This is a genomic window from Demequina litorisediminis, from assembly GCF_030161615.1.
Taxonomy (GTDB): Bacteria; Actinomycetota; Actinomycetes; order Actinomycetales; family Demequinaceae; genus Demequina; species Demequina litorisediminis.
Window position 1 is genome coordinate 830,343 of record NZ_BSUN01000001.1, and the last position, 56,579, is coordinate 886,921.

Here is a 56,579-nt window from a genome sequence, read left to right on the forward strand (position 1 = left end):
CTCTCCCGCCGCCGACGCCTCCGCGAGCGCCTCCGCCTCCGCCGACACCACCGGTGATGCGGCAGCGTTCCCCGTCACGCTCGACACCGCCATGGGCGAGGTCACCATCGACGCCGAGCCCCAGCGCGTCGTGACCCTCGGCTCGCACGAGCACGAGTACCTCTACGCGCTCGGCGTTGCCCCCGTGGCCGTGCCCGTGTCGTGGCAGGGCTACGAGAACGGCACCGGCCCGTGGGCCGACGCCGACCGCGAGGCCGCGGGCGCCACCCCCGAGCTCTTCGAGCCCGGCACCACCACGTACGACGCCGAGGCCATCGCGGCATTCGAGCCCGATCTGATCGTGGCGACCTACCCCAACCACGAGATGACGCAGGAGGAGTACACCCTCCTCTCGGGCATCGCGCCCGTCGTCACGCGTCCCGCCACCGACTCCGAGGGCAACGCCACCGTCGAGTGGGGCGTCACCCTTGAGGACGAGCCTGAACCTGCTCGCCGAGGCCACCGGCACCACCGCCAAGGCCGAGGAGATCGTCGCCGACATCGACGCTCAGTACGCCGCCGTGCGCGAGGCGCACCCCGAGTGGGAGGGCATGACCTCGCAGGTCGGCGGCTTCTACGAGGGCCAGGCGTTCGTGTACGCCGCCTCGGACACCCGCAACCAGTTCCTCGCGAACCTGGGCCTCGACGTGACCGCCGTTGAGGGCACCGACGCCGCCTGGCTGCAGATCTCGGCCGAGCAGGCTCGACACCACCATCGGCGACCTCGACTCGGTCGTGTGGCAGGTGGCGACGACCCCCGACGCCAAGGGCGAGCTCGAGGCACTGCCCCTGTTCGCCTCGCTGACCGCGACCGAGACCGGCGGCAACGTCTGGCTGACCGACACGGTCCTTGAGGGCGCGTTCTTCGCGAACTCCCCCTCGTCGATCGCCTACTCGATCGAGGGCTTCGTGCCGCTCCTCGAGGCCGCTCTCGACGGCGACCCCGCCACCGAGCCCGCAGCAGCCGAGTAATCCCACCGTATGGGGCGCCGGGTCACCCCGGCGCCCCACGCATCGGCTGTCCATACGGCCTCTGTCCCCACCCCCACATTTCTGGAGTCACCATGACCGACTCGTTCGTCGTCACCGTCGCTGGTGCTGAGCAGGCTCAGCCCCAACCTCCGCCGCGTGACCCTCACCGGACCCTCGCTCGAGGGCTGGGAGTCGACCGGCAAGGCCGACGAGTTCGTCCACGTCCACATCCCCGACGCCGAGCCGGCGGAGGGCTGGGAGGACGACCACGACATCGCTCGTCACTACACGATCCGCCGCTGGGACCCCACCCACCAGCGCCTCGACATCGACATCGTCACCCACGGTCACGGCCGCGGCGCCTCATGGGCGCGCGACTGCCAGGTGGGCGACGTGGTGGCGGTGTCCGATGCTCACGGCTACTACGAGCCGCCCGCCGGCTCCACGCGCCGCCTCCTCATCGCCGACGCGACCGGCCTTCCCGCCGTGGCGCGCATTCTCGAGGAGGCCTCGCCGGAGGAAACCTTCGACGTCCTTATCGAGCCTCATCTCGATGGACGACGCGATTGCCCTGCCTTCCCCCGCCACCGTCAACCTCGAGTGGCGCGTGTCCGGCAACGGCCGCGGCCCCTCGGCACTCGTGAGCCTGCCTTGAACGCCTCGAGACCCCCGAGGATGACACCTACGTGTGGGTGGCCTGCGAGTCGGCGCAGTCGCGCAAGGCTCGCAAGTTCATTCGCGAGAACTGGACCCGTCACCACACGCTGTACCGCATCGTCGGCTACTGGCACGTGGATGCCGAGGAGCAGATGCGCAAGTGGGAGGCCCTCACGGACGCCCAGCGTGACCGCTACATGGAGATCTGGGACGAGTCCCGTCCCGACGAGGTCAACTGGGAAGAGCCTGGAGCCGTACCTTCAGGAGCCTCGGTCTCTAACCCCCTCCTGGCGCAAATGGCCGCATTTGCGGCACTTCGTCACTGTTGATGCAGCATTCCGGGCCACCAGGGACACGGCAGAGGGCCGATGCGATGGTCACCATCGCATCGGCCCTTCGTCGTTCTCGTGATGCCGAATGGGGGTTCGCGTGGCATCTCGCGCTGTCGATGCCACGCAATCCCACATCTCGCGGGCGCAGGAGCGCGAGGCTAGAGGTCGAGCCGCTCCAGCATGTCGGTCACCAGGGCGGCCACCGCGGAGCGCTCCGAACGCTCCAGGGTGACGTGCGCGAACAGCGGGTGACCCTTCAGCGCCTCGATCACCGCGGCGATGCCGTCGTGACGTCCCACGCGAAGGTTGTCGCGCTGCGCCACGTCGTGGGTGAGCACCACGCGCGAGTCCTGGCCGATCCGCGAGAGCATCGTCAGGAGCACGTTGCGCTCAAGCGACTGGGCCTCGTCCACAATCACGAAGGCGTCGTGCAGGCTACGGCCGCGGATGTGCGTCAGCGGCAACACCTCGAGCATGCCTCGCGCCATGACCTCCTCCACCACCTCGGAGGAGACCATCGCGCCGAGGGTGTCGAAGACCGCCTGCGCCCAGGGGTTCATCTTCTCCGCCTCGGATCCGGGCAGGTACCCGAGGTCCTGGCCGCCCACCGCGTACAGCGGACGGAACACCATGATGCGCTTGTGCTGACGGCGCTCCATGACGGCCTCGAGACCGGCGCACAGCGCGAGGGCGCTCTTGCCCGTGCCGGCGCGGCCGCCCATGGACACGATGCCCACGGACTCGTCGAGCAGCAGGTCGATCGCGACGCGCTGCTCGGCGGAGCGGCCATGGACGCCGAAGACCTCCTGGTCGCCGCGCACCAACCGAATACCGCCGTCGTCATCCACGCGGCCAAGCGCGGAGCCTCGCGGCGAGTGAATCACGAGCCCGGTGTGCACCGGCAGCGAACCCAGGTCCTCACCGCATTCGGCGGCGGGCGGCACGGAGGTCAGCGCCTCGGCCTCGTACAAGGCGCCCATCTGCTCATCGGTGAGCCTGGATCTCGCGCATGCCGGTCCACCCGGAATCCACGGCGAGCCTCGGCGCGGTACTCCTCGGCCTCGATGCCCAACGCGGAGGCCTTCACGCGCATCGGCAGGTCCTTGGACACCACCGTCACGGCGTGCCCCTCGGCCTTAAGGTTCGCCGCGACCGCGAGGATGCGGGTGTCGTTGTCGCCGAGCCGGAACCCGCTGGGCAGGATCTCCTGGTCTGTGTGGTTGAGTTCGACGCGCACGGTGCCGCCCTGCTCGTTGGCCGCGACCGGCTGGTCGAGCCTTGCCGTGCTGGATGCGCAGGTCGTCGAGCATGCGCAGCGCGGAACGAGCGAAGTAGCCGAGCCTCGGGGTGATGCCGTTTGGCCTCGAGTTCCGTGATGACCACGACCGGGAGCACCACCGCGTGTTCCGCGAAACGCTTGAGCGCCCGTGGATCTGACAGCAGCACCGAGGTGTCGAGCACGTAGGTGCGCAGGTCGGTCGCGTTCGCCGTGGGGGTGGAGGGTGTGGTGTCGAACTCAGTGATGCTCACGTGGGGCTCCCCGCTCATCAGGCCGCAGGGCGCCGATCGCCCCACGGCGTTCGGTGTCAGTCCCGCATCCGGTGGATGCGGCGGATTTCTTCTACCACGAGCCCGACGCTACGCCGCGGCTCACCTGTCAAGCAGCGACACGCCGCGTGTCACACGTTCGTCACATGCGCCGCGCACCCGATCGGGGCGGCGGTGGTGTTGCGGCAATACGCCGTCGCGCCGAGCAAAAAGCCAGGCGACTCCCAAGGTACGACGTGACGTACGCGACGGGTGTGACGCATCGGATCGCCGTGCGAGCCCCACGAGTCACATGCATCACGGGACACCTTGGGAATCGAGGTGCGGGGCCGATGCGGGGCTCAGATCCGGAGGTAGGGCTCAGGTCCGGCGCGCGGACTGAGGTCAGCAGCGCGGACTTAGCGGCCGTGGCGGCGCTCGCGCTGGGAGTAGGCCCTCAGCGCGCGCAGGAAGTCGACGTGGCGGAAGTCCGGCCAGTAGGCGTCGCAGAAGTAGAACTCGGAGTGCGCCGACTGCCACATGAGGAAGCCCGAGAGCCTCTGCTCGCCCGAGGTGCGGATCACCAGGTCGGGATCCGGCTGGCCCTTCGTGTAGAGGTGCTCGGCGATGTGCTCGACCGAGAACGAGTCCGCCGCCTGCTCCATGGAGTGCCCGGCGTCGATGGCGTCGCGCAGGTATGAGCGGACGGCATCGGCGATCTCGTGGCGGCCGCCGTAGCCGACCGCGACGTTGACATGCAGGCCGGTGGCCGATGCGGTGCGGTCGACCGCGGCGGACAGCCTCGCCGCGGCATCGGCCGGGAGCAGGCTTGCCGACCCGACGTGCTGGAGGCGCCAGCGACCGTCGTCGGCGAGTGCCTCGACGGCGTCGCAGATGATCCCCAGCAGCGCGTCGAGCCTCGGCGGCGTCACGGCCAAGGTTGTCGGTGGAGAGCATCCACAGGGTGACGACCTCGACGCCGAGGCTCTTCGGACCAGCCGAGGACCTCGGAGATCTTGTCCGCGCCGCGGCGGTGTCCGTCGGCCGCGGAGGCGCCGGATTGCTTGGCCCAGCGCCGGTTGCCGTCGAGGATGACGCCAATGTGCCGGGGGGTCTGTCCCGACGTGCGGAGCGTGCGCTCAAGGTCACGCTCGTAGGGCTTGTACAGCAGGCTGCGCAGTCCCATCGCCGTTCTCTCCTCGTGTCCGCGGATACAGGTGCCTACGGTACTCCCGGCGACTAACCTACGGTAACGTAGGTTCATGGCCGAGAACCTGCCTGACCCCGCGAAGCCGCTCCTGCGCGGCTGGCTGCACCTCGGTGCCGCCCCCTTCGCCCTCATCGCCGGAATGGTCCTCGTGGTGTTCGCTCCCACACTTGCCGGACGGGTGTCCACGGCCATCTTCACCTTGACGGCCGTCATGCTGTTTGGGACCTCCGCGGTCTATCACCGCGGCAACTGGGGGCCGACCACCAAGGCCGTCCTGCGCCGCATGGACCACGCCAACATCTTCCTCATCATCGCGGGCACCTACACGCCGCTCACGGTGATGCTGCTGGACGGCACCACGCGCACTGCGGTCCTCATCACGGTGTGGACGGGCGCGCTGGTAGGCCTGCTGCTGCGCATCTTCTGGCTGAACGCGCCGCGCTGGCTGTATGTACCGCTGTACGTCGCACTGGGCTGGGTCGCCGTGGGCTTCATGAAGCCGTTCTACGAGGCTGGCGGCGCCGCCGTTGTCTCACTGATTGTCATCGGCGGCCTGTGCTACACCGTGGGCGCCGTCATCTACGGCACCAAGTGGCCGCGCGGGTCCGTGAAGTACTTCGGCTTCCACGAGATCTTCCATGCCCTCACCATTGCGGGCTTCCTGTGCCATTACGTCGCGATCGCGCTCGTGGTGTTCACCGTCTCCTGACGGTCAGGCTTACGCCTGGGGCTTGCCGGGCTCCTCGGCAGCACCGTCGGTGCTGGTCGCAGGCGCCGCCTCTGCGGCCGATGCCGTGGCCACCGCATCGGCACCCTCGGGTGGGTGCGTGCGCACCTTTCGCAGGTGCCGCGACAGGGACAGCATGAGCACCACGGCCGCCGCCACCATCAGGAACGTCGCGACGAACGCGAGGAAGCCTGGGCCTCCGGAGAAATCTGCCACCGTCAATCACCTTCTTTCTGTGAACTATCCTGCCTCATGATGACCGAGCCGCAGCACACCCCGTCAGCCGATGAGACCGAAGACATCGCCTCGTCGCGCCCGCGCCTGTCCCGCAAGGGCTGGGCCCTCGCGATCCTCGGTGTGTGTGCCATGACCGCCATCGCCGCGTGGTTCGGGCTGTCGCAGGCCGACCAGCCCGTGCGGTGGCAGGACGTCGGCTTCTCCATCGACTCCCCCACCGAGGCGGAGGTGACGTTCGACGTCCACCTCTACAGCGATCAGGCTGCCGTGTGCCACGTGCGCGCGCTGTCCGTCAGTTACGCGGAGGTCGGTGTCGCCGAGGTCACGGTCGACCCCGCCGACGGCACGAGCCAGCGGATCACGCTGCCGATCAGCACCGTCGAGGAAGCGACGAGCGCGCAGGTCAACTACTGCGACGTCGAAAGCCTAGGCCTCACCGGTCTTTCCCCTTTCGGTTCCCTGTTGGTAACCTGTCCAGTCACGCTCACCACCATGGAGGAACTCGTGTCCGAGACGACCGGAACCTGGCTGACCCAGGAGGCCTACGACCGCCTGCAGGCGGAGTACGACCATCTCACCGGCGAGGGTCGCGCCGCGATCGCCAAGGAGATCGACGAGCGCCGCCAGGAGGGCGACCTCAAGGAGAACGGCGGCTACCACGCGGCGCGCGAGGAGCAGGCCAAGCAAGAGGCTCGCATCCAGCAGCCTGCGCCACCTGCTGCAGACCGCCACCGTCGGCGAGGCCAACGCCTCCGACGAGATCGCGTCCGGCACCGTGGTGGTTGCCGAGGTCATGGGCCGCGAGATGCGTTTCCTGGTGGGTTCGCGCGAGGTCGCGGGCGGCACCGACATCGACGTGTTTTCGGCTCAGTCGCCGCTCGGCTCGGCGTTGCTGGGCAAGAAGGTGGGCGACGAGACCTCGTACTCCGCCCCCAACGGCAATCAGATTCCCGTCAAGGTGATCTCGGTGGAGCCCTTCAGCGGCTAACCGTCACCGCACCGTTCACGGCCCGTCTGCCCCTGGCAGGCGGGCCGTGTCACGTTCAACCGCGATCGAGCACGACCCCCACCTCACCGTGGCCGGTGTGGGGGAACATGTCGAACAGGCGGATCTCCCGCGCGGTGTAGGACGGCATCGCCTCGAGGTCACGCGCGAGGCTCACGGGATGACAACTGGAGTACACGACGGTCTGCGCGCCCGAGTCCTCGATCCACCCCGCAAGGTCCGGTCCTAGCCCCCTGCGAGGGGGATTCACCACGACCGCATCGGGGCCCTCACCTTGCGCGCCCGCCCACGCCACGGCATCGGCGGCGAGGAAGGCGACGGCGTCAGCGCCCGCAACCCCTGCATCGGCCATCTCCGCCGCGCTGCGGCGCGCCGCGTCGATCGCCGCGTCCGAGATTTCGATGCCCGTCACCGCGCGGCCAGCGGCAAGGCAGTGAAGTGCGAGCCCGCCGACGCCGCAGTACAGGTCCCACAGGCTCGCTGGCGCGGCGGCATCAACCCACTCGGCTACCTGGCGGTACAGGGCCGATGCGACTGCGGTGTTGGTCTGAAAGAAGGCGCGGGCCTAGGTGGAGGGTCACGTCGTTGATGGTCATGGGAAGGGTCTGCGCAGGGGTCAGCACGATCTCCCTGTCCCCCTCCGTGACCGCCTTGTGCTCGGGCAGCACGTTCAGGGTGGCAACCTCGAGCGCGGGGAGCCGCTCGATGAGCCACGGCAGATGCTTGCGCAGCCGGGACAGTGCCTCGGTCGAGCGCATCACGAAGCGCACCAAAATGCCGCCCGAGGGAGCGAGGGTCACGAGGATGTGCTTCAGTTCCCCGCGTCGCTCGGGCACCGCGTACGGCTCCAGGCTGGCGCGCGTGATGAACGCGGCGAGGATGGGAAACGTCGCGCTCAGCGCCGGCGGGTAGAGGCCACAGCGGCGTAGGTCCGTGCCGCGGCCCTCGGCGTCCAGGATGCCCACGGTGGGGGCGTCGACGGTACCTGCCACCACCATCTTGGCCTTGGTGCGGAAGCCGGATTCTGCGGACGCCACCGGAGGTAGCCACGTCGCCGAGGGCGCGAGGGGTGCCAGCAACGCCTCCACGTCCGCCTGCTTGCGTGCCAGGCGAACGGGGTAGGGAGTCTCAATGAGGGAGCAGGAGCGGCAGACGCCCGCATCCCAGTAGTCGCACTGCATGTCGATCAGGACGCGGGGTGGTCCCCGTCGCGCTCCTCGGGGCGACGCACCCGAATGGTGCCCGTCGTCGGGGAAGGCTCGCCGTCGGTGGTGTCGGCCTCGTCCTGTACCTCGGAGCGGTCTCGCACCGGGATCTCCGTGGTGGTGGCGGGCTTGCGGCCGCGCGCCCTGTTCACGATCTGGCGCGAGCGTTCGGCGAGCACGGGGACGGTGGCTGTGATGGGTGGCACTTCTTCCTCATCGGGCTTGTAGGCGTCGCGCAAGGCCCGGGAGAACGCGTAGAAGAAGGACACGATCGGGACCGCGATGACCGCGCCGACGAGGCCCAGCGTGATGGTTCCCGCGGAGATGGTCAGCAGCACCACCAACGGGTGCAGGCTGAGCGCCTTACCGAACAGCCACGGGTAGAGCACATTGCCCTCGAGCCTGCTGCACCAGGAGTACCGCGCCCAGCATCAGGAGGGCCGTCGTCGGGCCACCGTCGACCAGCGCGACGAGCGAGGCGATGGCACCGGACAGGGTGGCACCGAACATCGGGATAAAGGAGAACAAGAACACCAGGATGGCGATGGGTAGCGCGAGCGGGACGCCAAGCAGCCATGCCGCGAGGCCGATGCCGACCGCATCGACGAACGCCACAAACACCGTGGTCTGGGTGTAGCGCCGCAAGGTGTTCCAGGCGTGGATACCGGCACGGTCCACACGCTCGGAGTTGTCGCCTGGCACTAGCCGCGCCGACCACAGCCACAACTTGCGGCCGTCGCGTAGGAAGAAGAACAGCGCGAACAGGGCGATGACCGCACTGGCTGCCACGCCGCCGATGGTGGACGCTGCACCGAGCGCGCCGCTGGCGATGCCCGAGGCGTTGTCGGTGGCCCAGCCCTGCACCTGTTCCACGATCTGATCGAGCCTGGTCCTCGCTCATGTGCAGCGGGCCCTGCGCCAGCCAGTCCATGAACTGCTGGAAGCCCTCGAGTGCGGCGTCCTTCAGGTCACCAAACCCGGCGACGATCGACGTCGAAGCGGCCCCCAGGAGGAACGACACGATGCCGAGCAACACCAGGATCGACAGCGCCGCTCCCAGCCCCCTGGGCACACGCCACCGCTCCAGATGGTGCACCACACGCTCGAGCGGCGCCGCGATCAGGAGCGCGATAATGAGGGGGACGAAGAGTGTCGACAACGAGGTGAACATCCAGAAGAACGCACCCACCACGATGCCGACCACGATGATGCGCCAGGACCACGCCGCAGAGACGCGCAGACCCAGGGGGACGCGCCGGGTGACCTCGGTGCTCGCACCACTGTCAGAATGCTCGAGGTCAGCCATGCAGCGAGCCTAGCGCCAGCATCGGACATGTCTCCGTGACGCGCGGAACAGGCGCGGGCGAGACAGCGTTGTGTGAGCACGGAAGGGAATCACATGTTAGGAATCGACAAGACCCGCATGATCACCGCCGACGAGGCGATGCCGGGACGCGACACCGCCCTGGAGATCGCGGACCGCCACGTGGTGCTCGGCACGCCGCTGAAGGGCCCGTGGCCCGATGGCTTTGACGTTCTCTACGTGGGCATGGGCTGTTTCTGGGGCGCCGAGCGCATCTTCTGGCAGACCGAGGGCGTCTATGCGACGGCCGTCGGCTACATGGGTGGCTGGACGCCGAACCCCACGTACATCGAGACATGCACCGCGCAGACCGGCCACGCGGAAGCCGTGATGGTGGTCTACGACCCCTCGGCGGTGAGCCTCGACACCCTGCTGGGCCGGTTCTGGGAGAACCACGACCCGACCACGCTCCACCGCCAGGGCGGCGACATCGGCACGCAGTACCGCTCCGCAATCTTCACCACGACGCCCGCCCAGGCGGCGGCGGCGCAGGCGTCACGCGAGCGCTACCAGTCCGCGCTGACCGACAAGGGCTTCGGCACCATCACCACGCAGATCGCTCCTGCCGAGGACGCCGGCGACGGAGTCTTCTACTACGCCGAGGACTACCACCAGGGCTACCTGCAAAAGAACCCCGGCGGCTACTGCAACCACGGGTTCTGCCAGGCCTCTTACGTGGGCGCATGAGCGAGCCTGAGCTCGCCGCCGACGAGCCTGCGCCACCTGGAACGGTGCGTGGAGCTCGCCGGCGAGGCACTCGTGGCGGGACACGCGCCGTTTGGTTCGGTCCTCGTCTCGGGTGCCGGGGTCGCTCTCGCGGAGGATCACAACCGCATCGGCGACGGCGACCCTACCGCCCACCCCGAGATCGCTCTGGCGAGGTGGGCGGCCGCTCATCTGACGGCCGAGGAGCGCGCCACGGCGACGGTGTTCACCTCCGGCGAGCACTGCGCAATGTGTGCCGCCGCCCACGCTTGGGTGGGGCTGGGGCGCATCGTCTACGCCACGTCGACCGAGCAGCCTACTGCGCTGGCGTGCCGAGGACGGCGTGGCTGCGGGGCCTGTTCAGCCCCTCCCCATCGGAACGGTGGCTCCCGGTGTTCAGGTCCAGGGTCCGGTGGCGCAGTTCACGGCACCGATGCGGGCACTGCACGCCCGTCACGCCCGCCCGTAAGGCGCAGCCGCGCGCGACGGTCCACGACCGACACGAGGAGCGTGGCCGCGGCCAGGACACAGACCACGGCGGCGGCGGACAACGACTCGCGGGCGACTATCACCACGGCAGGAGCGATCACACCGGCCCCCGCGAGCCATGCCGCTCTCCTGCCGTCCTCCTCCCCGCCGCCGCGGCGCGCCAGCACCGCATGGACCGTGGCGGAGACCAGCAGATAGAGCGCGAGCGCGCCCGCCAGGACGAGGACCTCGTGCTCGTCTAGAGCACGCGCGGGATGCGCGAGCACCACGCCGAGGACGGCCGCGACGGCGACCAGCGCGAGCGAGGTCACCAGGTGCGCGACCCATTGGACACGCACAGGTATGGCACCGTTCGCGAGCAGCGCCACCCCCGCGCTGCCGTGACGCACGGCGAGGTTCCACAGCGCCACGATGAGGGCGAACGCCCCGGCCCAGGCCACCAGGAGCATGCGGTCCCATTCGGCGCCCGAGGCGGCATTGAGCATCTGAATGAGTCCCTCGCCCAACAGAATGAGCGTGAAGAGGCCGAACCGCTCGGCGAGGTGGGCGTTGTCGGTGCGCAACGCGACGATCGACGTGGGAATCTGCCGCCCCACCCGGCCGGCCTTCTCACGTCGCTCGATCCTGCGTTGCCTGCGCCGGGCCCGCGCCGACATCGCGGGCGCCTCTGCGCCGTCGCGTTGCGCGCGCTCCTCGTGGGCGGCGAGCCTGCTCGCGGCGGCGCTCGGCGACGTGGTCAAGCCTCTCCTGCGCACCCTCCAGCAACTTATCCTCGCGCGCCCGCAACAGGCGCAGCAGGTCGATGGTGAGACCCGCCGCCCACCAGAGGTACTTGGCGTCGCCTTCGAACCAGAACGACACGATCCAGGGAAGCACCCCCGTGAAGGCCTGAATCACCGGTAGGTCGACCACCACCGCGGCACCATGCCACGGGCGCGCTGCCGCGACCCGTCCCACCACATAGGCGATGGCGAACGCCTGCGCGTGGCCCTCGTGAATGCCGGGGACCGCGGCGACCATGACGGACAGCACGGCCATGCCAACCAGGAAGGTCGGCAGACGAGCATCGTCGCCACGGACGTTGCCGTACGCCGTGAAGCAGGTCCAGATCATCCAGAACGCGCCGAACGCCACGGCGAACAGGAACAGGCTCGACCACCCGTCGCCGTCCTCGATGAGGTGCGCGAGGAGCCCCGCTCCCGCCACCACCACCAGGTCGAAGAACAGGCTCCGGCCACGAGGCGTGGCGCTCCTCCTCGACGGCCGATGCGGTTTGCGGTTCGCTCACGAGGCCTCCTGCGGTGGTGCGTCAGCCCAGGATAGAACGCACGAACTCCAGGCGTTTCATGGTCTGAAAACCCTGTCCGCCCTCGTGACCGTTGTCCGGGTAGACCTCAATGGCCTTGGCGGGCGCCGAGGGAGCGAGGTCGCCGTAGCGGTTGAACGCCGTAAAGACCGTCGACGGCGGGCAGATCCCATCGCGCAACGCGGCGGAGGTGAGCAGCGGGGCATGCGCGCGGCGGGCATGGTTGGCGGCGTCAAGGTAAGACAGCGTGCCAAAGACCTTGTCGCGCGCGTCCCGATGCACGGCGAGATAGCGCACCAGGCTCGCCGTACGGGAAGTCATCCGTGATCGCGATAGCCCGCTCAAAGTGGCACAGGAACGGCACGTCCGCCATCACGCCAGCAAGGTCCGGCACCAAGCCCGAGACCGCGAGGGCCACCCCGCCGCCCTGGGAGGTGCCAGCGAAGAACACGCGCTCGGGGTCGACCCCCGGCAGCACCCGTGCGGCGTCCACGCCGCGCACGGCATCGGTGAACATGCGGCGGTAGTAGTGGTCGTGCGGGTCATCGATGCCGCGCGTCATCACGCCAGAGGACGCGGGCCCCGTGGCACCCACATCGGCGGTATGTCCGCCGTTGCCCCACTCGGACCCCTGGCCGCGCGAGTCGATCCACAACGTCGCGATGCCCTCGGCCGGCCACAGGGTGTGCTCAATCGGCAGGCCCCGCCCGCCGCCGTACCCGGCGATCTCCACCACGCAGGGCAGGGCGCCCGTGGCGGCCCTCGGCCTGGCGTACCACGCACGAATCGGCTGCCCACCAAAGCCGGGGAACGTCACGTCCTGGATGTCGACGCCGCCCAACCCGGCCCCGGCATCGGCCATCTGCACGTCCAGCGGCACCGAGCGTGCCTCGGCGAGGGTGCGTGCCCAAAACTCGTCGAAATCCGCGGGCTCACGAACGTCGGGACGGTAGGTTTCGAGCCGGAAAGGGGCAGGTCGAACTGGGGCATCATCGCTCCGGACATGACGACGCCCGCCGCGCGACCCGCGAGGGGCCGTACGCGACGGGCGGTCGGACGTTCAGGCGTTCAGGGTGTCAGTCGCGTCCTTGGAGGATAGCGATGATCCGCAGGAACTCGGTGTACATCCAGACGAGCGTGACGACCAGGCCGAAGGCCGCGGTCCACTCGTACTGCTGCGGCAGTCCGCGCTTCACGCCGTTCTCGATAAAGTCGAAGTCGGCGATGAGCGAGATGCACGCGAGACCCACGGCCACGAGGCCGATCGCGACACCGATCCAGCCGGAGCGCAGCCCCCATGCGGAGTCGGTGCCGCCGAAGATCATCACGAAGATGTTGACGACCGAGAAGGCCAGGTACGAGATACCGCCGATGATGAGGATCTTGCGCATCTTCGAGGTGTAACGAACCTTGCCGGTGCGGTACAAATACAGGCACACGCCGGACGTGATGGCGGTCGCCAGCAGCGCCTGCATGGCGGCGCCGGGGACGTCGAAGCCCTGCTCGATGTAGATCGACAGCGAGCCGAGGAAGTAGCCCTCGACGGCGGCGTAGATGAGCGCCATGGTCGGGTTCGTGGTGCGCTGGAACGCGAGCACCAGGCCCAGCACCATGCCCGCGATGGCCGAGATGAACAGGCCCGCGGTCGAGGGGAACAGGTAGCCGGGGATCGCCGCGATGAACGCGAGAACGATCATGCCCGCGGCCTTGCTCGTCACACCCTCGTAGGTCATGCGACCCATCTGCGCGGACGTGGCGCTGGGTGCGTCGAACTGCGACTGCAGGTCCTCTGCGGTGACGGCCGAGCCGTCGGGGTTGATGGTCGCTCCGGGCTTGAAGGCGCTGTTGAGCCTGCTGAACACGGGGCTGGCCATGTGGTCCTCCTCGAGGGGTACGGTCCTCGTCAGACTAACGAACGGAACCGCCGAAACGGCATCGGCCGTAAGAGGGATTCTCTGAGGGCGGACGCAACTCTCACCCCAGCGGGTGGTCGGTCACCTGCGTCTCGAGCGCTTCGCCGTTGAAATCGACGTAGAGGTGACGCTCCGTGACCGTCACCGTGAGGCGATTGCGGCGCTCCAGCCGCTGCGCCACGTCATCAACGAAGGCGCCGTCGTAGGCGTGGAGCACGATGTCCTCGCGACCGTGGATGCGTTTGCCGTCCCACCGCGCCAGCACCTTGCCCGGGTCGCGGTGGGTGTAGACGGCGGTGTACTCGGCCAGCCTGCTGCCGTGGTGAAGGCGGTCGGCCTCGGGCGCGCCCACCTCGATCCAGGCGGTGACGGCACCGGTGAGGTCGCGCGCGATCACTGCGGGCTCATCCGTGGTCGCGATCCCCGCACCGAAGGCCAGCCCCTCGCGGAACTCGAGGCAGTAGGCGAGGACGCGCGTGACGAGGAAGGCGGCGGTCTCCGACGGGTGACGCGCCACGCGCAGGCTCAAGGTCCTCGTACACCCCGCGGTCCATGTCCGCGAGCGTGACGTCGAAGGTGTGAACGGTCGCGCCGGCTGCCATGGGGCAAGGCTACGGGCGCGCCGCTAGCGTGAGGACCATGGAGTTCACAGCGGTGGTGGAGGCTCGACGCGACGGCCGATGCGGTGGAGGTCCCCGGTGACGTGGCGGCTGCACTCGACGCGGCCGGGGCGCGAGCGACGTTCGACGCCCGCACGGTGAGCCAGCGCCGCCAGCACGTGCGCGTCATCGACCGGGCCAAGCGGCCCGAGACGCGCGCCAGGCGCATCGACGCTCTGATCGAGGAACTCGGGAGCCTAGACGACCCGAATGCGTCGCGTGCCCCCGGCGGGACTCGAACCCGCACTGAGCCGATTTTAAGTCGGCCGCCTCTGCCAATTGGGCTACGGGGGCGTGCCCGACGATTCTGCCCCACGATTCCGTTTGGCCCACACTTGTGACGGAAGTGACTCGTGAGCCACGCGGGACTCTCGCATCGTGCCCACCCGTCACACGCGCCACATCCGTGGGCCAAACGGACGGCGAGCGGAACAAGTCCGGGCGGCTACGCGCGCGAGGCCGCCGAGAACGCGATGCCGTCGAGGATGTCGTGCTCGCTCGTGACGACCTCGGTCGCCTCCCCCGGCGGCCGCGACCTCGTCGCGCACGCGCGCCACGACCTCGCGCCACACCAGGGCGCCTGCGCCGATCACGTCGACGCGGCCAGGGTGCATGAATGGCAGCGCCTCACGCTCGGCGCGCGTGGCTGACAGCAGCGCGTCGCACGCGGCGATGACCGCATCGACGGGCAGGCGCGCGCCGTTGATCTTGTCGCGGTCGTACGCGGGCAGGCCGAGCGCCTGCGCGGTCACGGTCGTGATGGTTCCCGCAAGCCCCACCAGCGTGCGGGTCTGAGCCAGCGGCACCTCACGGATGGCGGCATCGAGCGCCGCGTGAACATCGGCCACTGCGGCCGCGATCTGGTCTTCGGACGCCGGGTCGGCCGTCAGGTGACGTTCCGTCATCCGCACGCAGCCCACGTCCATGGAGTGAGCCGCCGCGGGCGCAAACTCTCCCAGCACGAGGCTCGGTCGAGCCGCCGCCGAGGTCCACGACGAGGTACGGAGGAGTGAGCGCGGGGTCCACCACCGAGACGGCGCCGCGGAACGACAGCGCGGCCTCCTCGTGGCCGCTGATGACCTCCGGCTCCACGCCCAGGCGCTCACGCACTCCGGAGATGAACTCGTCGCGGTTGGACGCGTCGCGCGTCGCGGACGTTGCCACGAAGCGGATGGACTCCACCTGGTGCTCGCGGCACAGCGCCGCGTACTCGTCGGTGGCGGCAAGGGTCCGTTCGAGGGCCTCGGGGGCAAACTGACCGGTGCGGTCCACGCCCTGGCCCAGACGCACCACCTTCATGAGGCGCACCACATCGGTGAGCGACTCGCCATCGGCGGCAACATCGGCGATGAGCAGGCGGATGGAGTTGGTGCCACAGTCGATGGCGGCGACGCGGGTCATGCGTTCTCCTCTTCGTCCTCGATGGCGCAGGTACAGCGTGCGGGGCTCCACGATGCCGAGATCATCTCAAGCGCGTCGTCCCCCAGCGGGTTCACTCCCGGCCCGGAGGCAAGCGCATGGCCCACCAGCACGTGGAGGCACTTCACACGGTCGGGCATCCCGCCTGCGGAGATGCCGTGGATCTCGGGCACGTCCTCCATCGCGTAGCGCTCGGCAAGGTAACGCTCGTGCGCGGCGCGGTAAGCCTCCGCCAGCGCCTCGTCCTCACTCAGACGCTGCGTCATGTCCTTCATCACGCCGTTCGCCTCGAGTGTCGACACCGCGGCGGTGGCGCCGGGGTGCGTGAGGTAGTACTGGGTGGGGAACGGTGTGCCGTCGGGCAGGCGCGGGGCCGTGTGCACCACGGTGGGGCGCCCGCAGGCACAGCGCGCGGCGATCGCGACCACTCCGCGGGGCTCGCGTCCCAGTTGGGCGCGCAGCGCGGCGATATCGGCGGGGCTGACGGTCGTGTCGTTCATCCGTCCGATTCTAGTTGGAGGCCGCGGCCGTCTCGGGCTTCTGCGCAGCGTCGCTCGTGGCTCCCGAGGCATCGGATTCACCGGCGTCGCCTGCCGTCGCCTCGGCTCCCTCGCCCGCCTCCTTGACGGAGTCCCATAGCGTGTCGTACCAGGCGCCTGCGGGTCCAGCATCGGGCTCCTCGGCGGCGTCCTGTGCGGCGCTCTCGTCACCGGTCACGGTCTCCGGGTCGAGCACCCGGTAGGCGGTCTCACCGGGATAGACATAGCGCAGCCGTTCGCGGGCCTGCGCCTCGATGTACGCGTCGTCGCTCCAGCGCGCCACCTCGGCGTTCAGGTCGTCGAGCTCCTCCTGAGCCACGGCGGCATCCGCCCGGAGACCATCGAGCATGGTCTGCTGGTCCAGGTAGGCGCGCGCCGAGGGCCACACCACCGCCAAGGCGAGCGCCAACAGCGCGACGATGACGCCGGTGCGCCATGTGAGCATGCTGGCCCACGAACCCCCGGGGCGCCCTGCCAGGATGCGCGGCGGCGCGGGGGCCGCGGCCGGGGTCGAGGTCCGCGGGCGCGAGGAGCGCCCCGGGCCAGAGCCGGTGCGCGAGGATGCCGCGCGTGAGGTGGTGGGCTTGGAGGCCGCGCGCTGTGCCGACGAGGTCCGATGCTGCGTTGACTGCTGCGGGCGCGCCGACGAGCGGGCGCCCGAGGGCGTGCCGGGTCGTCGGGGGAGCTCACCGCTCCATTCTCACCGACGCACCCGTGCCCCGGTGACACCCGGGCGCCGCGAGTCGTGTGATTCACGCCTCAGGCGACCACCGCATCGGCCGCATGCCATGACGACGCCGCCCCGGGATGCGCGAAGGCCGCGGACCCCCACAGGGATCCGCGGCCTTGGCGGTGAGGCTGAGCCTCGTGCGGCTGTGCCTTAGGCGGCGTAGCGACGCGGGAAGGCGGACTTGCCGGCGTACTTCGCGGCGTCGTCCAGGCTCCTCCTCGATGCGCAGCAGGCTGGTTGTACTTGGCGATGCGCTCGCCGCGGGCGGGAGCACCGGTCTTGATCTGACCGGTGTTGAGCGCGACGACCAGGTCGGCGATGGTGACGTCCTCGGTCTCACCCGAACGGTGCGAGACCATCGAGGTGAAGCCGTTGGCGGTGGCGAGCGACACAGCGTCGATCGTCTCGGTCAGGGTGCCGATCTGGTTGAGCCTTCACGAGCAGCGCGTTCGCGGCCTTCTCGTCGATGCCCTTCTGGAGGCGGACCGGGTTGGTGACGAACAGGTCGTCGCCGACGATCTGCGTCTTGTGGCCGATGGTCTCGACGAGGTGCGACCAGTCGCTCCACTCGTCCTCGGACAGCGGATCCTCGATGGAGACGAGCGGGTAGTCGTTGACAAGCCTGCTCGTAGTAGGCGGACATCTCTTCGCCCGACTTGGCCGAACCCTCGAACTGGTAAGCGCCGTCCTTGAAGAACTCGGTGGCGGCAACGTCGAGCGCGAGCGCGACGTCCTCACCGGGCTTGAAGCCGGCCTTCTCGATGGCGACCAGGATCAGGTCAAGAGCGGCACGGTTCGACTCGAGGTTGGGGGCGAAGCCACCCTCGTCGCCGAGGCCGGTGGCCAGGCCACGCTCCTTGAGCACGGACTTGAGGGCGTGGTAGACCTCGGCGCCGTAGCGGTACGCCTCGCGGAACGTCGGGGCGCCGACGGGAGCAATCATGAACTCCTGGATGTCGACGTTCGAGTCGGCGTGCGAGCCACCGTTGAGGATGTTCATCATCGGCACGGGCAGCAGGTGCGCGTTCGGGCCGCCGATGTACTTGAAGAGGGCGAGGTCGGCGCTGTCAGCGGCGGCCTTCGCGACGGCAAGGGAGACGCCGAGGATCGCGTTCGCGCCCAGCTTGCCCTTGTTGTCGGTGCCATCGAGGTCGAGCATGATCTTGTCGATGATGCGCTGCTCGGTGGCGTCAAGGCCCACGATCTCGGGGGCGATCTCGTCGATGACCGCGTCCACGGCCTGCTCGACACCCTTGCCCAGGTAACGACCCTTGTCGCCGTCGCGGCGCTCGACCGCCTCGAAGGCGCCGGTGGAGGCACCCGAGGGGACCGCCGCGCGTGCGAACGTGCCGTCTTCCAGGGCCACCTCGACCTCGACGGTGGGGTTGCCGCGCGAGTCAAGAATTTCGCGCGCTCCAACGGCCTCAATGCTGGCCATGATGCTCCTTCGGTTGTGTGGATTTCCGTGGATCTCTTGCGAGTCTATCGACGCGCGCTACGTGGCGCGTCACGACGAACGTCCTAGTCCGGTGAACCTTCGGTGGCGGACGCGCGGCCCGCCTCCGCCTCACGGGCGGCCGCCTCGTAGGCACGCGTCGCGGCGCGCAGGGCGCCCTCGGCATCGACACCCTCGGCCTCGGCTCGGGCGACGAGTGCCAGCAACTGCTGGCCGATGCCCACGCCGGCTTCGTCGCGCACCTCGAGCCCGGTCTTGGCGGCGCGCGAGATGACCTTCTGCGCACGCGCCAGCGCGGGCTGCGCCACGGGGATGCCGTCCATCACGGACTCGCGTCCCTTCGTGGCTTGCTTGATCTTCTCCCACCTGCCCAGGGTCTCCGCGGCGGAGATGTCCTCACCGCCATCGGCAAACACGTGGGGGTGGCGCTCGACGAGCCTTGTCCGCCACCCCGCGGGCAATGTCATCGATGCCGAACGGGTCCTCGGCGTGGTCCTGCGCCACGCGCGCATGGAAGACCACCTGGAGGAGCACGTCGCCGAGTTCCTCGCGGAGGTCCTCACGCGAGCCGGTCTCGACCGCCTCGGCAAGTTCGTATGCCTCCTCAAGCGCATGCTTGATGAGGGTCTCGTGGGTCTGCTCCGCATCCCACGCGCACCCGCCCGGCGAACGCAGGCGGTCCATGACCTCGACCAATCTGGCGAGGTCGTCACTCACTGGCGAGCCACTCCGCGTCGCCCGCGACGAACAGGTCGGCGACGTTGAACTCCATGAACCAACCGGGCTGTCCCGCGTTGGCGAGGCTGACCGCCGTGGCGGAGGCCTCCGAGAGGGACACCAACAATTGGTCGACATCGAAGGTGCCCTCGCGCGGCGACACCGTGGTGGTCGCGGCCACGTCCTCGGCGATGGAGCGCAGCAGCGAGTCATCCTCGGGGATCATCGTGTACGCGGCGAGGAGGTAGGTGGCCTCGAGGCCGTCGATCATGGCCTCGCTGGGCTCGCCGTCGACCGACTCATACTCCTTGATGCTGACGGCTTCCTGCTCGATCGAGTAGCGCGAGTAGGTGAGCCGCTCGTCGATGTGCTCGAGCATCGGCTCGCGCAGGAGCCTCAAGGGTGACGACCTGGTCACGAGGGATGGGCTTGTGCGCCTCGAACGCCCACGCGTCGTACAACTCCGCCACGCGGGCGGACGTCAGGGTGGTCTGCTCGGAGGCCGCGGCGACGCCGGGCGACCCTTCCTGGCCGGGGACCGCGCAGCCTGCGAGCAGGAGCGCCGATCCCAGCACGGCCGCGCCGAGGGCGCGTCGACGACGGGACTCAGTCATGTGGCTCATCCTAACGGCGCGACCGCGGTCGCCTTGACGACCTCGCGCACCCAATCGAGCACGGGCAGACCCTCGACGGGTTTGCCGCCGATGCGCTGGGTCAGGGGCGCTGGCACCAGGATCTGGCGCACGGCCGGCTTGATCAGGGTGCCTGGGTAGAGGCGGTTGACCCGCAGCGCGGCCGAGTCGGGGAGTTCGACGGGGCTGAAGCGCACCAATTTGCCCTGCGCGACCACGTCCGTGATGCCCGTGCCGCGCAGTTCGCACCGCAGGCGTGCCACCGCCAGCAGGTTCTCCACCGGCTCCGGAAGGTTGCCGTAGCGGTCCTGGAGTTCCTCGGCGACGGCGTCGAGCGCCTCGCCGTCGGCGGCATCGGCCATCTTGCGATACGCCTCGAGGCGCAGGCGCTCGTGCTCGATGTACGCCTCGGGGATGTGGGCGTCGATGGGCAGATCAATGGTCATCGCGGGGCGTTCCTGGCCGCCCTCGCCGCGGAAGTCGGCGACCGCCTCGCCCACCATGCGGATGTAGAGGTCGAAGCCGACGCCCTCGATGTGTCCGGACTGCTCCGCGCCGAGCAGGTTGCCCGCGCCACGGATCTCGAGGTCCTTCATGGCCACCGCCATGCCCGCGCCGAGGTCGGTGTTGGCGGCGATGGTCTGGAGACGGTCGTGCGCCGTCTCGGTCAGGGTGCGGTCCGCGGGGTACAGGAAGTAGGCGTAGGCACGCTCGCGTCCACGCCCCACGCGGCCGCGCAGCTGGTGAAGCCTGGCTGAGGCCGAACGTGTTGGCCTTCTCGACGATGAGGGTGTTGGCGTTGGAGATGTCGAGTCCCGTCTCGACGATGGTCGTGCACACCAGGACGTCGTAGCGCTTCTCGTAGTAGTCGACGATGACCTGTTCGAGCCTGCTTCTCGCTCATCTGGCCATGCGCCACGGCGATGCGGGCCTCCGGAACCAGCTCGCTGAGCCGTCGCGCGGCCGACGTGATGGTCTTCACCGAGTTGTGGATGTAGAACACCTGACCGTCGCGCATGAGTTCGCGGCGGATGGCGGCGGCCACCTGCGGGTTTTCGTGGGGACCCACGTACGTGAGGATCGGATGACGCTCCTCCGGCGGCGTGGCCAGCGTCGACATCTCGCGAATGCCGGTCACGGCCATCTCGAGCGTGCGCGGGATAGGGGTCGCGGACATGGCAAGCACGTCCACGTCGGTGCGCATCGCCTTGAGCGTCTCCTTGTGTTCCACGCCAAAGCGCTGCTCCTCGTCAACGATGACGAGGCCCAGCCTGCTTGAAGCGCACGGAGCCGGTGATGAGCCGGTGGGTGCCGATGACCACGTCGATCGACCCGTCACTCAGGCCCTCGATGACCTCTCTGGCTTCCTTGTCGGTCTGGAAGCGGGACAGCGCCGCAACCTTGACGGGGAACTGCGCGAAGCGCTCGGTGAACGTGTCGACGTGCTGCTTGACCAGCAGGGTGGTGGGGCACAGCAGCGCCACCTGGGTGCCGTCCTGCACCGCCTTGAACGCCGCGCGCACCGCCACCTCGGTCTTGCCGAAGCCCACGTCGCCGCAGATGAGGCGGTCCATGGGCACGGAGCGCTCCATGTCGGCCTTCACGTCATCGATGGTGGTGAGCCTGGTCGGGCGTCTCGACGAACGGGAAGGACTCCTCGAGTTCGCGCTGCCACGGGGTGTCGGGAGAGAACTCACGGCCGGTGGTCGCCATGCGGGCGCTGTACAGGCGGATCAGGCTCGGCGGCAATCTCCTTGACCGCCTTCTTGGCGCGCGACTTGGTCTTGGCCCAGTCCGAGCCGCCCATCTTGTTGACGCTTGGCGCCTCGCCACCGACGTACTTGGTGACCTGATCCAGCCTGGTCGCTGGGGACGGAGAGGCGGTCGGCGGGGCCGCCGCGCTTGGACGGCGCGTACTCGATCACCAGGTATTCGCGCTCGATGCCGCGCACGGTGCGCTTGGTGAGTTCGACGAAGCGGCCGACGCCGTGCGCCTCGTGGACCACGAAGTCACCCGCGCGCAGCCTGCAGCGGGTCCACCGCGTTGCGACGCCGCGCGGGAACCTTGACCTTGGGTCCCGCGGCGACGGCCGCGCGCCCGGTGAGGTCGGATTCGTGCATCACGAGGACGCGGTCATCGGCGCTCGCGAAGCCGACGCCGGTGATCTGGGGCACCACGGACAGGATGCCCTCGACGCGCTCGTAGGTGGGCTGCACTCGGGCCGTCACCCCGGCCTCGGTGAGCCTGCTCGGCGAGCCGATGCGCGCTACCGGTTGACGCTGCGGTCACCACCACCGTCCAGCCCTCGGCCATCCGGGACCGCAGGAGGCCGATGGCCTCGCGGAGGCGTCCGCGGTGATCCTCGAGGTCGGTGATCCCGGTGACCACGGCATCGGCCGCACCGAAGGGGCCAAGGCTGACCCAGTGGACGCCGCGGCCGTCGGCGGCCTCGCGCAGTTGTTCGAGGGTGAGGAATGAGCCCTCGGTGGGTTCGAGGGGGCTGTCCGCGCCTGCTGCGGCGCTGACCCATGCGGCGGCGAGGAACTCGTCGGCGGTGCGGGTGAGGTCCTCGGCGCGGCGGGCGAGGCGCTCGGGCTCGATGAGCAGCATGCGCGTGCCGCGCGGCAGGATCGCGGGCACCGAGGTGAGGCGCGTGACGAGGAGCGGGATGAGCGACTCCATGCCCTCGACCGCGTGCCCATCGGCGATCTTGGCGAGCATCTCCGAGGCGGCGGGGACGTCGTTCACGAGCCTGGGCGGCACGCGCGCGGACGTCGTCGGTCAGCAGCAGTTCGCGGCACGGCGGCGCCCACAGGCGCTCCACGTCCGCCAGCGAGCGCTGGTCCGCGACCGAGAACGAGCGGATCGAGTCCACCTCGTCGCCAAAGAACTCGATGCGCACGGGGTGAGGGTCGGTGGGCGCGAACACGTCAACGATCCCGCCGCGCACGGCGAACTCGCCACGCTTCTCCACCATGTCGACACGGGTGTACGCCGCGGCGCCGAGGGCGTCGGCAAGGTCGGTGAGGTCGCGCTCGTCCCCCACCTTGAGGTGGACGGGTTCGAGATCCGGCAGGCCCGCCACGATGGGCTGCAGCAGCGCGCGGATGGGCGCGACCACCACCTCCACGGGCGGGATGCCCGCCTCGGTTTCCACGATGCCGGGGTGGACGATCCGGCGCAGCGTCGCGAGGCGGCGCGCCACGGTGTCGGAGCGGGGGCTCAGGCGCTCGTGCGGCAGCGTCTCCCAGGCGGGCAGGACGGCAATGCGGGCCGGGTCGCGGTAGCCACCGAGCGTGGCGGCGAACGTGTCGGCGTCTCCGCCCGTGGCAGTCACCACCAGGAGCGGGCCGTCGAGCTCGGCGTTCGCCACCAACGCGGGAGCGGCGGCCGATGCCGCGGTGAGGTGCGCGCCGTCCGCGAGCGCGCGAGGAGTCAGGGAGGCGAGCAGGGGCTCGAGCGGCTGGTTCACAAGTCTCCAGGCATGCCAATGGACCGGAATCTCCGGCATAGCCATCCTAAGGACCCCCACCGACTCCCAAGGTATGGGGAGACAGAAGTGACGGGTGAGACCGGCATCGGCCGCATGTCCGTCACCCCCGCCCCAGGCGTCACATCGCACCTTGGGAATCGTCCGGCGAGCGGAACCTAGACTTGTCCCCATGACCGATGCGCGCGGCGAGGCGGAGCGGCTGCTGCGCCGCTTCGCCCGTGACACCAATCTCCTCATCGCCGGACGCCCCTTCACCGTGACGGGCGGCGAGCCCGTTGCCGAGGCCCTGGCCACCATGCTGCGAGGCATGGGCGCGCTCGTCCTCGCGGAGGGCGCACACGCGGCCGATGCCTCCGCCCAGGTCGGCATCGACGTCACCACCGGTGAGATCACCCTGGGTGGCCGCGCCCTGACGGGCCGCGGCGACGCGGCGGGACGGCTCGACTTCGCGGCCGCCCACATGCCGGTGTCCACCGCGATCGCCGGGGAGCCTGGCGGCGGCCGAGACGCTGCGCGGCCTTCGCATCGGCGTCTCAATGACACTTGAACCGAAGACCGCGAACCTCGCGCTCCTGCTGAAAAATGCCGGCGCGACCGTCGCCGTCTACGCACACCCCGACGAGACCGATGAGGCCGTGGCCCAGGCGCTGCGAGACCGCGGCGTGCCCGTCGATGCGGACTCCACGCTCACCACGCCCGCGGCCGAGCGCAAGGCGGCGCTGGCGTTCCTCGACCGCGGCTTCGACGTCCTCGTCGACGACGGCTCGCATGTCACCCGGCTCGCACACGAGGCCCGCCCCGACCAGGTCGCCCGCTGGATGGGCGCCACCGAGGAGACCACCTCCGGCCTTGCTCCCCTGCGTCACATGCACGCCGCCGGGCTCCTGCGCACCGGCGTGGTCGCCGTCAACGACGCGATCACCAAGACCGGCTTCGACAACCGCTACGGCACGGGCCAGAGCCTGCGTGCTCGCCATCGCGGACCTGCTGGACGCCGCCGGAGTGAGCGTGCGCGACCAGCCCGCGCACGTCATCGGCTACGGCCCGGTGGGCGAGGGCGTCGCGGCACACCTACGCGCGCTCGGCGTCACGGTCTCCGTCAGCGAGATCGACCCGGTACGCGCCCTGCTCGCCACCCACGATGGCTACGACGTGGTGCGGGTCGAGGACGGAGCCGTCGGCGCCCTCGTGGTGTCTGCGACCGGATGGCCCGGCACCGTCACCCCGCACCTTTCCCGGCTCGCGAAGGCGGTTGCCGTCGCAGGCGGCACCCCTGGCGAGATCGCGTGGAACGGCGCACTCGTCCCGGTCGTGCCCCAGGTGGACCGCGACGAGGACGGCACCCTCATCCTTGACCGCGGCGGCTGCATCAACGTGACGGCCGCCGAGGGCAACCCCATCGAGATCATGGACCTGTCCTTCGCCACCCAGGCTGGCCGCGGTGGCCGAGGTTGTGACCACCCGTCCCGGCATCGGCCTCACCGCCGTGTCCTCCGCGGCCATTGCCCACGTCGCCGCCACGGCGGCACGCACCCGCGGCGCCGCCCTTGAACCCGCCTCGTCCCACGCCTCCGCAGGCGCGGCCGACTGGCGCAGCCCCCGTTACCGCGAGGAGATCGCATGACGTCCTTCCCCGTCACCCTGTATTCGGCGGCACTCGTGCTGCCGGTGACGGCGCCGCCCATCCTCGACGGCGCCATCGCCGTGCGAGGCGAGAAGATCCTGCACGTGGGCGAGCGTGCCTGGGTGGAGCGTTCGCTGGCAGAGCGGGGAGTGCCCGTCCACCACGTGCACTGGGACGGCGTCTTGACGCCCGGTCTCGTCAACGCCCACACGCACCTCCAGTACACGGGCATGGCCGAGGTGGCCCACCGCACGTACCAGGGCTTCGAGGACTGGATCACCGGCTTCAACCCCGTATACCAGCGGGGCCACGACTGGGGCGCCGATGCCGCCGCGGGCGCCGCGATGCTGGTCGCCACCGGCACCACGGCCGCCGCGGACATCGTCACCGACCCCGAGGCCGCCCACGCCCTGCACGATGCCGGACTCAGCGGCATCGCGTACTGGGAGGTCATGGACTGGACCAACGCGGACTGGTCCGCGCACGGCCGCGCCGAGGTCGAGGCGGCGCTCGACTCCTCCCCGACCGTCCCGGCACCGGCCTCAGCCCCCACGCGCCGTACTCCCTGGAGATTCAACCGCTGCTGGAGATTCCGGACATCGTCCGCGAGCGCGGCCGCCGCATCCACATCCACCTGGGCGAGTCCGGCATCGAGCGCGAGTTCGCCCACGAGGCCCGCGAGCCGTGGCAGACCCAGGGGCTCGGCGGCTTTGTCGAGCCTCCGTCAGGCCGGCTTCGGCACCTCCGCGACCGACTACGTCGACCACCTCGGCGTCCTTGGCCCCGACTGCCACGTCGCCCACGGCGTCTACATGTCCGAGCGCGACCGCGCCATCCTGCGCGCCCGCGGCACCACCGTCGCTCTGTGCCCCCGCTCCAACCACATCATCGGCCTGGACAACCCGCCGGTCGCCGCCTACCTGCGCGAGGGCTCCCCCATCGCGGTCGGCACCGACTCGCTGTCCTCCTCACCCAGCCTGGACCTCATGGGCGAGGTCAAGGAACTCATGCGGATCGCCAGGGTCCAGGGCTACTCGGGAGACGACCTTGCCGAGCGGCTGCTGACCGCCGCCACGCTCGGCGGCGCGCACGCGATGGGCATCGACGAGGGCCCGCACCGCACGGGCTACCTCGCCGTCGGTGCCCGCGCCGACCTCGCATTCTTCGACGTACCCGTCACTACCATCACCGAGACGCTGACCACGCTGGCCGAGGCGGGCGACGGCCACGCCGCCGCCACCATCATGGGCGGCCGCGCGCGCCACACGTCGGCCCGCTTCACCGAGCAGACCGGAGCCGCCGCATGACCGCCGACGCCCGCCCCGCCACCGCAGCGGCCCTCGACCTCGCCGCGCATCCCGAGGGCGGCTGGTTCCGTCGCATCTGGACCGGCACCACGCCAGTCGAGACCCCGGGAGGCGTCCGCCCGGCGGCCACCTGCATCCACTACCTCCTCACCCCCGGCGAAAGCTCGGCATGGCACGTCGTCACCAGCGATGAGGTCTGGCTGTGGCACGGCCCCGGCACGCTCACGCTGTCGCTTGGCGGCAACGGCGAACAGCCGGCCGATGCCGTCGTCACCCAGGTCTTGGGCCGCGACCTGGCCGCCGGCCAGGTGCCGCACGTCCTGGTGCCCGCAGGAACGTGGCAGGCGGCAGCGCTCGACGGCAACGACGAGTGCTTGGTGTCGTGCCTCGTCTCGCCAGGTTTCGACTTTGCGGATTGGTCCCTCGCAGGCGGCAAGTAGACTGCGGCCCGTACGGGAGCCGTCAGCGTCGACCCCGCTCCACCATTGCATTTCCCTGTTGGAGAGAACATGACTGCACGCATTCTTGGCCGGGTCGCCACCACGGCCATCGCCGTGTCCGCCCTCGCGCTGGCCGGCTGCTCCTCGACGTCCGAGGGCGAGACGTCCGCGACACCTTCGGACTCGGCGACCGCATCGGCCGCCCCCACCGCCTCTGCTGACGCCGCCGGCACGCTCGAGACCGTGACCGATGGTGTCCTCACCATCGCCACCGGCGAGCCCGCCTACGAGCCCTGGGTCATCGGCGACGACCCCACCACCGGTGAGGGCTTCGAGGCCGCGGTGGCCTACGCCGTCGCCGCCGAGGCTCGGCTACAGCCCCGAGGACGTCACCTGGGTTCGCACCACGTTTGACTCCGCGATCGCGCCCGGCGCGAAGGACTGGGACCTCAACATCCAGCAGTTCTCCGTGACCGAAGAGCGCAAGAACGCCGTCGACTTCTCCTCGCCGTACTACACGACCTCGCAGGCCGTCGTGGCCGTCGAGGGTGGCGTGGCCGCCGACGCGACCTCCGTTGCCGACCTTGCCGGTGCCGCCGTGGGCGTGACCGTGGGCACCACCTCGTACGACGTCGCCGTCGAGGCGCTCGGCGAGGACAACGTCCAGGTCTTCAACTCGGTCGCCGACGTGGTCGCCGCGCTGAACGCCGGCCAGATCGACGCCTTCGTCACCGACCTTCCTGGCGCCTTCTACTCGGCCGCCGTCGAGGTCGAGAACGGCGTGATCGTCGGCCAGTTCGCCGGTTCGGAGGGCGGCGACGAGTTCGCGTTCGTCCTGCCCAAGGACTCGGCCAACACCGAGGCCGTGACGGCAGCCGTCGACACCCTCGCCGGCGACGGCACGCTGGAGGCCCTCGAGACCGAGTGGCTCTCCGAGGCGGTCGACGTTCCCGTCCTGAACTAAGGAAGTACCAGGCATGAGAGACGGAGCGCCCCGGGCCACCGCGCCGGGTTCCATCCCGGACAGCGCCGCCGCGCACCAGGTGAGCGAGCCGGCTCGACCGCCGCCGCTACCGCGAGCGCGCCTCGTGGCGCTCCGTCCTCATCGCCGTGAGCTCGACCATCGCCTTCGTGGTGGTGCTGTCGCTCGTCGTCGTCAACACCCCCGGCTGGGACGCCGTCAAGCAGACCTTCTTCAACTGGGAGATCGGTCGCGACAACTTCGCCGGAATCCTTGAGGGACTCTGGGTCAACCTCAAGGCGCTGTTCTTTGCCGCCATCATGGTGGCCGTCTTCGGCACACTGCTGGCGGTGCTGCGGTCGCTGCGCGGGCCGGTGTTCTTCCCGCTGCGCGCGCTCGCCACCATCTACGTGGACCTCTTCCGCGGCGTGCCCGTCCTCATCGTGCTGTACCTCATCGGCTTCGGCGTCCCCGCGCTGGGCATCTTTGGGCGCCTCGATGCCGCCCTGCTCGGAACCATCGCGATCGCGCTGTGCTACTCCGCGTATGTCGCCGAGGTGCTGCGCGCGGGCATGGAGGCCGTCCATCCGTCGCAGCGCATCGCCGCACGGTCGCTGGGCCTGAGCCACGGCAAGACCCTGCGCCTGGTCGTCATCCCCCAGGGCGTGCGCAAGGTCATCCCCGCCCTCATGAACGACTTCGTGTCGATGCAGAAGGACGTGGGCCTCATCTCGGTTCTCGGCGCCGTCGACGCGATCCGTGCGGCCCAGATCGACGTCGCCCAGACATACAACATGACCCCCTATGTGGTGGCCGCGTTGCTCTTCGTCGCCATCTCGGTGCCGCTCACGCGCCTCACCGACTACGTCGCGGGACGCATGAACGTGCGCGAACAGATCGGAGGCACGGTGTGAACGTCCTCGAAGCCACCAACGTCTGGAAGGCGTTCGGAGACAACACCGTGCTGCGGGGCGTCGACCTCACGCTGACCCAGCATGAGGTCGTGGTCCTCATCGGCGCCTCTGGCTCCGGCAAGTCCACCCTGCTGCGCACCATCAACCTCATCGAGCGCATCGACGACGGCCGCCTGGTCCTCTCGGGCGACGACATCTCGGACCCCCGCGTCGACGCGGACGCGGTGCGCGCACGCATCGGCGTGGTGTTCCAACAGTTCAACCTGTTCCCGCACATGAAGGTCATCGACAACGTGACCCTCGCCGCACGCAAGGTGCACGGTCAGAATGCCGCGCAGGCACGCGCCAAGGGCGTGGCCCTCCTCGAGCGGTTCGGGCTCGGAGACAAGGTCGATGCCTATCCCGACCGGCTCTCGGGAGGACAGCAGCAGCGCGTCGCCATCGCGCGCGCCATCCTGACCGATCCAGAGCCTGTTGCTGCTCGACGAGATCACGTCGGCGCTGGACCCCATGCTGGTGGGTGAGGTGCTCGATCTGGTCCGCGACCTTAAGGCATCGGGCTCCACGATCCTCATGGCGACGCACGAGATGGCGTTCGCGCGCGACGTCGCTGACCGGGTGGTGTTCATGCACGGCGGGCGCATCGTCGAGGAGGGCCCGCCCGAGCAGATTTTCGACGCCCCCCAGGAGCCCGAGACCCAGGAGTTCCTGGCGCGCGTCACCCACCGCTAAACCCGTCACATGGATCCATTCGGCTCGCCTCAGGGCCAGGATGAGACACCATCCACCGCGCGGGACCACAGCGGGCCGATGCGGTGGTCACCCACCGCATCGGCAGCCGGTTAAAGCGAGAAGGCCGCTTCGAAGCCCGCGTTGATCGCGTCGCCCACCTTGGCGGGCTGAACGCAGTCGCCAATCGCGACCACTCTGTAGCCCGACAGCGCCGCGGCGAGGCCAGTGGCGGGGCGCACACCGAACGCGGACACCACGGTGTCGGCATCGACGCGCGACTCGCCGTCGGGGCCGTCAACGACGACGCCCTGAGCGTCCACGGTCGTGACGCGGTGGCCGGACAGCAGGGTCACTCCCGCCGCTTCGAGATCGCGCAGGAGCGTGATCCGGTTGATCATGAGCAGGTCGCCCGCCACCGCATCGGCCATCTCGACGATGGTGACGTCATGGCCGTCGAGCGCCGCCTCGAGTGCGAAGTCGGCGCCGGACAGGCCGCCACCACACACCACGATGCGCTGGCCGAGGTCCGCACCGAGGTGCGCGTCGACGACCTCGACGACGTTGTCGCCCTCGAGCCCAGGGATGGGAGGCATCACGGGGGTCGAGCCGACTGCCACGATGACTGTGTCAGCGCCTTCGAGCTCGGGAGAATGCTCGGTGATCTCGGTGCCGAGGTGCACGGTCACGGGGAGGTCTGCCGCCTGGCGCTCCCACCAGAAGATCATCGAACGCAGTTCCTTCTTGAACTCCGGTGTCGCGGCGGGCCACAGCACGCCGCCGAGGCGATCCTCGCGCTCGTAGAGGTCGACGCGGTGTCCGCGCAGAGCCGCCACGCGCGCGGCCTCGAGGCCCGCGGGTCCGCCGCCGATGATCACGACGCGCTGTTCGACGTCGCTGGGGATCAGGACGCGCTCCGCCTCGAAGCCGACAGTGGGGTTCACCGCGCAGCCGAGTGGCTGGCCCACAAACGCGTTGCCCACGCACAGCCTGGTTGCAGCGGATGCAGGGGCGAATGCTGTCGCGCTCGCCCGCTGCGAGCCTTGGCGGCCCACTGAGGATCGGCAATGAGGGCACGGCCGATGCCTGCGAAGGCCATCTCGCCGCTGGCGATCGCGGATTCCGCACGCTCGGGCGTGAGGTTGCCGCAACCAAGGACAGGGATGCTGAGCGCCTCGGTGAAGTCGCGGACCGAGTCCATCATGCAGTTGTCGCCCAAGTAGTAGGGCGGGAAGACGTAGTCCATGGCCTCGTAGGAGCCCTCGTCCACCATCAGCATGTCGAGCCCGGCCGCCTCGAGGACCTTGGCGATCTCCAGGGACTCGGCGGGTGTGCGACCGCCCTCGAATCGGTGGTCGACCGAGAGTCGGAAGCTCACGGGAAGGCCGGGGGCGCCCTCCTTTACCGCTGCGATGATCTCGGTCGCGAACCGGCAACGGTTCTCCACCGAGCCGCCGTACTCGTCGGTGCGGCGGTTCCACAGCGGGGAGAGGAACTGGTCGATGAGGTAGCCGGTGTGGCCGTGGATATCGATGGCGTCGATGCCCGCCTCTGCACACCGCGCCGCGGCCTCCTTGAAGCGCTGCACGATGACCACAATCTCGTCGCGCTCGAGTGGTCGGCAGATCACGCTCGGATCCGCGTAGTGGCCGTTGTCGGACGCGGAGATCGGCGCGTTGTCGGGGTCGACCACGTTGATGTTGCGGCCGAGCCCCGCGGTGAGCCTGCACGGACACCTTTCCGCCGCGAGCGTGAAAGGCCTCGGCGAGGCGGCGCAGACCCGGGGTTGCCGCGTCGGTGTCAATCCGACCGAGTCCGGCGTTGATGACCTCGTAGTCATCGGTGACCGCGTTGATACCGGTACAGACCAGGCCCGCGCCCTGCGCACGCTCGGCGTAGTAGGCGATCTCGCGGTCCGTCAGGTGGCCGTCGTGGTCGCCCATCTCGGTGCCCATCGGCACCATCACCACCCTGTTCGGCAGCGTCAGGTTGCCCAGGGCAATGGGCGAAAGGACATGGTCAAAGGTCGCGGTGGCCACGGCACTCAAGGAAATCGAATTCGTTGTTAGACCCAACGTAGAACCGACATTTACCGTCATACCGGGACGTTTGCCCTCCGCCTTGGCGCTTTCGGTGCTAGGCCACTGCGCCGCATCGGCCCCCTGCTAGAGCGAGCACGCGGCCTCGAAGCCCGCTCGCACGGCATCGCCCACTTTGCCGGGCTCGACGCAGTCGCCCACGGCGATGACGCGTCCGCCAGGCAGGACGTCCGCGAGCGCCGGGTCCTGTCGCAGCCCGAATGCCGCGACCACCGTGTCGGCGTCGACCCGGTCTTCGCCATCGGGCCCATCAACCACCACACCGTGGGCGTCAATCATCGTGACCCGATGCCCCGTCAGCACGGTCACACCCGCGGCGGCGAGGTCGCGCACCAGCGCATAGCGGTTGACCATCAACTGGTCGGCGGCGATGGCCGGGCCCGCCTCCACCACCGTCACGTCGTAGCCCACGCGGGCAGCCTCAAGCGCGAACTCTGCCCCCGACAACCCGCCTCCGCCGACGACCAGCCGACGACCCATGTGCGCTCCCAGGTGCGCGTCCACCACGTCGACGACGTTCTCGCCCTCGAGGCCCTCCACGTCTGGCACCGCGGCCCTTGCCCCGGTGGCGACGATGATCGCGTCCGCGTCGTCCAGCACCGCGGAGCCGCGTGCGATCTCCACGCCGAGGTGCACCCGAACGCCGAGCGCCGTGAGTTGCCTCTCCCACCACTGCACCATCACGCGCAGGTCCTTCTTGAAGGCCGCGGTGGCGCTGGACCAGGCCAGGCCACCCAGCCTGTCGTCGCGCTCGTAGAGGTCGACCCGGTGCCCGCGCAGCGCCGCCACGCGCGCGGCCTCGAGACCCGCAGGCCCACCTCCGATCACCACGACGCGCTGCGGGGTATCGCTCGGGCGCATGGGGCGCTCCGCCTCGAAGCCCGTGGCCGCGTTGACGGCGCAGCCGAGCGGCTTTCCCACCGAGACGTAACCCACGCACTTCTCGTTGCAGCGCAGGCACGGACGAATGTCTTCACGCCTGCCCTGCGCGAGCCTGGCCGCCCACTGCGGGTCGGCGATGAGAGCACGGCCGATGCCCGCGGCAGTCATCTCGCCGGCGGCGATCGCGGTCTCGGCACGCTCGGGCGTCAGGCTTCCGCAGCCCAGCACCGGGATGGAGAGCGCACGAGTGAACATCGCCACGGAGGAGATGATGCAGTTGTCGCCGCGGTAGTACGGCGGATACAGGAAGTCCATGGCCTCGTAGGAGCCCTCGTCCACCATGAGGAGGTCCACGCCCGCATCTTCGAGTTTGAGCGCGATCTCGATGGACTCCACGGGCGAGCGTCCTCCCGCGAAGCGGTGATCCACCGACAGGCGGAAACTCACCGGGAGACCGGGAGCCCCCTCCTTGACGGCGGCGACGATCTGGGCCGCGAACCGGCAGCGGTTCTCGACCGAGCCGCCGTACTCGTCGGCGCGGCGGTTCCACACGCGGGAGAGGAACTGGTCGATGAGGTTGCCGGTGTGCCCGTGAATGTCGATGGCGTCGATGCCCGCCTCGGCACACCGCGCCGCGGCTTCCCTGAAGCGGGTCACGATGACCGCGATCTCGGTGCGCTCCAGCGGCCGGCAGATCACGGTGGAGTCCCACCAGTGCGAGTTGTCGGACGCGGAGATGGGTGCGCGGGCTGTGTCGAGCGCGGCGATATTGCGGCCGAGGCCCGCGCTGAGTTGCACGCCCACTCGGCCGCCGCGCGCATGGAAGGCGTCGGCGAGTGCGCGCAGTCCCGGGATGGCGGCGTCGGTGTCCACGCGGCCGATGCCAGGGCCGATGTCCTCGAAGTCGCCGGTCACCGCGTTAATCCCTGTGAACACCAGGCCCGCGCCCTCGGCACGCTCCGCGTAGTACGCGATCTCGCGGGGAGTGAGGTGACCGGAGTCGTCGCCCATCTCCGTGCCCATAGGCACCATCACCACCCTGTTGGGCAGCGTGAGAGACCCGAGGGTCATCGGCGACAACAGGTGGTCGAACGCGGCGACGGCCATCGAGGCTCCAGTGTGAAAGGAAGAAGAACTACGTTGACACTAGAAACCGCCGATGCCCGCCGACCGGGACGTTTGCCCCGCGCGGCGTCACGACTGCGGGATGTGGAGTTGCTGCGTCTCCGTGGGGGCTCGTCGACGTCCTCGGTCACAGACGTGGGCAGCGACGGCGTGATGACCGTGCCGTCCGCCCTGACGGTGCCGTGGAACGCCTGCGCGTCGGGCGCGCCGGGGATCCGGTCGCCCTGATGCGCCAGCGGGACCTCGAGGCTCCTGGAGCCTGCGTCAACGAATGACGCTCGCCACGCACATCCACCGTGAGCCCCGGCCCTTCCTCGATTGCGAAGGCGATCGAAGAAGCACGCACCGTCACGCGCACGCGCGTGCCGCGCTGCGTGATCCGATACGTCAGCGACGGCCAGTCCTCGGGAAGGCGCGGGTCGAACGTGAGCACGTCGCCGTGGTCACGGAACCCGCCAAAGCCATAGACCAGCGCCGACCAGACGCCGCCAGTGGAGGCGGTGTGGACACCATCGGCCGCATTGTCGTGAAGGTCGGCGAGGTCCACGTAGAGGCCGTCCCAGAAGTACCTCAGCGCGAGCTCGTGGTAACCCACCTCGGCGGCAATGATGGACTGCACCACCCCCGACAGGGTGGAGTCACCGGTGGTAATCGGGTCGTAGTACTCGAAGTCCTTGCGCTTCTGCTCGGGCGTGAAGTGCTCGCCCTGAAGGAAGAGCGCCAGCACCACATCGGCCTGCTTGAGCACCTGGAAGCGGTAGATCACTAGCGGGTGGAAGTGCAGCAACAGCGGCCGCTTGTCGGCGGGCGTGTTCTCGAGGTCCCACACCTCACGCTCGTTGAAGAGCGCGTCCTGCGGGTGAATTCCCAGGCTGTTCGTCCCACAGGATCGCCATGCCGTCGGCGGCGCGCTCCCACTCGTCGACCTCGGCCGGGTCGATGGCCAGGCGCGCGACCACCTTCTCGTACTGCTCGGGCCATCGGTCGCGGAGCCTTGTGCAGGCTCGCGACGGCCACGCGCAGGTTGAAGCGCGCCATCACGTTCGTGTACAGGTTGTCGTTGACCACGGTGGTGTACTCGTCGGGCCCCGTCACACCGTGGATGCGGAAGGACTCGCCCTTGCCCTCGACCTTGCGCCAGAAGCCGAGGTCGGCCCACATGCGTGCCGTCTCGACCAGGATGTCGATGCCGTTGCGGGACAGAAACTCGTCATCCCCCGTGGCGCGCACGTACTTGTCGACGGCAAAGGAGATGTCCGCATCGATGTGATACTGCGCGGTCCCCGCCGCGTAGTAGGCCGATGCCTCCTCGCCATTGATGGTGCGCCACGGGTACAGCGCGCCGTGCTGGGCGAGCCTCGGCAGCACGCCTGCGCGCGGCAGGGAGCATCTGATACCGATAGCGCAGGGCGTTGCGGGCGATGATGGGCGACGTGTACGTGAAGAACGGCATCACGTAGACCTCGGAGTCCCAGAAGTAGTGGCCGCCGTAGCCCGAGCCCGTGAGGCCCTTGGCCGGCACGCCGAGGCCATCGCCGCGCGCCGCCGACTGCGCCAACTGGAACAGGTTCCACCGCACGGCCTGCTGGATCTCGTCACGGTCCTCGATCACCACATCGGAGCGCTCCCAGAAGCCGTCGAGCCAGGCACGCTGGTCCTCGTACTGCTTCTCGATGCCCTCGGAGGCGACGCGGTCGAGGGTGCGGTGACAGCGGTCGGCGAGCTCGCGCGCGGGCACCACCCGCGACGTGTGATACTCACCACCTTGGTCAGGGTGAACGTCTGGCCCGGCTGGGGCCGGGCGCGGAAGACGTGCTTGGCGTAGTCCTCCTCGGCTTCGCACACCGTCTCGAAGTCGCCGTCGAACTCCACGGAGTGCTCCATGGCCACGGCGAGCGTCATCCGCGAATTCTCGGCCTGGTAGCCCAGCACCGCGCGGCGGTCGTCGCCGTCGTGAAGGCGCGGCTCGAGCACGCGCTTGTCCAGCCTTGGAGGCCTTGCGGGGGTCAGCGATGCCGCTCGTGGGGGCCGGGTTCGCCTTGTACTCGTCGATGCCCGCGGCACGGTTGAGCAGTTGTGAGGAGATCGCGATGGGCGCCTCCTCGTCGAGCAACGTCACCTCAAACGACATGACCGCCAGGTGGCGCTGCGCGAAGGACACCATGCGGCGCGACCGGATCCGCACCCGGTTGCCCGACGGGGTGCGCCACAGCAGTTCGCGGGTGAGAACGCCGTCGCGCATATCGAGCACCCTGGAGTACTCGATGAGGTCGGCGATGGACAGCAGCAGGGGCTCGTCGTTGACGTACAGCCGGATGATCTTCGGATCGGGCACGTTGACGATGGTCTGCCCCGTGCGCGCGAAGCCGTAGGCCTCCTCGGCATGCAGGATGTCCCAGGTCTCGTGGAAGCCGTTCACGAAGGTGCCGTGGGCGTGGGCGTCGTGGCCGTCCTCGACGTTGCCGCGCAGGCCGAGATAGCCGTTGCCGACCGCGAAGAGCGTCTCCGTGACGCCCAGGTCGACCTTCGAGAACTCGGTCTCGACCAGGCGCCACGGATCCGCGGGGAAACGCAGCCGGTCGAGGTACGAGGGTGACGTCGTGTCCCCAGTGGGACGCTCGGCGGCCCTCACGCGACCAGGCTCCGCGAGATCGGCCACCACCACGTCGGCTCCGTGGCTGGTGAGGGCGTCGGCGCCCGCTCCCCTGTCGACTCCCACGACGAGCCCAAAGTCGCCTGCGGCGCCGGCCTGCACGCCGGAGATCGCATCCTCGACCACCACCGCATCGGCCTGTGCCACTCCCAGCAACTCGGCGGCCCGCTGATACGTGTCGGGCGCCGGCTTACCGGGAATCTTGTCGCGTGCGGCGACGGCGCCGTCGACCACCACGTCGAAGTGGTGGTCGAGGCCCGCGGCGGCAAGGACTTCGGGCGCGTTGCGGGAGCTCGAGACGACGGCCATCGGGACGCCCACGGCGTTCAGGTGGTCGATCAGCGCGACGGAGCCCGGATACGGCGCGATGCCGTCCTCGCGCAGCACACTCGCGAACATGTCGTTCTTGGCGTTGCCGAGCCCGCAGACGGTAGCGGTGCCGCCAGCATCCGTCGGGTCGCCTTCGGGCAACGTGATGCCTCGGGAGGCGAGGCACGCCCGCACGCCGTCGTAGCGCGGCTTGCCATCGACGTACGCGAAGTAGTCGTCGTCCGTGTACGCGGGAGTCACGGCGTGGGCCGTGAAGTAGTCGGTGAACATGCGCTTCCAGGCTGCCATGTGGACCTCGGCGGTCGGGGTGAGGACCCCATCAAGGTCGAACAAGGCGGCGCCGAAGCGGCGGTCGTTGACCTGGGGAATGGCCCAGGCAGTCTCGGTCGTGGTCACGCTTCCTCCCTCGTATTCACGGGACTACTGACGGGTAGCGTGCAGGCGACGCGAACGGTGAGGCTGTCCGCAACCTACGGCACTTCCGATAGTAGTGACGCGTATGGGGGTGGTGTCCATTCCCTCGCCGTCACGCGGCTCGGGCGGAGTGCCCTACGACATGCCCTGCGATGAACCCCGCAGCGGCCACGCGACCTAGCGCGGAGAGTGGAACTTCTGCTGGGTGGCCTCGAGCCCGTGCTCGATGACGGACTCGACGGCGTCGGCGCCATCGGAAATGAGCAGGTCGAGCTCCTTGCGCTCTGGCGTGGAGAACGGCTTGAGGACGAAGGTGGCCGCATCCATGCGGCCCGGGGGACGTCCGATGCCGACCCGCACCCGAATGTAGTCGGGGGTGCCCAGCGCCTTCGTGATGTCCTTGAGGCCGTTGTGTCCGCCGGAGCCTCCGCCTCGCTTGAGGCGGACCTCGCCGAACGGAATGTCGAGCCTCGTCATGGACCACGATCACGTCTTCGGGCGCGACGGACTGGTATTTGGCGAGCGAGGACACGGGGCCGCCGGAGACGTTCATGTAGGACATCGGTACGGCGACCACCACGGCATCGCCCGCGAGCCGCACCGTCGCCGCACGCGTCCTGGTCTTCTTGTGGACCGAGAGCGCGGCGCCGCCGCGTGCCGCGAGCGCCTCGACCACCATCTGGCCGATGTTGTGGCGGGTTCCTGCGTACTCCTCGCCGGGGTTGCCCAGGCCGATCACGAGCGCGCTCAACGATGTCTCCTCATGGTGGAAAGTGTGCCGCGACGCACGAGGCGCCCGCCACCAGGGGTGACGGGCGCCTCGAGTCACGACGGTGAGGCTTAGGCCTCGGTGGTCTCCGCGGCGGCCTCGGCGGCGGGGGCCTCGTCGGCACCCTCGTCCTGGACCTGCGGAGCCGCGATGGAGGCGACCTGCTGGTCGGCGTCACCCGCGAGCCTCAACACCCTTGGGCGCCTTCACGTCGGACGCGAGAACCTTCGCGCCCTCCTCGAGGCCGTCGATCGAGACCACGAAGGACTCGGGGAGGTGGGTCGCCTCGGCGAGCACCTGGAGGGTCGACGCCTCCTGGAAGTGGATGGTGCCGGGAGCGGACTCGCCCTCGATGTGCACGGGCACGTCCACGACGATCTTCTCGCCCTTCTTCACGAGGAGCAGGTCCACGTGGAGGATGACGGGCTTGATGGGGTGGCGCTGCACGTCCTTGGCGACGGCGAGCTCTTCCTTGCCGTCGAACTGCAGCGTGAGGAGGGCGTTGGGGTTCTTCAGCGCCATCATGGTGGCGTGGCCCGGGAGGACCAGGTGCACGGGGTCGGTGCCGTGGCCGTAGAGGACCGCGGGGACCTGGCCGGCGGCACGGGCGCGGCGGGCGTGGCCCTTGCCGAAGTCGGTGCGGGTTCCGGCGTCGAGAACGAGCCTTGTCAGACATGGTGTCTCCTTGAAATTCGGTGGTGGAGCCAGGCAAGGCAGGCGTCAACATCACACCGCCGCGTCGATCACGTCGGTGTCCGTCAGGACCCAACCTCGCCGTGGAACCCGAACAGTCTACCCCGAGTGGCGTACGCGTGCCCACCGGGGAATGCTCGGCGGTGCCGCGACGGTTGAGAGGTCATGACGATCCACGAGTCGATGGGCCCACTGACGGGACCGGGCCGCTCCTCCTCGCGAGCCTGGGAGACGATGGCGAGGGCAGGCTACGCGGTCTCCGGAGCGCTCCATCTGGTCCTCGCGTTCCTCATCATCCGGCTCCCCTTCTCGGGCGGGGACGCGGACCAATCGCAGGCCCTGACCACCGTGGGGGATGCCCCGGGCGGCACCGCCCTGCTGTGGGTGGCCGTCGCGGGTTTCGTGGCACTGGGCGCCTGGCAGGCGGCCGATGCCACACGTCGCGGCCAACAGGCCTCCGACCGCGCCAAGGCCGCTGGCAAGGCCGTGGTCTACGTCGCCCTCGCGGGTGTCGCCGTCTCGGTGGCGCTGGGCGGCGGCTCGAGTAGCGGCGGGCAGGCCAAGGGCCTGACCGCCATGCTCCTGGATCTGCCCGGCGGGCCCGTCATCGTGGGCGCCGTCGCGCTCGGGATCCTCGCGACGGCAGTCTTCCACGTGTGGAAGGGCGCCTCGCATCGCTTCCTCGACGATCTGCGCGCCACCGGCGGAGCGGAACTGTCGACCGTGGTCACGGCGACCGGCACCACCGGCTACATCGCCAAGGGCATCGCACTGGGCGCCGTCGGTGTCCTCTTCGGTTTCGCGGCTCTCACGACCGATGCCGACAAGGCCAAGGGCCTCGACGGGGCCATCGAGAGCCTGCTCGACCTGCCAGGCGGCCCGGTCATCGTCGTCGCCGTGGGCCTCGGCTTCGCCGCCTACGGGCTGTACTCCATGGTCCGCGCGCGCTACGCCCGCATGTAGCCGGCCACCGCGACAAGAGCCCGCCCCGCCGTGAGGCGGGACGGGCTCTGTGACGTGACGACGGCATCGGCCGCCGTCAGTGAAGACGTGTCAGACGTTGCCGTTGAACAGGCTCGTCACGGAACCGTCGTCGAAGACCTCGCGGATCGCGCGCGCCAGCAGCGGCGCAATCGACAGCACCGTGAGCCTTGTCGAAGCGGTGGTCCTCGTTGATGGGCAGGGTGTCGGTGATGACGACCTCGCTCACGCCGGAGTCACGCAGTCGCTGGACGGCGGGGCCAGAGAGCAGGCCGTGGGTCGAGGCCACGATGACGTCCTTCGCACCGTTCTCGAACAGCGCCTCGGCGGCCTGGACGATGGTGCCGCCGGTGTCGATCATGTCGTCGACCAGCACACAGGTGCGGCCCTCGACCTCACCCACGAGCTCGTGGACCTTGACCTGGTTGGGCACCGACGGGTCGCGACGCTTGTGGATGATCGCGAGCGGCGCACCGAGGTGATCGGACCACTGGTCGGCGAGACGCACGCGGCCGGCGTCTGGAGACACGATGGTCAGGTTGTCGGGGGCGACGCGCGAACGCACGTACTGGGCCAGCAGCGGCATGGCCCACAGGTGGTCGACGGGGCCGTCGAAGAAGCCCTGAATCTGCGACGTGTGCAGGTCAACCGACATCACACGGTCCGCACCTGCGGTCTTGAACAGGTCCGCCATGAGGCGGGCGGAGATGGGCTCGCGGCCCTTGTGCTTCTTGTCCTGACGGGCATATCCGTAGCAGGGCATGATCACGGTGATGCGCTTCGCGGAGGCGCGCTTGAGCGCGTCCACCATGATGAGTTGCTCCATGATCGCCTCGTTGATGGGGGCGGCGTGGGACTGCAGCACGAACGCGTCTGCTCCACGCACGGACTCGCCGAAGCGGACGTACAGGCTCGCCATTGGCGAAGGTGTAGGCCGTGGTCGGCAGGAGTTCGATGCCCAGGCTCGGAGGCCACCGCATCGGCCAGGTCGGGGTGTGCCCGTCCACTGGCGAGGACCATCCGCTTCTCGCTTGCGTGCGAGATGTCTGAGCTCATGACACTCCTATATTTCTTCAATTCGAGCGGGGGCGCAGGACCTACTCTAATGGCCGCGAGGGCGTGCCGCGTGTGGCGGTGGTCCCGCTCAGCGCTCGTCGGGGTGCGTAGGCGGCTCGGCTTCGGGGCTCGGTGCCGACTCGGCATCGGCCGATGCCGCCTGTGCCGCCTTGGCGGAGGCGCTTCCGGGGCGGCGCGAGACCACCCAACCATCCACCACCTGCTGCGGCACGTGGTTGCGGGCGAGAGCGCCGGAGGGAACGTCACGACGCACGGTCGCACCGGCGCCCGTGTAGGCGCCGTCTCCGATGGTGACGGGCGCGATGAGCCTGGTTGTCCGAGCCGATGCGCACGTGGTCACCCACGGTGGTGTGGTGCTTGTTGACGCCGTCGTAGTTCACGAAGATCGTCGCGGCGCCGATGTTGGTGTATTCACCGATGGTTGCGTCACCCACGTATGACAGGTGCGGCACCTTGGAGTGGTCGCCGATGCGGGCGTTCTTGGTCTCGACGAAGGCGCCGATCTTGCCGTCGGCCCCCAGGTGAGTGCCGGGGCGCAGGAAGGAGAACGGGCCTACGGTGGCGCCCGCCTCGATGACCGCTCCCGAGCCGTGGGTCCTGGTGACGGTCGCGCCGGCACCCACCTGAACGTCGGTCAGCGTGGTGTCGGGGCCCACGACGGCTCCGGTGGCGACCTGAGTGGCGCCGTGAAGCCTGGGTCCCGGGCAGCACCGTCGCGTCGGGTGCGAGCTCAACGTCCGCGTCGATCCAGGTGGTGGCGGGGTCCACGACCGTCACACCTTCGCGCATCCATCCCTCGATGATGCGGGTGTTGAGCGCACGTCCGGCGGCCGCGAGCCTGCACGCGATCGTTGACGCCCTCGACGGAGGCGGCGTCCGCGGCCACGTGGGCGTGCGTGTGGCCACCCTCGGCTCGCGCCAGGTGGATGACGTCCGTGAGGTACATCTCGCCCTGACTGTTGTCCTGGCCCAATTGGGCGAGCGCACGGCGCAGGTGCGCGGCGTCGAACACGTAGATGCCTGCGTTGATCTCGGTGATGGCACGCTGCTCGTCGGTGGCGTCCTTCTGCTCGACGATGGCGACCACCTGGCCGGAGGCGTCGCGGACGATGCGGCCGTAGCCCGTGGGGTCGGGCACCTCTGCGGTCAGCACAGTCACGGCGGCGCCCTGCGCTGCGTGCGCCTCGACTAGGCCCGCGAGAAGGTCGCCGTCCACGAGCGGCACGTCTCCGCTCGTCACCACGATGGCACCCTCGACCTGGGTCTCCATGATCGAGGTGTCACCCACGGCGCCCGCGGCCACCTGCGCCGCGATGGCGGTGGCGTCCAGCGCGGAGAGTCCGCAGAACACCGCACGGCCGGTGCCGGGGATGTCGTCCTGATCCGCCAGCAGCGCCTGCGGGGCGTGCTCCTCGACGTGGGCGGCGACGCGCTCACGCTCGTGACGCACCACCACGACCACACGTTCGGGGTCGAGGCTGCCCGCGGCGTGCAGGGCGTGGCCCAACAGCGACCTTCCGGCAATCTCGTGGAGCACCTTGGGGGTGGCTGACTTCATGCGGGTTCCTGCGCCGGCCGCGAGGATCATCACGGCCGCGGGACGGGTGAGGCTCACCGTTTCCCCTTCTCTGGCGCGGATGCGCGCCGTCGTGTGCTGGTGGCGACCACTCTAACCGGGCCCTCGCTCACCTCACTTTGAACCAAAGTGAGGCCGGACACGCCGGCCAGCAGCCGCATCGGCCCTCTGTACCCGGCGTGTCGCGCTCAAACTGGTTCAAAGTGAGGGGGTGTGGTGGCTCCGCCCACAGGATTCGAACCTGTACTGCAAGGCTCCAAAGGCCTGCGTGCTGCCGTTACACCAGGGCGGACCGGGGCCGCAGCGGACCCGAGTGCCCCAGTCTGCCAGGATTCGCGGCACACTAGGGACCGTGACCGACGAACCCCGCAAGGCTCCGCGCGCCAGAATGTCGGCGCGCGACCGGCGTGAACAGCCTGCTCCAGGTGGCTCGCGCCCTCTTTGCGGAACGCGGATTCGATGGCACCTCGGTGGAGGAAATCGCTGCTCGCGCGGATGTCTCCAAGCCCGTGGTCTACGAGCACTTCGGCGGCAAAGAGGGCGTCTACGCCGTCATCGTCGACCGTGAGGTCGAGGCCCTGCTCGGCGCCCTGTCGGGCGCCCTCGCGGAGCGCGGCCACCCCCGCCAGTTGGTGGAGCGTGCTGCCCGCGCACTGCTTGACTACATCGAATCGTCGCCCGATGGCTTCCGCATCTTGGTGCGCGACTCCCCCGTGGCGCAGGCCTCGGGCACGTTCTCCTCCCTGATCGGAGACGTCGCGAACCAGGTGGAGCACCTCCTGGCACACCAGTTCGTCAAGCGGGGCCTCGACCCCGTCTCCGCCCCCATCTACTCCCAGATGCTGGTGGGCATGGTGGCGCTCACGGGCCAGCATTGGGCCGAGGTGCGCGAGCCCAGCAAGGACGAGGTGGCCGCGCATCTGGTGAATCTGGCGTGGAACGGCCTGTCCAACTTCGAGCGCGATCCCATGGCGCCCGACGACAACGACACCACGACGCGGTAAATACCGGGACGGATACGTCCCGCTCCCCTAGTCTCGGAATGAACCGACTTCTGGGAGGACGTCATGATTCAGGGCTTCAAGGAATTCATCACGCGCGGCAACGTCGTTGACCTCGCGGTCGCGGTGGTCATCGGCAGCGCCTTCACCGCCGTGGTGACGTCCATCGTGGACGGCATCATCAACCCGCTCATCGCGGCCATCTTTGGCCAGCCCAACCTCACCAGCGTGGGTAACTTCTCCATCGGCGAGGGCCAGTTCTCGATCGGCCTCGTGCTGGACGCGGTGTTCACGTTCCTCACGGTCGCCGCCGCGATCTACTTCCTCATCGTCATGCCGCTCAACAAGGCTCGCCGAGCGCCGCAAGAAGGACGAGCCCGCGCCCGATGAGGCTGTCTCGCCCACCGAGATCGAGCCTGCTGACTGAGATCCGCGACGCGCTCAAGTCCCGCGAGCAGTAACACCCGCAAGCGTCACGAGGGTCCTCGCGGCGACGGCCGGTCTGGCCGCCGCCGCGAGGACCTTCTGCTTAGTGCGTGGCGACTGCTCGCTTGCGCGATCGCGCCACCACGAACCCGCCTGCCGCGAGCAGGGTCGCTGCCGCAAGCACCCAGGCGGTCACGGCCGCGGGCCCGGTGCCGGACAGGGAGCCGGCCGATGCCTCGGCCACCTCGACCTCCAGCCTCGCCAACTCACCGCCCGAGGCGTCCCGCACCACTAGGTGGTGCACGCCAGGCTCCAGCGACTGCGGAATCGTCACCGTGACCTCGGCTGCACCCCCTCGACGGCCGCCGTAGCGAGCCGCTGGTAGGTGCTCTCGATGCCGACCTCGACCCAGTCGACGTCAAGGCCAGCGAGCGAGACCACCACAGAGGAACCCGCCACCAGGCGCGTGGTCGGCACCGAGATGCTCGGCTGACCGTCCTCGGCGTCGCCGCCCGAGCCCGCAGAGTCGCCGCCGGTTCCCGCACCTGAGTCGCCGTCGCCGTCGCCGGTGCCGGAACCGGAGCCGTCGCCGTCCGACGAGCCGCCGCCGGTCGAACCATTGGTGCCACCGCCAGTACCGCCATCGGTGCCACCACCGGTCGCATTCACGACGTACGACACGTTCGACGCGGTCGAGGCGGTGTAGTTCGCGTCACCGGCGTACGACGCCGACACGGTCCACGTGCCCTCGCTGAGTCCCGTCAGGGTCGCACTGGCACGGCCCTGCGACACCTCGGCGTGGACGGTGCGCGTGGTGGTGCCGTCGGTCGCCTTCACGGTGACCTCGCCCGTCGGTGTGGCGTGGGAAGGCTGGCCCGCGACCGTCACGATCGCCTCGGCCGTCCCCGTCGCCTTTCCGGCGCTGACCTTGAGGCCCGTGGAGCGCACGGCACCGGCCGCCACCGTCACTGAACCGGTGCGCTCGAAGGCCTTGACGGCATCGGACCCGGCAAACGAGACCGTGAACGAGTGCTCGCCGCCACCAAGGCCCGCGACGGAGAACTGCGCAACGCCGTCGACAATCGTCGCCGTCAGCGTCTTGCCGTCGACCGTCAGCGTGAGGTCACCGGTCGCGAGGGGCCCACCGTCCGCACCCACGGTGACCGTGAGTTTCGCCGGGCTACCGTGGACCGCCGCGGGCGACTCGATCGACACATCGGCCGTCACGGGCCCACGCAGCGCCGTGAAGAACGTACGCAACTCCTGGACCGCCTCCTGGCCGAACTCCAGCCGCGCACGCGCCTGCTCCAACTGGAGCGCCTGCGCGGCGGTGAGGGTGGACTCGTCGGAGGGAATCGCGAAGTTCAGGCCGAGCCTGCGCGGACGGGACGGTGAACCACCACTCAGTCATGTACTCCGTGTAGGAGGTCACGTCGCCGCTCACGGTGGACTGGATCCACTGACGCTTGACCGCATCGGACGCGACGCTCGCGCCGGTGCCGCGCTCGTACTCGAGGACGAACGGCACCTGTAGGCGCCTTGCGACAGCCGCCGAACCGCTGGTGTCGCCGCCGGGGAAGTAGTCCACTCGGCTGCTGGTCGCGGGGTCGTACTGCGTGACCAGGTTAGGGAAGTACGTGTTCACGACGTCGCCGTAGAGGTACGAGGGACGGAAGTTCGTGGCGCCATCACGCGTCGACGTGTCACGGATGTGAATGGGGTTGGCGCTGCCATTGGACCCATTGACGGTGCCGCCGTCCAGCACGAGGTCCACGTTGTAAACCACCGGCACATCGGTGCGCTGCGCCTCCGCGTTCACCTGCTTGATCACGGCACGGGTGTTGTGGCACCAGGTACCACCAAAGAGCAGGGCAAAGTTCTCTCCGTCACCGTCCTGCTTGAGCAGGTGAAGCAGGCTCCGGGTAGGTGATCTGCTGAACACGCCAGCCGTCGGTGCCGTCGGACTCCTCGAGGATGTCGCCGCCGTAGCGGGCCACGTCGCTGTAGGACGCCCGATGCTTGGCGTTCGCCGAGTCCTTCCACCAGTGGAACTGGTCGATGCTGTCCACCGCAGCGCCTCCGCCGCCGGCGGCGATGGCCGCGGTGACCTGTGCGGAGACAGACGTGCTCGTGGACAGGTTCACCCAGTCGATCACGGTGTCCGCCACTCCTGCCGCGGTGTGGTCCTTGTCGTACACCGCGAACACGGCGTCCTCAGTACCCGCACCGGTGCCTGCGGCATCGGTGCGCTCGTCCCAGACCGGGTTGACGGAGTCGTTGACGACCGCGTCGTCGGCCGTGATCGTGACGCTCGACGAGGTGCCGGACGCCGCCAATCCGTTGCCGAGGTAGCGCGCCACCACGTTGTCCCAGACCTTGCCGTAGATGGCCTGCGACGTTGCCGCGAGGCTGATGCCCCCAGGGTTGCGAGTGTCGAGGTTGCGTGAGCCCTCGTAGCCGGACAGGTTGGGGTCGAACCAGTAGATCTTCTGCACGCCCGCGTCGCGGGCCGCCGAGTCCGCCGCGCGCACGCTGGCGGCAAAGTTCGCGTCGTGGGTGGAGCCGATCACGAACGCGAAGGTGCCGGTCTGCTGGAGCAGCCACTGGAAGCGGTCGTACGTGACGGTTTCGACGGCGGTGCTGGCGTCGAGACCGAGAGTGTCGGCGAGGTAGGTGGTGTCGGTGGCGGTGGGCGCCGACCGGTCGGCGGCAGTCGCGGCGGGTGCCGCGACTGCGCCAGCGGCGACGAGTCCCGCAGTGAGAGCGAGGCTGAGCGCACCGGCGGTGGCTCGCCTACGCAGGGCATGGGTGGGCACGGAAGGTCTCCTTGAGTGAAAGTGAGGTCGGGGGTGGGTGGGGAGTCAGACGTCTGCGGTCCGGCGCGAGCGCACGAACCAGTAGCCGCCGCCCGCGAGGCCGCCTGCGGCGACAAGGCCGGCGATGATGACCCAGCCGGCCGATGCGGCGTCGGCGTCGCTCGGGCCAGCGGTCACCGCGCCCTTTGCTGCGGTCGAGGTGATGTCGGCCCCGTCCGCTCCCGGGCCCGCGGTCGCCGATGCGCTCGGGGCCGGGGTGGCAGCGTTCCCCGAGGCGTCCGCCGACGGTGTGGGCGCGGCCGAGGCCTCTGGGGTGGTGGCGGCCTCGTCGCCAGCGGCACCGGCAGACGCGCCGGACGTCGACGCGCTCGTCCCTCCTGCGGCGTTCGACGACGTCGAGCCCTTCGCGGTCGACCCCGTCGACGAGGACGCGGACGTGCCCGAAGACGTCGAGCCTCGAGGCCGAGCCACCGGACGAGGACGACGTAGAGCCGGAGCTCGACTTGGTGCCCGACGAGGACGACGTGGAGCCGGAGGAGGACTTCGTACCCGACGACGTAGAGCCGGAGCTCGACTTCGTGCCTGAGCTCGACTTGGTGCCTGACGAGGTCTTCGTCCCCGACGAGGACGTGGAGCCGGAGCCCGACTTGGTACCCGACGACGAGCCGGAGCTCGAGGATCCTGATGAACCCGAGGAGGACCCGGAGTCCGTCGAGGAGCCGGAGTCCGACCCCGAGCCCGACGAGGCCTGCGAGTCGAGCCACTTCTGGTAGCCCGTCGCCCGCTCCCACTCGGTCCACGGGATCGACTGGCCGTCCGCGTAGTGGACGCGGTTGTTGGCGAAGTCGTAGTACGCCCCGGGGATGTAGGTGCACGCCTCGTCGTCGTAGCCGGGCAGCGTGTCCAGCCCGTCGGTGTAGGTCTGGCCGTCGTCACCCTTCACGGTGATGGGGTACGGGTGCTGCGCGGGGTTGGTGATGGCGCTCGCGGTCGTGGCGATGCCCACGGAGGCGAGGGCCACCACGGCCCCGGTGGCGAGGGTGCGGGAAACGTGTTTCATGCTGAATCTCCAAGGACGAGAAGGGGCGAAGGAAAGCGGGAATGCGTGGGACGTCATCGGTGCACGACCTCGGCGACGGGGACCACCGGGGCTTCGGTCGATTCGGGAGCGGCGACCGGCGCGGTGACCGGCGCGCGGTCGTAGAACACGTCCCGATCGAGCCTGGCCGGTCTGGTGGGCGACCACCGTCGCGACCGTCGCCGCCGCGGTGACGTTCGTCATGGTCCGCGCCATGTCCGCGATGACGCTGATGGGCAGCGTGACCGCGATGAACTCGAGCGGCAGACCCGCTGCGGCGAGCACCGTCGCGGCGGCCACGGTCGCGGTGCCGGGAACGCCAGCCACGCCGATCGAGACCACCGTCGCCAGCAGCGCCAGGAGCGCGTAGTCCTGCAGGCTGTACGAGAGCCCGTAGGCGTTAATGCCCCACACGGCGACGATCGTGGGCCAGATGCCGGAGCAGCCAGGCATGCCGATGGTGGTGCCCAGTGGCGCGGTGAAGTGCGCGACCTGCGATGCGACTCCGATGCGCCGGGTGAGTACGTCCGTGGTCACGGGCAGGGTGCCGACGCTGCTTTGGGTGGTGAACGCGGCGACCTGTGCGGGCAGGACCTTGCGGAAGAACGCCACGGGATTGAGCCCGGCGACGATGCCCACGACGGCGCCGTTGATCACGAACGCATGGAAGAAGCACACGAACCACGTCAGCGCGAGCAGTCCCAACAGCGACCAGAAGGTGTCGCCAAGGCTGCGCGTGGAGGCCACCACGGTGACCGTGAGCGCGACGATGGCGTACGGGGTGAGCCGCACCACGTAGCCCACGACCTTGAACACCACCAGCCTTGGCGGCCTCGGCGCCGGAGCGCAGGGGCCGGACGGCATCGGCGTGCTTGCGGGACACCTGGAGGTAGGCGATAGCGAACGCCACCGTCGTGATCAGGATGGGGATGATGTGGGTGCCGCCCACGTCACCGACGAGGTTCGAGGGGAAGAAGTCCACCACCACGTCGGTGAACCGCTGGACCGAGTTCTCCAGGACGGACAGTTCCTGCCCGCCTTCCTGCTGGTTCACGCCACGGCCGATGCCGAGGGCGAGCGCCAGGCCCAACGTCAGCACCACCGCGACGGCATTGCTCGCGAGGAGCCACACCACGGACCGCACGCCGATGCGGCGCAGTTGTGCGATGGACCCGAGCGATGCGATGGAGGTGAACACCGAGACGATGATCAGCGGCGCCACGGAGGCGAGCAGCAGATTGATGTAGATGCGCCCCACCGGCTCTACGTAGTCGGCGTGACCGCCGCTGAGCAGGCCGATGGGGATGCCGGCCGCGAGGGCGACCAGCGTGATGATCGTGAAGTGAATGCGCTTGCGACGCATGAGGGCAAGACCGGCGATGACCGCCACCACGGCGGCGAGCACGGTAAGAGCGGGCCAGTTCACTGGCGGCCTCCGAGCAGATGAGGGAAGTGCGGGCGTCTCGCGAGGGCGAGAGGGGCGGGGTGAGTGGCCGGCGGGTACGCGCTGTCATCGCGGGTACGGGGCGCGGCTCACCCCTGACACATGCAAAGGCGGGCGAGGGCGCAGGGACGCATCGAGCGTTCCCGCATCACCATCGCCGCCATGTGACCTACCCCAGTTCTCCGGAACAATCCGGGCCCGCGGACCGGGCGTGGTGCCCGGCCGCTTCTGGAGCATATGCCCGAAGTTCTATCGAGTCAATAGGAATTAAGGAAATGGATGGACTCGGCCTGAATCCTCACCTTGTCAGGGCACGATGACGGTGGCGCCGGCGGCAGGGGCCGATGCGGTGAGGACCGTGTCTGCCACCTCCTCGGCGCGCAGATGCGCCGCGATCGCGAGCGCGTGCTGGCGCGAGCGGGCCAGGGCCGCCACCGTGGGGCCCGAGCCGGACACCATGACGCCGAGCGCCTCGGCATCATGAGCGGCGTCCATGACGCGCTCCAGCCGTGGCGCCAACGCCAGCGCCGGGCCCTGCAGGTCATTGTGAAGCGCCGCTCCCAGCCGATGCGGGTCGCCCGCCATCAGGGCCTGCATGACCGCTTCACTGATGCGCGGTTCCTCGGCGACGATGTCCCCCGCCGCGACCTGCCGGTCAAATTCGCCGTACACGGCGGGAGTCGAGAGGCCCCACGCCTGCGTGGCGAGGACCCAATGAAACTCACCATGGGTCATCGCGGGAGACAGGTCGCCGCCGCGCCCCAGGCCCACCGCGGTGTGTCCGTGCAGTGCAAAGGGCACATCGGCGCCGATGGAGGCCGCGACCACGTCGAGCCTCGGCGCGGCTGAGTCCCATCTCCCACGCCTCGGCACACGCAAGGATGGCCGCCGCGGCATCGGCCGACCCGCCGGCCATGCCACCCGCCACGGGTACACCCTTGACGATGTGAAGGTCCGCGCCCGCGTCGACGCCATACGCGTCACGCAGCGCGACCGCCGCTCGCACCACCAGGTTCTCCGGCCCGGTCGGCACCGCGTCGACGTCGATTCCCAGGCCCCGCGGCGCCTCGACGGTGACCCTCAGTGCGTTGTCATCGCGCGGAGTCGCTGTCACCACCTCGTACAGTTCGACCGCCTGAAAGACGGTCGCGAGCGGGTGATACCCGTCCACGCCGAGCGGGCCAACATCGAGTTGCAGGTTGACCTTGCCCGGCGCCCGGACGGTGACAGCGCTCATGCGCCAAGCGTGCCAGGCGCGGCCTGCGCCTGTGCGAGGGACTCGGCGATGCGCGCGAAGTCCTCGATGCCGAGCCTGCTCGCCGCGCGTCAACGGCGCAATCCCCACGCGCGCGAGAGCCTCCTCGGCCAGGGCACCCGAACCCGCGAGGCCCGAGAGTGCGCCACGCAGGCCCTTGCGGCGCTGCGCGAAGGCGGCGTCGATGACCGCAAAGACCTCTTCGCGCGACGCGGTGGTCTCCGGCTGGTCCCTGCGATCCATCAGCACGAGCGCGGAGTCCACGCGCGGCACGGGCCAGAACACCGCGCGGCCCACATCGCCTGCGCGACGCGTCGCGGTGTACCAGGCCGCCTTGGCGGACGGCACACCGTAGGTGCGAGAACCCGGCGGTGCGGCGATGCGGTCGGCGACCTCGGCCTGCACCATCACCAGCACGCGCTCCAGCGACGGGAAGATCTCCAGGAAGTGCAGGATCACCGGCACGGACACGTTGTACGGCAGGTTGGCGACCAGCGCCTGCGGTTCCTCGTCAAGCGCGGTGATGTCCAGGGCGTCGCGATGGACGACCGTGAGACGGTCGACGGCCTCGGGCGCCTTGCGCGCCACCGTGTCCGCCAGCGCGGCCGCGAGCCTTGGGGTCGATCTCCACCGCGGTGACGCGGGCACCGGCCTCAAGGAGAGCCAGGGTCAACGAGCCGAGACCTGGCCCCACCTCGACCACGTGGTCGCCGGGCTGCACCCCAGCGATGCGGACGATGCGCCTGACGGTCCCGGAGTCAACAACGAAGTTCTGGCCCCATTTTTTGGTGGGCGCGGCGCCGAGAGACTCGGCGAGCGAGCGGATCTCGGACGGGCCGAGCAGGTCGGCCACTTTCCTAGTACCAGCCGATGCTCTGCGAGTGGCCCCACGCTCCACACGGCGTGCCGTAGCGGCCAGCGATGTAGTTCAGACCCCAGGTGATCTGGGTGGTGGGGTTGGTCGCCCAATCGGAACCGACCGAGGCCATCTTGGAACCGGGCAGCGCCTGCGGGATGCCATGGGCACCAGAGGACGAGTTGTGGGCGTTGGAGTTCCAGCCGGATTCCTTGGTCCACAGGGCGTTGAGGCAGGCTCCACTGATCGCCGGTCCAGCCGCGGGCCGCGGCAAGGTCCTGGCCGATGGCACGGTTGGTGCCGGAGTTCGAGATGCCGGTGGGGATCGAGAGCCTTCTCGCGGGTACCGATCGCGACGACCTCGTCGACGGGCTCTTCGACCACGACCGACATGGATTCTTCGCGCTCGACCTCGACGCCGTCCTTCATGGTGACGTTGTAGCTCACGAGCATCGTGCCGTCTTCACCCTCGGTGACGACGGTCTCGGTGCCCTTTTCCTCCGAGGAGTCTTTCTTCTCGACCGAGCCATGCTCGATCGCGACCTCTTCGGTACGGGTCACCACCTCGATGTCGGCACCCTCGGCCTCGATGGGCGCAAGGGTGGTCTGGGCGATCGACTCGGCCTCTTCCGATGAGGGCGCCGCGAAGGCGTTGACTCCCACCGAAGCGAAGGAACCGAAGGCGAAGGCACCGACGGCAACGCCGGCAATCACTCCCGAGGTGGCGCGCATGCGCACACCCTTCTTGTGGCGCCGCTCCCGGCGTCCTCCGGGGGCAGGCGTCGTACGTCGATAACTCAAACGGCCAATCCTTTCGTCTCGTCGCGGCCATCAAAAACGCGACGATTCACCGGACTGTTATCTCATAGTTACATTGCGATGCGCCAGTCCTAGCCGCACATCGGGGCCCGGCAGGGCCAGTGATAAAAGGCGTCTACCAGGGGCCATACAGGTTGTGCGACGTCTGCCAGATCTGAGCACAGAACGCCTCGAGGTCCGCTTCCAGCACCTCGGCGAGGGTCCTGGCAGTGATCGCTGCCATGGCCGGAGAGCCCGGCTGGCCGCGGTGCGGATGGGGCGTGAGGAACGGCGCATCGGTCTCGACGAGCATGTGATCCAGGGGCGTCACCGCGGCCGCAGCACGCAGCGCATCGTTGTTCTTGAAGGTCACCGTGCCCGCAAAGGACAGGTACCAGCCCTCGGTCGCGGCGAGCCTCGCCATGGCGGCGTCACCTGAGAAGCAGTGGAACACCGTGACCTCCGGCGCGCCGTCGGCCAAAAGGATGTCGATGACCTCCGCGTGGGCGTCGCGGTCGTGGATCTGCAGGGGCTTGCCGAGTTCCTTGGCGAGAGCGATGTGATCGCGGAACGCACGCACCTGCGCGTCGTGCCCCTCGGGCCCCGTGCGGAACGTGTCGAGTCCGGTCTCCCCCACCACGCGGATGCGCTCGCCCTGCGCCAGCGCCGCGATCTCGGCAAACGCCTCGTCATACGTTCCCTCGGCGGCGAGGACCGCCGCGTCGTTGGGGTGCAGCGCGACCCCTCCGAGCATCTCAGGGAACCTCGCGACGGCCTCGGCCGTCCAGCGAGCCGACTCCAGATCGCAGCCGATCTGGACCACCCGGGTCACCCCCGCATCGGCCGCCTGCTGCAAGCGCGTGTCCACGCTGAGCGGCTCATCTCCCGCGGGGAAATCGAGGTGGCAGTGATTGTCCACGATGGGCGCGGGAAGCGCCTCTGGCACCGGCGGCCATGCTCCGCGACGGGTCACGCGTCGTCGCCGCGCATCCGCTGCGGCTCGTCCTCCACAATCGTGTCATCCAGCTTGACGAAGATGGGCGACGGCTGGGCCACGGGAGTGCCCGGAACCACGTCGCGGCGGCCCCAGATGCCCTGAGCGGCCGAGTAGTCACCCTGGATAACCGGGTAGTGGCGGTCGGCGATGTCGAGGTCGTCGACCTCGTTCATCTGAGGCATGGGCGCGACGATGTCGGTGCCGCCCAGTGCCTCATGCACCTTCTGCGAGCCTGTGCGGCAGGAAGGGCGCCAGCATGATGTTGGCGTCGGCCACGAGCCTGCGCCGCGACGCCCAGCACGGTCTCCATGCGCGCGGGGTCCTCGGTCTTGAGCTTCCACGGCGCGGTGTCCGCGAGGTACTTGTTGGCCTCGCCGACCACCCGCATCGCTTCGGAGATCGCGGCCCGCTGACGCTGCGCGCCGATGAGGTCGCCGACGGTCGTGAACGCCGCCTCGGACTGCGCGAGCACCGCGCGGTCGGCATCGGTGGCGCCCTCGAGCGAGGGGATGGATCCCACGTTCTTGTGCAGCAGAGTCGCGGTGCGGTTCACCAGGTTGCCCCAGCCTGCGACGAGCCTCGTCGTTGGTGCGGCGCTTGAACTCGGACCAGGTGAAGTCCGCGTCGTGGCTCTCGGGGCCGGCCGTTGCGATGAAGTAGCGCAGCGCGTCCGGCTGGTAGCGGGCCAGCATGTCACGCACGTAGATGACGTGACCGCGCGAGGACGAGAACTTCGCGGATTCCATGGTGAGAAACTCGCTGGAGACCACCTCGGTCGGCGCCTGCAGGTCGCCAAACTTCGACAGGCTCGCCACCCTTCGCGCCGCGACCGTTGGCCGCGAGCAGTTCCGCGGGCCAGATCTGCGAGTGGAAAGTGATGTTGTCCTTGCCCATGAAGTAGTAGGACAGCGCCTCGGGGTCGTTCCACCACTGACGCCACGCGTCCGCGTCGCCCTCACGGCGCGCCCACTCGATGGACGCGGACAGGTAGCCGATGACCGCGTCGAACCACACGTACAGGCGCTTGGCGGGGTTGTCCTCCCAGCCCGGCAGCGGAATCGGGATTCCCCAGTCGATGTCGCGCGTCATCGCGCGCGGGCGCACGTCCGCGAGGAGGTTGCGCGAGAAGTTCAAGACGTTGGGGCGCCAGCCGTGGCGCGAACCCAGCCAGTCGGACAGTGGCTCCACGAGCGACGGGAGGTCAAGGAAGAAGTGCTCGGTCTCGATGAACTGGGGAGTCTCGCCGTTGATGCGGCTCACCGGGTTCTTGAGGTCGATGGGGTCGCCTGGTTGCCGCAGTTGTCGCACTGGTCGCCGCGGGCGCCGTCCGCACCACAGATGGGACAGGTGCCCTCGATGTAGCGGTCGGGCAGGGTGCGGCCCGTCGACGGCGAGATGGCACCGCGCGTGGTCTGCTCGATCATGTAGCCGTTCTTGTGGACGGCCTTGAACAGATCCTGGACCACGTGCTCGTGATTGCCCGTGGTGGTGCGGGTGAACAGGTCATACGAGAGGCCGAGCGACACGAGGTCCTCGACGATGACGCGGTTGTAGCGATCCGCGAGTTCCTGGGGGCTGACGCCCTCGCCCTCGGCCTGCACGAGGATGGGCGTGCCGTGCTCGTCGGTGCCCGACACCATCAGGACGTCATGGCCCGCCATTCGCATGTACCGGCTGAAGACGTCCGAGGGCACGCCGAAACCGGCGACGTGGCCGATGTGACGGGGTCCGTTGGCATACGGCCAGGCGACAGCGGAGAGGATGCGTGACATGGCGCCCAGTCTAGTGACCGCGCGCACCTGAAAAAGCGGGGGCGCTCGTGCGGCACTAAGCCCCACTACTCGTAGTCGGGGGCGGCGGCGAGCCCCAGGTGTTCCTCCATCGTCGCGGAGCCAGCCTCGTGCATCGCGGCGGCGAGCCTCGGTGCCCACGTAGCGCAAGTGCCATGGCTCGTACACGTAGCCCGTCACGTCCTGGCTGCCCTCGGGGTAGCGAATGATGAAGCCGTGCTCCCAGGCGTGTTCCGCGAGCCATCGGCCCGCGTCCTCGTCTCCGAAGCATGCCTTGATCCTGCACGCCGATGACGAGTACACGTCCACGCCCAGCCCCGTCTGGTGCTCCGAATAGCCCGGGCGCGCAGAGAACGTCTCGGCGACATCCTCGCCCCGCCGCGCGGCGTAGCCCGAGAACAGCGAGTCCTGGAAGCCGTAGGCGCGGTAGGCGGTCGACACCGAGAACCCGGCACCGGCATCGGCGGCAACGCCGCGCATCTGGGTGAGGGCCTCGGCCGCCTCCGCGCGCATCTGCTGCGAGGAGCCGCCCGGAATGCCCGACAGCGACACGAGGTCCTCCGGCACGTAGTCGATGGGGTCCAGCGGCCGCAGCTTGTTGACGACGACCCACAGCGAGTCAGGATCGTCGAGCGACGGATGCGGAGTCGCGGTGACCTCGGCGTCGACGGGAGTGGCCTCGACGGTCGGCGCCGTGACGGCTGGCACGGACGCGGTGGGTTCGGCCGTGACGGTCACGGTCGGGGCCGATGCCTGGGGCGCGCTCGCGCTGCCCCCGCCCCACGCCAAGGCGCCCGTCGCGCCGCCCGCGGCGGTCGCTACGAGAACTGCCAGGGCTGTCACCCCGGAGCGCGCGGCGCGCGTGTGGGCCGTCATGAGGCTCCCTGCCGCGCGGCGAGCACGGCGCCATACAGTTCTCGGCGCGGAACACCAGCGGTTGCCGCGAGATCGGCCACCGCATCCTTGGCACGCTCCCCCGACTCCACACGCGCCAGCGCCTCCGCGACGAGCGCGTCCAGGGTGGGCGCCTCGGCGGGACGGCCCGCGACCGTCACCACAATCTCGCCACGCACGCCATCGGTCGCCCAGGCGGCGAGCGCGGCGAGCGTGCCCCTGCGGGTCTCCTCGTGGGTCTTGGTGAGGCTCGCGCGACACGGCCGCGGGGCGGTCGCCGCCCCAGGCATCGGCCATCGCCGCCAACGTGGCGTCCAAACGATGCGGCGCCTCAAAGAACACCATGGTGCGCGGCTCCGTGGCGAGATCTGCGAGGGCACGGGCGCGCTCGCCGTCCTTGCGCGGCAGGAACCCCTCGAAGCAAAACCTGTCCGTGGGCAGCCCCGAGAGCGCCAGGGCCGTCAGCACCGCCGATGGCCCCGGCAGCACCTCGACGGTCACGCCGGCGGCCGCCGCGGCCTCCACCACCCTGAAACCGGGGTCGGAGACGGTCGGCATCCCCGCATCGGACACGAGGACCACCAGGGCGCCCGCCGCCGCACGTTCCACCAACGACGCAGCGCGGTCGCGCTCGTTGTGATCGTGCACCGCGAGCACCTCGGCGCGCACCTCGATGTCGAGCCTGCGGGCGAGATCACGCAGGCGCCGGGTGTCCTCGGCGGCGATCACGTCGGCCTCTGCCAGCGCCACCCTGAGCCTCGCCGAGGCGTCGGCGGCGTTCCCGATCGGCGTCGCCGCCAGCACCACGCGTCCCGTCATGTGTTCCAGGGTCGCACACCGCTACCTTGCCGTCGCACAGGTCGCCGTTAGGCTCTCCCCTGTGATCCTGGAGAGGCTGTGGCGCTGGCGTGTAGCGCTGATGGCGACGGTGGTGGGCGTCCTCGCGGCGGTAATGCGTTTCGCGTCGCTTGGCGAGCCGACCGACCTGGTGTTCGACGAGGTGTTCTACGCCCGCGGCGGCTACTCGCTCGTGGAGTTGGGCTTCGAGGGCGAGTGGGGAGGCGAGAACCAGGACTTTGCCCGCGGTGACCTCTCGCAGGCTCACCGACGAGGGCGACTTCGTGGTCCACCCCAACACCGGCAAGCCTGCTCATCGGGCTCGGCATGAAGATGTTCGGTGTCACCCCGTTCGGCTGGCGGTTCTTCGCTGCGCTGTTCGGGGTCGCGGCGTGCGTCATTCTCGCCTTCACGGCGCGCCGTCTCTTCCGCTCCACGATCTGGGGCACGGTCGCGGGTGTGCTGCTCGCCGTGGACGG

43 protein-coding genes, 2 tRNA genes and 29 pseudogenes (1 of these 74 only partly in view) are annotated in these 56,579 nt (G+C 69.4%); 24 read left to right on the forward strand and 50 right to left on the reverse strand.

Features of this window, described 5'->3' with window-relative positions:
- Positions 1–467 precede the first annotated feature (467 nt).
- The 4 genes and pseudogenes from QQK48_RS21270 to QQK48_RS05100 form a co-directional block, all read left to right on the forward strand.
- A pseudogene (locus QQK48_RS21270) lies at positions 468–683 on the forward strand (ABC transporter substrate-binding protein); the annotation flags it as partial.
- Between the two features lie 13 nt (positions 684–696).
- Positions 697–1,011: a hypothetical protein gene (locus QQK48_RS05090; RefSeq protein ID WP_284327698.1), complete on the forward strand. Its 315-nt coding sequence runs from the start codon at positions 697–699 to the stop codon at positions 1,009–1,011.
- Positions 1,012–1,167: 156 nt separating this feature from the next.
- A pseudogene (locus tag QQK48_RS21275) lies at positions 1,168–1,362 on the forward strand (siderophore-interacting protein); the annotation flags it as partial.
- A gap of 335 nt (positions 1,363–1,697) precedes the next feature.
- Positions 1,698–1,997 carry a hypothetical protein gene (locus QQK48_RS05100; protein ID WP_284327700.1) on the forward strand — a complete coding sequence of 100 codons (300 nt, stop codon included), beginning with the start codon at positions 1,698–1,700 and terminating at the stop codon, positions 1,995–1,997.
- A 161-nt stretch (positions 1,998–2,158) separates the two neighbouring features.
- Here QQK48_RS05100 and phoH2 read toward each other — a convergent pair.
- A pseudogene (gene phoH2, locus QQK48_RS05105) lies at positions 2,159–3,548 on the reverse strand (RNA 5'-3' helicase PhoH2).
- A gap of 398 nt (positions 3,549–3,946) precedes the next feature.
- Positions 3,947–4,713, reverse strand: a pseudogene (locus tag QQK48_RS05110) (isoprenyl transferase).
- A 76-nt stretch (positions 4,714–4,789) separates the two neighbouring features.
- Here QQK48_RS05110 and trhA point away from each other — a divergent pair.
- Positions 4,790–5,446 carry a PAQR family membrane homeostasis protein TrhA gene (trhA, locus tag QQK48_RS05115; RefSeq protein ID WP_284327701.1) on the forward strand — a complete coding sequence of 219 codons (657 nt, stop codon included), beginning with the start codon at positions 4,790–4,792 and terminating at the stop codon, positions 5,444–5,446.
- A 9-nt stretch (positions 5,447–5,455) separates the two neighbouring features.
- Here trhA and QQK48_RS05120 read toward each other — a convergent pair whose 3' ends face one another.
- On the reverse strand, positions 5,456–5,680 hold the full coding sequence (locus tag QQK48_RS05120) for a hypothetical protein (protein ID WP_284327702.1): 225 nt from the start codon (positions 5,678–5,680) through the stop codon (positions 5,456–5,458).
- 39 nt (positions 5,681–5,719) lie between these two features.
- Here QQK48_RS05120 and QQK48_RS05125 point away from each other — a divergent pair.
- Positions 5,720–6,103: pseudogene (locus QQK48_RS05125) on the forward strand (DUF4307 domain-containing protein); the annotation flags it as partial.
- A gap of 90 nt (positions 6,104–6,193) precedes the next feature.
- Positions 6,194–6,689: pseudogene (gene greA, locus QQK48_RS05130) on the forward strand (transcription elongation factor GreA).
- A gap of 55 nt (positions 6,690–6,744) precedes the next feature.
- Here the strand turns inward: greA and rlmC are convergent.
- From rlmC to QQK48_RS21285, 4 genes and pseudogenes are all read right to left on the reverse strand, one after another.
- Positions 6,745–7,888 (reverse strand): annotated as a pseudogene (gene rlmC / locus QQK48_RS21280) (23S rRNA (uracil(747)-C(5))-methyltransferase RlmC).
- A gap of 5 nt (positions 7,889–7,893) precedes the next feature.
- Entirely contained in the window at positions 7,894–8,301 is a 408-nt protein-coding gene (locus QQK48_RS05140) for an AI-2E family transporter (RefSeq protein ID WP_284327703.1), read from the reverse strand.
- Positions 8,276–8,785 carry an AI-2E family transporter gene (locus QQK48_RS05145; RefSeq protein ID WP_284327704.1) on the reverse strand — a complete coding sequence of 170 codons (510 nt, stop codon included), beginning with the start codon at positions 8,783–8,785 and terminating at the stop codon, positions 8,276–8,278. The genes QQK48_RS05140 and QQK48_RS05145 overlap by 26 nt, the downstream gene beginning before the upstream one ends.
- Positions 8,786–8,837: 52 nt before the next feature.
- Positions 8,838–9,218: pseudogene (locus tag QQK48_RS21285) on the reverse strand (AI-2E family transporter); the annotation flags it as partial.
- A gap of 117 nt (positions 9,219–9,335) precedes the next feature.
- On the opposite strand from QQK48_RS21285, the gene msrA reads away from it, so the two are divergent.
- Positions 9,336–9,962 (forward strand): peptide-methionine (S)-S-oxide reductase MsrA, encoded by a 627-nt coding sequence (gene msrA / locus QQK48_RS05150; protein WP_284327705.1) that lies wholly within the window; start codon positions 9,336–9,338, stop codon positions 9,960–9,962.
- Positions 9,963–10,034: 72 nt separating this feature from the next.
- A pseudogene (locus QQK48_RS19225) lies at positions 10,035–10,232 on the forward strand (cytidine/deoxycytidylate deaminase family protein); the annotation flags it as partial.
- A 170-nt stretch (positions 10,233–10,402) separates the two neighbouring features.
- Here the strand turns inward: QQK48_RS19225 and QQK48_RS05160 are convergent.
- The 6 genes and pseudogenes from QQK48_RS05160 to QQK48_RS05180 all read right to left on the reverse strand — a co-directional run bounded on the left by QQK48_RS05160 (position 10,403) and on the right by QQK48_RS05180 (position 14,217).
- Entirely contained in the window at positions 10,403–11,065 is a 663-nt protein-coding gene (locus tag QQK48_RS05160; RefSeq protein ID WP_284327706.1) for a low temperature requirement protein A, read from the reverse strand.
- 13 nt (positions 11,066–11,078) lie between these two features.
- A complete protein-coding gene (locus QQK48_RS05165; protein WP_348523757.1) occupies positions 11,079–11,696 on the reverse strand; it encodes a low temperature requirement protein A in 618 nt (205 codons plus the stop codon).
- Positions 11,697–11,778: 82 nt separating this feature from the next.
- The gene (locus tag QQK48_RS19230; protein ID WP_348523472.1) at positions 11,779–12,057 is read right to left on the reverse strand and encodes an acetylxylan esterase; all 279 of its coding nucleotides are present in this window, start codon (positions 12,055–12,057) and stop codon (positions 11,779–11,781) included.
- Positions 12,008–12,679, reverse strand: a pseudogene (locus tag QQK48_RS05170) (acetylxylan esterase); the annotation flags it as partial. The gene QQK48_RS19230 and the pseudogene QQK48_RS05170, both read right to left, overlap by 50 nt.
- Before the next feature lie 172 nt (positions 12,680–12,851).
- Complete coding sequence (locus QQK48_RS05175; RefSeq protein WP_284327707.1) at positions 12,852–13,649, reverse strand: Bax inhibitor-1/YccA family protein; 798 nt, start codon at positions 13,647–13,649, stop codon at positions 12,852–12,854.
- A 100-nt stretch (positions 13,650–13,749) separates the two neighbouring features.
- The gene (locus QQK48_RS05180; RefSeq protein ID WP_348523473.1) at positions 13,750–14,217 is read right to left on the reverse strand and encodes a YaeQ family protein; all 468 of its coding nucleotides are present in this window, start codon (positions 14,215–14,217) and stop codon (positions 13,750–13,752) included.
- A gap of 174 nt (positions 14,218–14,391) precedes the next feature.
- Here QQK48_RS05180 and QQK48_RS05185 point away from each other — a divergent pair.
- Positions 14,392–14,478: pseudogene (locus QQK48_RS05185) on the forward strand (hypothetical protein); the annotation flags it as partial.
- Between the two features lie 89 nt (positions 14,479–14,567).
- On the opposite strand, the gene QQK48_RS05190 reads toward QQK48_RS05185, so the two are convergent.
- The 10 genes and pseudogenes from QQK48_RS05190 to mfd form a co-directional block, all read right to left on the reverse strand.
- Positions 14,568–14,641 (reverse strand) — tRNA-Leu (locus tag QQK48_RS05190).
- A gap of 151 nt (positions 14,642–14,792) precedes the next feature.
- A pseudogene (locus QQK48_RS05195) lies at positions 14,793–15,748 on the reverse strand (Ppx/GppA phosphatase family protein).
- Complete coding sequence (locus tag QQK48_RS05200; protein ID WP_284327708.1) at positions 15,745–16,266, reverse strand: DUF501 domain-containing protein; 522 nt, start codon at positions 16,264–16,266, stop codon at positions 15,745–15,747. The pseudogene QQK48_RS05195 and the gene QQK48_RS05200 overlap by 4 nt, the downstream one beginning before the upstream one ends.
- A 10-nt stretch (positions 16,267–16,276) precedes the next feature.
- Positions 16,277–16,750, reverse strand: coding sequence for an FtsB family cell division protein (locus tag QQK48_RS05205; RefSeq protein WP_284327709.1), 474 nt, complete (start codon positions 16,748–16,750; stop codon positions 16,277–16,279).
- Positions 16,751–17,185: 435 nt separating this feature from the next.
- Positions 17,186–18,473, reverse strand: a pseudogene (eno, locus tag QQK48_RS05210) (phosphopyruvate hydratase).
- A gap of 83 nt (positions 18,474–18,556) precedes the next feature.
- Positions 18,557–18,907: a hypothetical protein gene (locus tag QQK48_RS19235; protein ID WP_348523474.1), complete on the reverse strand. Its 351-nt coding sequence runs from the start codon at positions 18,905–18,907 to the stop codon at positions 18,557–18,559.
- The gene (locus tag QQK48_RS19240) at positions 18,888–19,208 is read right to left on the reverse strand and encodes a MazG nucleotide pyrophosphohydrolase domain-containing protein (RefSeq protein ID WP_348523475.1); all 321 of its coding nucleotides are present in this window, start codon (positions 19,206–19,208) and stop codon (positions 18,888–18,890) included. Before QQK48_RS19240 ends, QQK48_RS19235 begins: the two co-directional genes overlap by 20 nt.
- Positions 19,201–19,587, reverse strand: a complete 387-nt coding sequence (locus tag QQK48_RS05220) for a hypothetical protein (protein WP_284327710.1) — start codon at positions 19,585–19,587, stop codon at positions 19,201–19,203. Before QQK48_RS05220 ends, QQK48_RS19240 begins: the two co-directional genes overlap by 8 nt.
- The gene (locus tag QQK48_RS05225; protein WP_284327711.1) at positions 19,508–19,822 is read right to left on the reverse strand and encodes a hypothetical protein; all 315 of its coding nucleotides are present in this window, start codon (positions 19,820–19,822) and stop codon (positions 19,508–19,510) included. The genes QQK48_RS05220 and QQK48_RS05225 overlap by 80 nt, the downstream gene beginning before the upstream one ends.
- Positions 19,823–19,827: 5 nt before the next feature.
- Positions 19,828–23,352, reverse strand: a pseudogene (gene mfd, locus QQK48_RS05230) (transcription-repair coupling factor).
- A gap of 151 nt (positions 23,353–23,503) precedes the next feature.
- On the opposite strand from mfd, the gene QQK48_RS05235 reads away from it, so the two are divergent.
- The 9 genes and pseudogenes from QQK48_RS05235 to QQK48_RS05270 all read left to right on the forward strand — a co-directional run bounded on the left by QQK48_RS05235 (position 23,504) and on the right by QQK48_RS05270 (position 29,312).
- The gene (locus tag QQK48_RS05235; protein ID WP_284327712.1) at positions 23,504–23,881 is read left to right on the forward strand and encodes a hypothetical protein; all 378 of its coding nucleotides are present in this window, start codon (positions 23,504–23,506) and stop codon (positions 23,879–23,881) included.
- Positions 23,882–24,152: 271 nt separating this feature from the next.
- Positions 24,153–24,410 (forward strand): annotated as a pseudogene (locus QQK48_RS21290) (adenosylhomocysteinase); the annotation flags it as partial.
- The gene (locus tag QQK48_RS05245; RefSeq protein ID WP_431308293.1) at positions 24,382–24,885 is read left to right on the forward strand and encodes a hypothetical protein; all 504 of its coding nucleotides are present in this window, start codon (positions 24,382–24,384) and stop codon (positions 24,883–24,885) included. The pseudogene QQK48_RS21290 and the gene QQK48_RS05245, both read left to right, overlap by 29 nt.
- Before the next feature lie 69 nt (positions 24,886–24,954).
- Entirely contained in the window at positions 24,955–26,265 is a 1,311-nt protein-coding gene (locus QQK48_RS05250; RefSeq protein WP_284327716.1) for an amidohydrolase family protein, read from the forward strand.
- Positions 26,262–26,705, forward strand: a complete 444-nt coding sequence (locus QQK48_RS05255; protein ID WP_284327717.1) for a cupin domain-containing protein — start codon at positions 26,262–26,264, stop codon at positions 26,703–26,705. Before QQK48_RS05250 ends, QQK48_RS05255 begins: the two co-directional genes overlap by 4 nt.
- A 69-nt stretch (positions 26,706–26,774) precedes the next feature.
- Positions 26,775–27,119: a hypothetical protein gene (locus QQK48_RS19245; RefSeq protein WP_348523476.1), complete on the forward strand. Its 345-nt coding sequence runs from the start codon at positions 26,775–26,777 to the stop codon at positions 27,117–27,119.
- Positions 27,028–27,669 carry an ABC transporter substrate-binding protein gene (locus tag QQK48_RS05260; protein WP_348523477.1) on the forward strand — a complete coding sequence of 214 codons (642 nt, stop codon included), beginning with the start codon at positions 27,028–27,030 and terminating at the stop codon, positions 27,667–27,669. Before QQK48_RS19245 ends, QQK48_RS05260 begins: the two co-directional genes overlap by 92 nt.
- A gap of 146 nt (positions 27,670–27,815) precedes the next feature.
- Positions 27,816–28,580, forward strand: a complete 765-nt coding sequence (locus QQK48_RS05265; RefSeq protein WP_284327718.1) for an amino acid ABC transporter permease — start codon at positions 27,816–27,818, stop codon at positions 28,578–28,580.
- Positions 28,577–29,312: pseudogene (locus QQK48_RS05270) on the forward strand (amino acid ABC transporter ATP-binding protein). Before QQK48_RS05265 ends, QQK48_RS05270 begins: the two are co-directional and overlap by 4 nt.
- A gap of 110 nt (positions 29,313–29,422) precedes the next feature.
- Here QQK48_RS05270 and QQK48_RS05275 read toward each other — a convergent pair.
- The 9 genes and pseudogenes from QQK48_RS05275 to QQK48_RS05310 form a co-directional block, all read right to left on the reverse strand.
- Positions 29,423–30,253 carry an FAD-dependent oxidoreductase gene (locus tag QQK48_RS05275; protein WP_284329312.1) on the reverse strand — a complete coding sequence of 277 codons (831 nt, stop codon included), beginning with the start codon at positions 30,251–30,253 and terminating at the stop codon, positions 29,423–29,425.
- A complete protein-coding gene (locus tag QQK48_RS05280) occupies positions 30,250–31,149 on the reverse strand; it encodes an oxidoreductase (RefSeq protein ID WP_284329313.1) in 900 nt (299 codons plus the stop codon). Before QQK48_RS05280 ends, QQK48_RS05275 begins: the two co-directional genes overlap by 4 nt.
- Positions 31,043–31,408, reverse strand: a pseudogene (locus tag QQK48_RS19250) (oxidoreductase); the annotation flags it as partial. The pseudogene QQK48_RS19250 and the gene QQK48_RS05280, both read right to left, overlap by 107 nt.
- A gap of 66 nt (positions 31,409–31,474) precedes the next feature.
- Positions 31,475–33,397, reverse strand: a complete 1,923-nt coding sequence (locus tag QQK48_RS05290; RefSeq protein WP_284327719.1) for an oxidoreductase — start codon at positions 33,395–33,397, stop codon at positions 31,475–31,477.
- Positions 33,358–36,047: pseudogene (locus tag QQK48_RS21295) on the reverse strand (glycoside hydrolase family 65 protein). Before QQK48_RS21295 ends, QQK48_RS05290 begins: the two are co-directional and overlap by 40 nt.
- A gap of 105 nt (positions 36,048–36,152) precedes the next feature.
- Positions 36,153–36,794 (reverse strand): annotated as a pseudogene (locus tag QQK48_RS21300) (HAD family hydrolase); the annotation flags it as partial.
- 195 nt (positions 36,795–36,989) lie between these two features.
- A pseudogene (pth, locus tag QQK48_RS05305) lies at positions 36,990–37,563 on the reverse strand (aminoacyl-tRNA hydrolase).
- 89 nt (positions 37,564–37,652) lie between these two features.
- On the reverse strand, positions 37,653–37,775 hold the full coding sequence (locus tag QQK48_RS19280; RefSeq protein WP_348523479.1) for a hypothetical protein: 123 nt from the start codon (positions 37,773–37,775) through the stop codon (positions 37,653–37,655).
- Entirely contained in the window at positions 37,756–38,298 is a 543-nt protein-coding gene (locus QQK48_RS05310) for a 50S ribosomal protein L25/general stress protein Ctc (RefSeq protein WP_348523761.1), read from the reverse strand. The genes QQK48_RS19280 and QQK48_RS05310 overlap by 20 nt, the downstream gene beginning before the upstream one ends.
- A gap of 141 nt (positions 38,299–38,439) precedes the next feature.
- Here QQK48_RS05310 and QQK48_RS05315 point away from each other — a divergent pair, with 141 nt between their 5' ends.
- Positions 38,440–39,237 (forward strand): DUF1206 domain-containing protein, encoded by a 798-nt coding sequence (locus QQK48_RS05315; protein WP_284327720.1) that lies wholly within the window; start codon positions 38,440–38,442, stop codon positions 39,235–39,237.
- Positions 39,238–39,327: 90 nt separating this feature from the next.
- Here the strand turns inward: QQK48_RS05315 and QQK48_RS05320 are convergent.
- The 3 genes and pseudogenes from QQK48_RS05320 to QQK48_RS05330 form a co-directional block, all read right to left on the reverse strand.
- Positions 39,328–40,311 (reverse strand): annotated as a pseudogene (locus QQK48_RS05320) (ribose-phosphate diphosphokinase).
- Positions 40,312–40,399: 88 nt separating this feature from the next.
- Positions 40,400–41,920: pseudogene (glmU, locus tag QQK48_RS05325) on the reverse strand (bifunctional UDP-N-acetylglucosamine diphosphorylase/glucosamine-1-phosphate N-acetyltransferase GlmU).
- 205 nt (positions 41,921–42,125) lie between these two features.
- Positions 42,126–42,200: transfer RNA gene (locus tag QQK48_RS05330), tRNA-Gln, on the reverse strand.
- A 96-nt stretch (positions 42,201–42,296) separates the two neighbouring features.
- Here QQK48_RS05330 and QQK48_RS05335 point away from each other — a divergent pair.
- A pseudogene (locus QQK48_RS05335) lies at positions 42,297–42,912 on the forward strand (TetR/AcrR family transcriptional regulator).
- Positions 42,913–42,975: 63 nt separating this feature from the next.
- Complete coding sequence (gene mscL / locus QQK48_RS05340) at positions 42,976–43,299, forward strand: large conductance mechanosensitive channel protein MscL (protein WP_284327721.1); 324 nt, start codon at positions 42,976–42,978, stop codon at positions 43,297–43,299.
- A 139-nt stretch (positions 43,300–43,438) separates the two neighbouring features.
- Here mscL and QQK48_RS05345 read toward each other — a convergent pair whose 3' ends face one another.
- From QQK48_RS05345 to rsmI, 15 genes and pseudogenes are all read right to left on the reverse strand, one after another.
- Positions 43,439–43,669 (reverse strand): LPXTG cell wall anchor domain-containing protein, encoded by a 231-nt coding sequence (locus tag QQK48_RS05345; protein WP_284327722.1) that lies wholly within the window; start codon positions 43,667–43,669, stop codon positions 43,439–43,441.
- On the reverse strand, positions 43,666–44,562 hold the full coding sequence (locus QQK48_RS05350; RefSeq protein ID WP_348523762.1) for an Ig-like domain-containing protein: 897 nt from the start codon (positions 44,560–44,562) through the stop codon (positions 43,666–43,668). The genes QQK48_RS05345 and QQK48_RS05350 overlap by 4 nt, the downstream gene beginning before the upstream one ends.
- Positions 44,516–45,277, reverse strand: a complete 762-nt coding sequence (locus tag QQK48_RS05355) for a hypothetical protein (protein ID WP_284327723.1) — start codon at positions 45,275–45,277, stop codon at positions 44,516–44,518. The genes QQK48_RS05350 and QQK48_RS05355 overlap by 47 nt, the downstream gene beginning before the upstream one ends.
- The gene (locus QQK48_RS05360) at positions 45,222–46,151 is read right to left on the reverse strand and encodes a hypothetical protein (RefSeq protein WP_284327724.1); all 930 of its coding nucleotides are present in this window, start codon (positions 46,149–46,151) and stop codon (positions 45,222–45,224) included. The genes QQK48_RS05355 and QQK48_RS05360 overlap by 56 nt, the downstream gene beginning before the upstream one ends.
- Entirely contained in the window at positions 46,129–48,093 is a 1,965-nt protein-coding gene (locus QQK48_RS05365) for a dicarboxylate/amino acid:cation symporter (protein ID WP_284327725.1), read from the reverse strand. The genes QQK48_RS05360 and QQK48_RS05365 overlap by 23 nt, the downstream gene beginning before the upstream one ends.
- A pseudogene (locus QQK48_RS05370) lies at positions 48,074–48,592 on the reverse strand (cation:dicarboxylate symporter family transporter); the annotation flags it as partial. The gene QQK48_RS05365 and the pseudogene QQK48_RS05370, both read right to left, overlap by 20 nt.
- Positions 48,593–48,979: 387 nt before the next feature.
- Positions 48,980–49,408 carry a hypothetical protein gene (locus QQK48_RS19285; protein WP_348523480.1) on the reverse strand — a complete coding sequence of 143 codons (429 nt, stop codon included), beginning with the start codon at positions 49,406–49,408 and terminating at the stop codon, positions 48,980–48,982.
- Positions 49,395–49,910 (reverse strand): GHMP family kinase ATP-binding protein, encoded by a 516-nt coding sequence (locus QQK48_RS19290; RefSeq protein WP_348523481.1) that lies wholly within the window; start codon positions 49,908–49,910, stop codon positions 49,395–49,397. Before QQK48_RS19290 ends, QQK48_RS19285 begins: the two co-directional genes overlap by 14 nt.
- A pseudogene (rsmA, locus tag QQK48_RS05380) lies at positions 49,907–50,781 on the reverse strand (16S rRNA (adenine(1518)-N(6)/adenine(1519)-N(6))-dimethyltransferase RsmA). Before rsmA ends, QQK48_RS19290 begins: the two are co-directional and overlap by 4 nt.
- 4 nt (positions 50,782–50,785) lie before the next feature.
- A complete protein-coding gene (locus tag QQK48_RS19295) occupies positions 50,786–51,058 on the reverse strand; it encodes an aggregation-promoting factor C-terminal-like domain-containing protein (RefSeq protein WP_348523482.1) in 273 nt (90 codons plus the stop codon).
- 125 nt (positions 51,059–51,183) lie between these two features.
- Positions 51,184–51,516: pseudogene (locus tag QQK48_RS19300) on the reverse strand (G5 domain-containing protein); the annotation flags it as partial.
- Positions 51,517–51,718: 202 nt separating this feature from the next.
- On the reverse strand, positions 51,719–52,555 hold the full coding sequence (locus QQK48_RS05390; protein ID WP_488798417.1) for a TatD family hydrolase: 837 nt from the start codon (positions 52,553–52,555) through the stop codon (positions 51,719–51,721).
- Positions 52,552–54,351 (reverse strand): annotated as a pseudogene (gene metG / locus QQK48_RS05395) (methionine--tRNA ligase). Before metG ends, QQK48_RS05390 begins: the two are co-directional and overlap by 4 nt.
- Before the next feature lie 165 nt (positions 54,352–54,516).
- Positions 54,517–55,245 (reverse strand): annotated as a pseudogene (locus tag QQK48_RS19305) (M15 family metallopeptidase); the annotation flags it as partial.
- A pseudogene (gene rsmI / locus QQK48_RS05405) lies at positions 55,242–56,082 on the reverse strand (16S rRNA (cytidine(1402)-2'-O)-methyltransferase). The pseudogenes rsmI and QQK48_RS19305, both read right to left, overlap by 4 nt.
- Before the next feature lie 61 nt (positions 56,083–56,143).
- Here rsmI and QQK48_RS05410 point away from each other — a divergent pair.
- The gene (locus QQK48_RS05410) at positions 56,144–56,431 is read left to right on the forward strand and encodes a hypothetical protein (protein ID WP_284327727.1); all 288 of its coding nucleotides are present in this window, start codon (positions 56,144–56,146) and stop codon (positions 56,429–56,431) included.
- On the forward strand, positions 56,428–56,579 hold the start of the coding sequence (locus tag QQK48_RS05415) for a dolichyl-phosphate-mannose--protein mannosyltransferase (protein ID WP_284327728.1). 1,084 nt of this gene lie beyond the right edge of the window; only the first 152 of its 1,236 coding nucleotides appear in the window; its start codon is at positions 56,428–56,430; its stop codon lies beyond the right edge, outside the window. The genes QQK48_RS05410 and QQK48_RS05415 overlap by 4 nt, the downstream gene beginning before the upstream one ends.

Excerpts from the sequence above, each read along its gene's own strand:
- trhA (WP_284327701.1), top strand. The coding sequence starts at position 4,790 with ATGGCCGAGAACCTGCCTGACCCCGCGAAGCCGCTCCTGCGCGGCTGG.
- msrA (WP_284327705.1), top strand. The coding sequence starts at position 9,336 with ATGATCACCGCCGACGAGGCGATGCCGGGACGCGACACCGCCCTGGAG.
- QQK48_RS05175 (WP_284327707.1), bottom strand. The coding sequence starts at position 13,649 with ATGGCCAGCCCCGTGTTCAGCAGGCTCAACAGCGCCTTCAAGCCCGGA.
- QQK48_RS05200 (WP_284327708.1), bottom strand. The coding sequence starts at position 16,266 with ATGAACGACACGACCGTCAGCCCCGCCGATATCGCCGCGCTGCGCGCC.
- QQK48_RS05205 (WP_284327709.1), bottom strand. The coding sequence starts at position 16,750 with ATGCTCACATGGCGCACCGGCGTCATCGTCGCGCTGTTGGCGCTCGCC.
- QQK48_RS05220 (WP_284327710.1), bottom strand. The coding sequence starts at position 19,587 with ATGCTCGAGCACATCGACGAGCGGCTCACCTACTCGCGCTACTCGATC.
- QQK48_RS05225 (WP_284327711.1), bottom strand. The coding sequence starts at position 19,822 with ATGACTGAGTCCCGTCGTCGACGCGCCCTCGGCGCGGCCGTGCTGGGA.
- QQK48_RS05235 (WP_284327712.1), top strand. The coding sequence starts at position 23,504 with ATGACCGATGCGCGCGGCGAGGCGGAGCGGCTGCTGCGCCGCTTCGCC.
- QQK48_RS05250 (WP_284327716.1), top strand. The coding sequence starts at position 24,955 with ATGACGTCCTTCCCCGTCACCCTGTATTCGGCGGCACTCGTGCTGCCG.
- QQK48_RS05255 (WP_284327717.1), top strand. The coding sequence starts at position 26,262 with ATGACCGCCGACGCCCGCCCCGCCACCGCAGCGGCCCTCGACCTCGCC.
- QQK48_RS19245 (WP_348523476.1), top strand. The coding sequence starts at position 26,775 with ATGACTGCACGCATTCTTGGCCGGGTCGCCACCACGGCCATCGCCGTG.
- QQK48_RS05280 (WP_284329313.1), bottom strand. The coding sequence starts at position 31,149 with ATGACTACGAGGTCATCAACGCCGGACTCGGTCGGATTGACACCGACG.
- QQK48_RS05290 (WP_284327719.1), bottom strand. The coding sequence starts at position 33,397 with ATGGCCGTCGCCGCGTTCGACCACCTGTTGTCGCCGATGACCCTCGGG.
- QQK48_RS05315 (WP_284327720.1), top strand. The coding sequence starts at position 38,440 with ATGACGATCCACGAGTCGATGGGCCCACTGACGGGACCGGGCCGCTCC.
- mscL (WP_284327721.1), top strand. The coding sequence starts at position 42,976 with ATGATTCAGGGCTTCAAGGAATTCATCACGCGCGGCAACGTCGTTGAC.
- QQK48_RS05365 (WP_284327725.1), bottom strand. The coding sequence starts at position 48,093 with ATGCCGTCCGGCCCCTGCGCTCCGGCGCCGAGGCCGCCAAGGCTGGTG.
- QQK48_RS19285 (WP_348523480.1), bottom strand. The coding sequence starts at position 49,408 with ATGACCCATGGTGAGTTTCATTGGGTCCTCGCCACGCAGGCGTGGGGC.
- QQK48_RS19290 (WP_348523481.1), bottom strand. The coding sequence starts at position 49,910 with ATGAGCGCTGTCACCGTCCGGGCGCCGGGCAAGGTCAACCTGCAACTC.